The 57,671-nt window shown below is 39.1% G+C and carries 58 protein-coding genes, 2 tRNA genes and 1 pseudogene (2 of these 61 running past the window's edge); 31 read left to right on the top strand and 30 right to left on the bottom strand.

All coding sequences use genetic code 11. The features are described from left to right. Window positions 1-156, bottom strand: the 5' portion of a protein-coding gene (locus HH214_RS19910; protein ID WP_169610638.1) for a hypothetical protein. Its footprint begins 114 nt before the window's first position; the window shows 156 of its 270 coding nt (coding positions 1-156); the start codon lies at window positions 154-156; its stop codon lies beyond the left edge, outside the window. A gap of 2 nt (window positions 157-158) precedes the next feature. Further along, complete coding sequence (locus HH214_RS19905) at window positions 159-1,502, bottom strand: DEAD/DEAH box helicase (protein ID WP_169610636.1); 1,344 nt, start codon at window positions 1,500-1,502, stop codon at window positions 159-161. Between the two features lie 463 nt (window positions 1,503-1,965). On the opposite strand from HH214_RS19905, the gene HH214_RS19900 reads away from it, so the two are divergent. From HH214_RS19900 to HH214_RS19885, 4 genes are all read left to right on the top strand, one after another. After that, window positions 1,966-4,344: an ABC transporter permease gene (locus HH214_RS19900; protein ID WP_169610635.1), complete on the top strand. Its 2,379-nt coding sequence runs from the start codon at window positions 1,966-1,968 to the stop codon at window positions 4,342-4,344. A gap of 132 nt (window positions 4,345-4,476) precedes the next feature. Next, the gene (locus tag HH214_RS19895) at window positions 4,477-5,811 is read left to right on the top strand and encodes a dihydroorotase (protein ID WP_169610633.1); all 1,335 of its coding nucleotides are present in this window, start codon (window positions 4,477-4,479) and stop codon (window positions 5,809-5,811) included. Between the two features lie 51 nt (window positions 5,812-5,862). Beyond that, window positions 5,863-6,873, top strand: coding sequence for a N(4)-(beta-N-acetylglucosaminyl)-L-asparaginase (locus tag HH214_RS19890; protein ID WP_169610630.1), 1,011 nt, complete (start codon window positions 5,863-5,865; stop codon window positions 6,871-6,873). A gap of 74 nt (window positions 6,874-6,947) precedes the next feature. Then, window positions 6,948-7,712: a copper homeostasis protein CutC gene (locus HH214_RS19885; protein ID WP_169610629.1), complete on the top strand. Its 765-nt coding sequence runs from the start codon at window positions 6,948-6,950 to the stop codon at window positions 7,710-7,712. Window positions 7,713-7,729: 17 nt separating this feature from the next. Here HH214_RS19885 and HH214_RS19880 read toward each other — a convergent pair whose 3' ends face one another. Continuing rightward, the gene (locus HH214_RS19880; RefSeq protein ID WP_169610627.1) at window positions 7,730-10,564 is read right to left on the bottom strand and encodes a TolB family protein; all 2,835 of its coding nucleotides are present in this window, start codon (window positions 10,562-10,564) and stop codon (window positions 7,730-7,732) included. Window positions 10,565-10,677: 113 nt separating this feature from the next. Here HH214_RS19880 and hscA point away from each other — a divergent pair, with 113 nt between their 5' ends. Then, complete coding sequence (gene hscA / locus HH214_RS19875) at window positions 10,678-12,534, top strand: Fe-S protein assembly chaperone HscA (protein ID WP_169610625.1); 1,857 nt, start codon at window positions 10,678-10,680, stop codon at window positions 12,532-12,534. Window positions 12,535-12,572: 38 nt separating this feature from the next. Here hscA and HH214_RS19870 read toward each other — a convergent pair whose 3' ends face one another. Continuing rightward, a complete protein-coding gene (locus tag HH214_RS19870) occupies window positions 12,573-12,869 on the bottom strand; it encodes a hypothetical protein (RefSeq protein ID WP_169610623.1) in 297 nt (98 codons plus the stop codon). A 90-nt stretch (window positions 12,870-12,959) separates the two neighbouring features. On the opposite strand from HH214_RS19870, the gene HH214_RS19865 reads away from it, so the two are divergent. After that, window positions 12,960-14,144, top strand: a complete 1,185-nt coding sequence (locus HH214_RS19865) for a tetratricopeptide repeat protein (protein ID WP_169610621.1) — start codon at window positions 12,960-12,962, stop codon at window positions 14,142-14,144. Here HH214_RS19865 and HH214_RS19860 read toward each other — a convergent pair. Continuing rightward, on the bottom strand, window positions 14,107-14,691 hold the full coding sequence (locus HH214_RS19860; RefSeq protein ID WP_169610619.1) for a riboflavin synthase: 585 nt from the start codon (window positions 14,689-14,691) through the stop codon (window positions 14,107-14,109). The two genes, HH214_RS19865 and HH214_RS19860, sit on opposite strands and share 38 nt — an antisense overlap. Window positions 14,692-14,778: 87 nt before the next feature. Between HH214_RS19860 and HH214_RS19855 the strand changes: the two genes are divergently transcribed. Next, window positions 14,779-15,261 carry an NUDIX domain-containing protein gene (locus HH214_RS19855; RefSeq protein ID WP_169610617.1) on the top strand — a complete coding sequence of 161 codons (483 nt, stop codon included), beginning with the start codon at window positions 14,779-14,781 and terminating at the stop codon, window positions 15,259-15,261. On the opposite strand, the gene HH214_RS19850 is transcribed toward HH214_RS19855, so the two are convergent. The 4 genes from HH214_RS19850 to HH214_RS19835 form a co-directional block, all read right to left on the bottom strand. Beyond that, the gene (locus HH214_RS19850) at window positions 15,262-15,774 is read right to left on the bottom strand and encodes a GNAT family N-acetyltransferase (protein WP_248282155.1); all 513 of its coding nucleotides are present in this window, start codon (window positions 15,772-15,774) and stop codon (window positions 15,262-15,264) included. Between the two features lie 10 nt (window positions 15,775-15,784). Continuing rightward, window positions 15,785-16,288 carry a c-type cytochrome gene (locus HH214_RS19845; protein WP_169610615.1) on the bottom strand — a complete coding sequence of 168 codons (504 nt, stop codon included), beginning with the start codon at window positions 16,286-16,288 and terminating at the stop codon, window positions 15,785-15,787. A 94-nt stretch (window positions 16,289-16,382) separates the two neighbouring features. Continuing rightward, a complete protein-coding gene (locus tag HH214_RS19840) occupies window positions 16,383-17,231 on the bottom strand; it encodes an SDR family NAD(P)-dependent oxidoreductase (protein ID WP_169610613.1) in 849 nt (282 codons plus the stop codon). Window positions 17,232-17,475: 244 nt separating this feature from the next. Beyond that, window positions 17,476-18,561 (bottom strand): DNA topoisomerase IB, encoded by a 1,086-nt coding sequence (locus HH214_RS19835; protein WP_169610611.1) that lies wholly within the window; start codon window positions 18,559-18,561, stop codon window positions 17,476-17,478. 105 nt (window positions 18,562-18,666) lie between these two features. Here HH214_RS19835 and HH214_RS19830 point away from each other — a divergent pair, with 105 nt between their 5' ends. Next, window positions 18,667-19,683: an aldo/keto reductase gene (locus HH214_RS19830; RefSeq protein ID WP_169610609.1), complete on the top strand. Its 1,017-nt coding sequence runs from the start codon at window positions 18,667-18,669 to the stop codon at window positions 19,681-19,683. A gap of 90 nt (window positions 19,684-19,773) precedes the next feature. On the opposite strand, the gene HH214_RS19825 is transcribed toward HH214_RS19830, so the two are convergent. Beyond that, window positions 19,774-20,787 carry a threonine aldolase family protein gene (locus HH214_RS19825; RefSeq protein ID WP_315853178.1) on the bottom strand — a complete coding sequence of 338 codons (1,014 nt, stop codon included), beginning with the start codon at window positions 20,785-20,787 and terminating at the stop codon, window positions 19,774-19,776. A 44-nt stretch (window positions 20,788-20,831) separates the two neighbouring features. Between HH214_RS19825 and HH214_RS19820 the strand changes: the two genes are divergently transcribed. Both HH214_RS19820 and HH214_RS19815 read left to right on the top strand, forming a co-directional pair. Next, window positions 20,832-21,470, top strand: a complete 639-nt coding sequence (locus HH214_RS19820; protein WP_169610607.1) for a hypothetical protein — start codon at window positions 20,832-20,834, stop codon at window positions 21,468-21,470. A 37-nt stretch (window positions 21,471-21,507) separates the two neighbouring features. Further along, window positions 21,508-22,185, top strand: coding sequence for a hypothetical protein (locus HH214_RS19815; protein WP_169610605.1), 678 nt, complete (start codon window positions 21,508-21,510; stop codon window positions 22,183-22,185). On the opposite strand, the gene HH214_RS19810 is transcribed toward HH214_RS19815, so the two are convergent. Both HH214_RS19810 and HH214_RS19805 read right to left on the bottom strand, forming a co-directional pair. Continuing rightward, window positions 22,186-23,403, bottom strand: a complete 1,218-nt coding sequence (locus HH214_RS19810; protein ID WP_169610603.1) for a glycosyltransferase family 87 protein — start codon at window positions 23,401-23,403, stop codon at window positions 22,186-22,188. It lies immediately after the preceding gene. Window positions 23,404-23,459: 56 nt separating this feature from the next. Next, a complete protein-coding gene (locus HH214_RS19805) occupies window positions 23,460-24,674 on the bottom strand; it encodes a BaiN/RdsA family NAD(P)/FAD-dependent oxidoreductase (protein WP_169610601.1) in 1,215 nt (404 codons plus the stop codon). Between HH214_RS19805 and HH214_RS19800 the strand changes: the two genes are divergently transcribed. From HH214_RS19800 to HH214_RS19790, 3 genes are all read left to right on the top strand, one after another. Then, window positions 24,673-25,296 carry an NADH-quinone oxidoreductase subunit A gene (locus HH214_RS19800; protein ID WP_169610599.1) on the top strand — a complete coding sequence of 208 codons (624 nt, stop codon included), beginning with the start codon at window positions 24,673-24,675 and terminating at the stop codon, window positions 25,294-25,296. The genes HH214_RS19805 and HH214_RS19800 overlap by 2 nt on opposite strands. Further along, window positions 25,274-25,756, top strand: a complete 483-nt coding sequence (locus tag HH214_RS19795; RefSeq protein WP_169610597.1) for an NADH-quinone oxidoreductase subunit B — start codon at window positions 25,274-25,276, stop codon at window positions 25,754-25,756. The genes HH214_RS19800 and HH214_RS19795 overlap by 23 nt, the downstream gene beginning before the upstream one ends. A gap of 118 nt (window positions 25,757-25,874) precedes the next feature. Further along, a complete protein-coding gene (locus HH214_RS19790; RefSeq protein WP_169610595.1) occupies window positions 25,875-26,582 on the top strand; it encodes a DUF4932 domain-containing protein in 708 nt (235 codons plus the stop codon). A 131-nt stretch (window positions 26,583-26,713) separates the two neighbouring features. On the opposite strand, the gene HH214_RS19785 is transcribed toward HH214_RS19790, so the two are convergent. Further along, a complete protein-coding gene (locus HH214_RS19785; RefSeq protein WP_169610593.1) occupies window positions 26,714-28,174 on the bottom strand; it encodes an NADP-dependent isocitrate dehydrogenase in 1,461 nt (486 codons plus the stop codon). 121 nt (window positions 28,175-28,295) lie between these two features. Here HH214_RS19785 and HH214_RS19780 point away from each other — a divergent pair, with 121 nt between their 5' ends. Together HH214_RS19780 and purE are read left to right on the top strand one after the other, a co-directional pair. Then, window positions 28,296-29,435: a 5-(carboxyamino)imidazole ribonucleotide synthase gene (locus HH214_RS19780; protein ID WP_169610591.1), complete on the top strand. Its 1,140-nt coding sequence runs from the start codon at window positions 28,296-28,298 to the stop codon at window positions 29,433-29,435. Window positions 29,436-29,483: 48 nt separating this feature from the next. Next, the gene (gene purE, locus HH214_RS19775) at window positions 29,484-29,999 is read left to right on the top strand and encodes a 5-(carboxyamino)imidazole ribonucleotide mutase (protein ID WP_169610589.1); all 516 of its coding nucleotides are present in this window, start codon (window positions 29,484-29,486) and stop codon (window positions 29,997-29,999) included. Window positions 30,000-30,156: 157 nt separating this feature from the next. Here purE and HH214_RS19770 read toward each other — a convergent pair whose 3' ends face one another. Next, window positions 30,157-30,720: a YqgE/AlgH family protein gene (locus HH214_RS19770; RefSeq protein ID WP_169610587.1), complete on the bottom strand. Its 564-nt coding sequence runs from the start codon at window positions 30,718-30,720 to the stop codon at window positions 30,157-30,159. A gap of 97 nt (window positions 30,721-30,817) precedes the next feature. On the opposite strand from HH214_RS19770, the gene pdxH reads away from it, so the two are divergent. The 3 genes and pseudogenes from pdxH to HH214_RS19760 all read left to right on the top strand — a co-directional run bounded on the left by pdxH (window position 30,818) and on the right by HH214_RS19760 (window position 33,198). Next, window positions 30,818-31,465 (top strand): pyridoxamine 5'-phosphate oxidase, encoded by a 648-nt coding sequence (pdxH, locus tag HH214_RS19765; RefSeq protein ID WP_169611223.1) that lies wholly within the window; start codon window positions 30,818-30,820, stop codon window positions 31,463-31,465. Next, window positions 31,462-31,923 (top strand): annotated as a pseudogene (locus HH214_RS22015) (NADH-quinone oxidoreductase subunit C); the annotation flags it as partial. The gene pdxH and the pseudogene HH214_RS22015, both read left to right, overlap by 4 nt. Before the next feature lie 144 nt (window positions 31,924-32,067). After that, on the top strand, window positions 32,068-33,198 hold the full coding sequence (locus HH214_RS19760; RefSeq protein ID WP_248282285.1) for an NADH-quinone oxidoreductase subunit D: 1,131 nt from the start codon (window positions 32,068-32,070) through the stop codon (window positions 33,196-33,198). Between the two features lie 83 nt (window positions 33,199-33,281). On the opposite strand, the gene HH214_RS19755 is transcribed toward HH214_RS19760, so the two are convergent. Together HH214_RS19755 and HH214_RS19750 are read right to left on the bottom strand one after the other, a co-directional pair. After that, window positions 33,282-34,391, bottom strand: coding sequence for a S1C family serine protease (locus HH214_RS19755; protein WP_169610583.1), 1,110 nt, complete (start codon window positions 34,389-34,391; stop codon window positions 33,282-33,284). A gap of 15 nt (window positions 34,392-34,406) precedes the next feature. Beyond that, a complete protein-coding gene (locus tag HH214_RS19750; RefSeq protein ID WP_169610581.1) occupies window positions 34,407-34,976 on the bottom strand; it encodes an RNA polymerase sigma factor in 570 nt (189 codons plus the stop codon). Window positions 34,977-35,103: 127 nt separating this feature from the next. Between HH214_RS19750 and HH214_RS19745 the strand changes: the two genes are divergently transcribed. The 3 genes from HH214_RS19745 to HH214_RS19735 all read left to right on the top strand — a co-directional run bounded on the left by HH214_RS19745 (window position 35,104) and on the right by HH214_RS19735 (window position 35,944). Next, window positions 35,104-35,292 (top strand): entericidin, encoded by a 189-nt coding sequence (locus tag HH214_RS19745; RefSeq protein WP_169610579.1) that lies wholly within the window; start codon window positions 35,104-35,106, stop codon window positions 35,290-35,292. A 34-nt stretch (window positions 35,293-35,326) separates the two neighbouring features. Continuing rightward, entirely contained in the window at window positions 35,327-35,617 is a 291-nt protein-coding gene (locus HH214_RS19740; protein WP_169605384.1) for a hypothetical protein, read from the top strand. A 120-nt stretch (window positions 35,618-35,737) separates the two neighbouring features. Next, a complete protein-coding gene (locus tag HH214_RS19735) occupies window positions 35,738-35,944 on the top strand; it encodes a hypothetical protein (RefSeq protein WP_169610578.1) in 207 nt (68 codons plus the stop codon). Between the two features lie 53 nt (window positions 35,945-35,997). Here HH214_RS19735 and HH214_RS19730 read toward each other — a convergent pair whose 3' ends face one another. The 5 genes from HH214_RS19730 to HH214_RS19710 all read right to left on the bottom strand — a co-directional run bounded on the left by HH214_RS19730 (window position 35,998) and on the right by HH214_RS19710 (window position 39,033). Then, window positions 35,998-36,309, bottom strand: coding sequence for a hypothetical protein (locus HH214_RS19730; protein ID WP_169610576.1), 312 nt, complete (start codon window positions 36,307-36,309; stop codon window positions 35,998-36,000). Window positions 36,310-36,465: 156 nt separating this feature from the next. Further along, window positions 36,466-36,927 (bottom strand): PA2169 family four-helix-bundle protein, encoded by a 462-nt coding sequence (locus HH214_RS19725; protein WP_169610574.1) that lies wholly within the window; start codon window positions 36,925-36,927, stop codon window positions 36,466-36,468. A 78-nt stretch (window positions 36,928-37,005) separates the two neighbouring features. After that, a complete protein-coding gene (locus HH214_RS19720) occupies window positions 37,006-37,173 on the bottom strand; it encodes a phosphatidate cytidylyltransferase (protein ID WP_169610572.1) in 168 nt (55 codons plus the stop codon). A gap of 92 nt (window positions 37,174-37,265) precedes the next feature. Continuing rightward, window positions 37,266-38,450, bottom strand: a complete 1,185-nt coding sequence (locus HH214_RS19715; protein ID WP_169610570.1) for an alpha/beta hydrolase — start codon at window positions 38,448-38,450, stop codon at window positions 37,266-37,268. Between the two features lie 103 nt (window positions 38,451-38,553). Then, window positions 38,554-39,033 carry a hypothetical protein gene (locus tag HH214_RS19710; protein ID WP_211166267.1) on the bottom strand — a complete coding sequence of 160 codons (480 nt, stop codon included), beginning with the start codon at window positions 39,031-39,033 and terminating at the stop codon, window positions 38,554-38,556. Between the two features lie 118 nt (window positions 39,034-39,151). Here HH214_RS19710 and HH214_RS19705 point away from each other — a divergent pair, with 118 nt between their 5' ends. Both HH214_RS19705 and mqnC read left to right on the top strand, forming a co-directional pair. Then, complete coding sequence (locus HH214_RS19705; RefSeq protein WP_169610568.1) at window positions 39,152-40,627, top strand: ATP-binding cassette domain-containing protein; 1,476 nt, start codon at window positions 39,152-39,154, stop codon at window positions 40,625-40,627. 87 nt (window positions 40,628-40,714) lie between these two features. Continuing rightward, window positions 40,715-41,836: a cyclic dehypoxanthinyl futalosine synthase gene (gene mqnC, locus HH214_RS19700; protein WP_169610566.1), complete on the top strand. Its 1,122-nt coding sequence runs from the start codon at window positions 40,715-40,717 to the stop codon at window positions 41,834-41,836. Window positions 41,837-41,908: 72 nt separating this feature from the next. Here the strand turns inward: mqnC and HH214_RS19695 are convergent, their stop codons facing one another. Both HH214_RS19695 and HH214_RS19690 read right to left on the bottom strand, forming a co-directional pair. After that, window positions 41,909-42,760: a ferritin-like domain-containing protein gene (locus HH214_RS19695; protein WP_169610564.1), complete on the bottom strand. Its 852-nt coding sequence runs from the start codon at window positions 42,758-42,760 to the stop codon at window positions 41,909-41,911. A gap of 23 nt (window positions 42,761-42,783) precedes the next feature. Continuing rightward, window positions 42,784-43,482: a ferritin-like domain-containing protein gene (locus tag HH214_RS19690; protein ID WP_169610562.1), complete on the bottom strand. Its 699-nt coding sequence runs from the start codon at window positions 43,480-43,482 to the stop codon at window positions 42,784-42,786. Window positions 43,483-43,582: 100 nt separating this feature from the next. Between HH214_RS19690 and scpB the strand changes: the two genes are divergently transcribed. From scpB to HH214_RS19675, 3 genes are all read left to right on the top strand, one after another. Next, window positions 43,583-44,143 carry an SMC-Scp complex subunit ScpB gene (gene scpB, locus HH214_RS19685; protein WP_169610559.1) on the top strand — a complete coding sequence of 187 codons (561 nt, stop codon included), beginning with the start codon at window positions 43,583-43,585 and terminating at the stop codon, window positions 44,141-44,143. Between the two features lie 124 nt (window positions 44,144-44,267). Beyond that, window positions 44,268-44,456, top strand: a complete 189-nt coding sequence (locus HH214_RS19680; protein WP_169610557.1) for a hypothetical protein — start codon at window positions 44,268-44,270, stop codon at window positions 44,454-44,456. 86 nt (window positions 44,457-44,542) lie between these two features. Then, window positions 44,543-45,673 carry a GNAT family N-acetyltransferase gene (locus HH214_RS19675; protein WP_169610555.1) on the top strand — a complete coding sequence of 377 codons (1,131 nt, stop codon included), beginning with the start codon at window positions 44,543-44,545 and terminating at the stop codon, window positions 45,671-45,673. A gap of 48 nt (window positions 45,674-45,721) precedes the next feature. On the opposite strand, the gene HH214_RS19670 is transcribed toward HH214_RS19675, so the two are convergent. Together HH214_RS19670 and HH214_RS19665 are read right to left on the bottom strand one after the other, a co-directional pair. After that, on the bottom strand, window positions 45,722-46,063 hold the full coding sequence (locus HH214_RS19670; RefSeq protein ID WP_169610553.1) for a helix-turn-helix domain-containing protein: 342 nt from the start codon (window positions 46,061-46,063) through the stop codon (window positions 45,722-45,724). A 60-nt stretch (window positions 46,064-46,123) separates the two neighbouring features. After that, window positions 46,124-47,491, bottom strand: a complete 1,368-nt coding sequence (locus tag HH214_RS19665) for a UDP-N-acetylmuramate--L-alanine ligase (protein WP_169610551.1) — start codon at window positions 47,489-47,491, stop codon at window positions 46,124-46,126. 188 nt (window positions 47,492-47,679) lie between these two features. Here HH214_RS19665 and HH214_RS19660 point away from each other — a divergent pair, with 188 nt between their 5' ends. Both HH214_RS19660 and HH214_RS19655 read left to right on the top strand, forming a co-directional pair. Continuing rightward, entirely contained in the window at window positions 47,680-48,912 is a 1,233-nt protein-coding gene (locus tag HH214_RS19660; RefSeq protein WP_169610549.1) for a TCR/Tet family MFS transporter, read from the top strand. Window positions 48,913-48,964: 52 nt separating this feature from the next. Continuing rightward, window positions 48,965-50,197, top strand: a complete 1,233-nt coding sequence (locus tag HH214_RS19655) for a TCR/Tet family MFS transporter (RefSeq protein ID WP_169610547.1) — start codon at window positions 48,965-48,967, stop codon at window positions 50,195-50,197. A 36-nt stretch (window positions 50,198-50,233) separates the two neighbouring features. Here the strand turns inward: HH214_RS19655 and HH214_RS19650 are convergent, their stop codons facing one another. Continuing rightward, the gene (locus HH214_RS19650; RefSeq protein ID WP_169610545.1) at window positions 50,234-50,827 is read right to left on the bottom strand and encodes a DUF502 domain-containing protein; all 594 of its coding nucleotides are present in this window, start codon (window positions 50,825-50,827) and stop codon (window positions 50,234-50,236) included. A 12-nt stretch (window positions 50,828-50,839) separates the two neighbouring features. Continuing rightward, on the bottom strand, window positions 50,840-53,281 hold the full coding sequence (locus HH214_RS19645) for a bifunctional UDP-N-acetylmuramoyl-tripeptide:D-alanyl-D-alanine ligase/alanine racemase (protein WP_248282154.1): 2,442 nt from the start codon (window positions 53,279-53,281) through the stop codon (window positions 50,840-50,842). An 80-nt stretch (window positions 53,282-53,361) separates the two neighbouring features. On the opposite strand from HH214_RS19645, the gene HH214_RS19640 reads away from it, so the two are divergent. The 3 genes from HH214_RS19640 (at window position 53,362) to HH214_RS19630 (ending at window position 54,163) form a co-directional block, all read left to right on the top strand. After that, window positions 53,362-53,853: a regulatory protein RecX gene (locus HH214_RS19640; protein ID WP_169610541.1), complete on the top strand. Its 492-nt coding sequence runs from the start codon at window positions 53,362-53,364 to the stop codon at window positions 53,851-53,853. A gap of 100 nt (window positions 53,854-53,953) precedes the next feature. Beyond that, a tRNA-Gly gene (locus HH214_RS19635) sits at window positions 53,954-54,029 on the top strand. Between the two features lie 48 nt (window positions 54,030-54,077). Next, window positions 54,078-54,163, top strand: a tRNA-Leu gene (locus tag HH214_RS19630). Between the two features lie 42 nt (window positions 54,164-54,205). Here HH214_RS19630 and HH214_RS19625 read toward each other — a convergent pair. The 3 genes in view from HH214_RS19625 to HH214_RS19615 are tightly spaced (at most 39 nt apart) and all read right to left on the bottom strand, a layout consistent with a single transcriptional unit that may run on beyond the window. Then, window positions 54,206-55,507 (bottom strand): nucleoside hydrolase-like domain-containing protein, encoded by a 1,302-nt coding sequence (locus tag HH214_RS19625; protein ID WP_169610540.1) that lies wholly within the window; start codon window positions 55,505-55,507, stop codon window positions 54,206-54,208. A gap of 2 nt (window positions 55,508-55,509) precedes the next feature. After that, window positions 55,510-56,883, bottom strand: a complete 1,374-nt coding sequence (locus HH214_RS19620; RefSeq protein WP_248282153.1) for an MGH1-like glycoside hydrolase domain-containing protein — start codon at window positions 56,881-56,883, stop codon at window positions 55,510-55,512. A 39-nt stretch (window positions 56,884-56,922) separates the two neighbouring features. After that, window positions 56,923-57,671, bottom strand: partial view of a RagB/SusD family nutrient uptake outer membrane protein gene (locus HH214_RS19615; protein ID WP_169610536.1) — the 3' portion only. It continues 673 nt past the right edge of the window; 749 of the gene's 1,422 nt are visible here — the last part of the coding sequence; its start codon lies beyond the right edge, outside the window; its stop codon occupies window positions 56,923-56,925.

Genomic DNA, 57,671 nt, shown 5'->3' with positions numbered 1-57,671 from the left:
TACAAAAGCAAAGAAGAAAAATAATATAGCAATTGCCCCACTCCATCCTGCCAGTTCACGGCCGGTAACACCCACCGGATGATACAACCAGGTAATAAATGCCAGCACAATAAAAAATACAGTAGCAAAGTTTAAAGGCGTTACTTTGAATTTCATAATTACTTTTTACGGAAAGATTTACCGCGTGTAGTTTTAGGCTTTTTGTATTTATCGCCAGGTTTTGTGGATTTAGGCGCAGCCGCTTTACGGGTGTTCGACTCCTTTTTTTCGTGAAAGGCGCCTTTAAAATCGGGATTTTCGCGGCGCTTCTGCATGTCAATTTCACGAGCCTGCTCTTGGCGCTCCTCGTACGGAGTTTGCTCAATGAATACATCATCTGGCAAAGGCAGTACCGTTATAGGCTGACGTATTAGTTTTTGTACTTTTTCGATATAATACTCTTCGGCAGGATTGCAAAAAGTAATGGCATCGCCTGATTGTGAAGCCCTACCTGTACGGCCAATACGATGCACATAATCTTCAATTACAATAGGCACATCAAAGTTAATAACGTGGCTTACCATACTAACATCCAAACCCCGCGCCGCCACATCAGTAGCTACCAAAATTTTTACCTCATCGCTCTTAAACGCATTGATGGAGTTGATACGGGTATTTTGCCCTTTATTGGCATGTAAAACTTTAACCTGCTCCTCATCATACTTACGCACTAAAAACTTATATACATCTTCAGCAGCATAGCGTGTTTTACAAAACACAATTAACTTACTAATAGATTCTTCACTGTCTAACAGCTTTTTAAGCAAGTTAATCTTAGTTTTTATGTTAGGTACATAATACAAAACCTGATTAACTGTTTGTGCAGGCGTAGCCTGAGGCGTAACCTCGATAACCGTAGGAAACTCCAGGAAATTACCCGACAACAGCTGAACCTTATCAGACATGGTAGCCGAAAATAACAGGTTCTGTCGTTTTCGGGGCACCACTTCCAGAATACGGTTTATTTGAGGCATAAAGCCCATATCCATCATTTTGTCGGCTTCATCCAGTACCAACACCTGCAAGGGTTTGGTATTGATGTGACCGGCCAGGTAGATATCTAAAAATCGGCCTGGTGTAGCTACAATAATGTCGGTACCCTTTTGTATGGCTTCAATTTGAGCTTTTGGCCCTAAGCCTCCGTACAATAAAACTGTACGCAAATCAGTGTTCGCTGCAAATGTTTTTATATTCTGCTCAATTTGCATAGCCAGCTCACGCGTGGGCGCCAATATTAGCGCACGGGCATCCTGCCCCTGTGCATACTTGAGTTTCATTAATATAGGCAGTACATAAGCAGCAGTTTTGCCTGTTCCGGTTTGGGCTATACCCATTACATCCTGCCCGTTTAAAATAGGCGGTATGGCTTTTTGCTGTATAGGCGTAGCTTCCGTATAACCCGCATCAGCTATCGCGCTCAGAATTTGGCGGTTAAATTTAAAATCATCAAAAGGTACGCCCATGGCGGGCAAAGATACAGTTTAGTTGGAAAAATCACACCTTGTTAATTGGCAGGTACCCTCAGTTAATTATGTTGCTGTAAATAGTTGTTCAATTATAAATTATTGTAGAGTTACTTACTGGCAAAGTCACGCAGTGTTCAGGAACGCTTTTTAATATCTTTCTAAGTAAAATACGCTGACAAAGCAGTGCCACCACTGCCAATGGTTTGTCAATGTTACAGGTGTTACATGTTACACTCTGTAACATGTAACACCTGTAACACTACGTAGCCGTTAACTTACTTTATTATGCTTGTACAAAAGCGTACAATTTGGTGTATCATAACCGTACACTGCAAACCATGAAGCTTTACATACATATTTAACTGTCAGCCTGTTAATCGAATGGTATGTGTTTGTATAGGTATAATTATACGTGCTTAAAAATGCATATTGGTAAATGCTCCTTTATTAACCCAACTTTATGCTAAAAAACTATATCAAAACAGCATGGCGTAACCTGCTTCGTAGTAAAGTATATTCATTAATTGCAGTTATAGGTCTAGCTATAGGTTTATCCGTAAGCATATTGGTATTTTGGGGTGCTAATGATGAATTGCTATATGACCAATCATGGCCTGATGCTAACCATGTATTTCGAATCAACGCTAAGGTTAGGATGAGCAGTAATGTATTTGACACCTGGTCAAGTGTACCTGCTCCTATAGCAGCAGCATTAAAAGATTTTCCGGCGGTTGAACAGGTTGCTCGCTTTCAGCAAAGAGAATTACTGATAACTTCAGGCGAATCGCACCTGATGGAAAACAGCTTAGCCTTCACCGAACCTGCTTTTTTCAGCATGTTTCATATTCATTTTTTGCAAGGCAACCTAAAAACAGCCTTACAAAACATCAGCAGTGTAGCTATTAGCAAAGATGCGGCAATCAAATATTTTGGTTCTGTAGATAAAGCCATAGGTAAAACTCTGCTTATGGATGAAAAACAGCTTCCTTATACCGTATCTGCCATTTATGAAAACATGCCGGAGCGCAGTAGTATTCACTTCAATGTCCTCCTTTCTATAGACGTATTGCGGAAAGATTTTGGAGGTAATGGTAAGTGGAAAACTATTGACGATGATTGGGGTAACTTCGCGTTTAATACCTTTTTACATCTCAAATCGGGCACCAACGTGGCAGCCTTAGCTAAACAGCTTTCCGCCATTCATGTAAAAAACAACGGTTATGTTAAACCCGGCGATGTCACTTTCATTTTCCAACCTATTAATACCTTACGCTTATACAAACCGGATTTATCCCCATCAGGAATTAAAACCGTGAAGTTGTTTTTTATTATTGGCATACTCATTATTGTAATTGCTGTAATCAATTATATTAACTTATCAACTGCCAGAGCCACTAAGCGAGCCAAAGAAGTCGGCTTGCGTAGAACCATTGGTGCCAACCGCAAGCAACTGTTGATACAATTTGTAACAGAGTTTGTATTGATCTTTTTAGCCTCGCTATTATTAGCCATGCTACTCTTACCCTTGTTGGTACCTATTTACAAAAGTATCAGTGGTAAAACTTATACGATAGATTACTGGCAGGTCTCTACATTTGAAATCATTGGCTGGGTTGGTTTCGGTACCATTATATTGGGTAGCTTTTATCCGGCATGGGTGCTATCTTCTTTTAACCCTACCGAAGCTTTAAAATCAAATTTCAACAAATCAGCACAAGGCGGATTGCTGCGCAAAAGCCTGGTAATATTGCAATTTGCATTTTCTATCGTGCTTATTATATGCACAGTAATTATCACGAAGCAACTTCGCTTTATGCAAGCCAAAAACCTGGGCTATAATCGTGAAAACATTGTAATTGTACCTTTAAATCCAAAAGTCGGCGCTCATTTACAAACTATACTAACTGAACTGAAAGCAGATACGCATATACAAGACGTAACCTTTGCCAATAGCGACTTGATGCAAATGGGTGAAAACTCGACCGATGGCATAAGCTGGCCGGGTAAAACAGATCCGCAGGCACATATCAGTCCGATGCAAGTTACTGCCAACTTTGCATCAACCATGCAAATGAAGTTTGCAGCAGGTGAAGGTTTTACGGGCACATCTGCCGATAGTGCTTACTACTTAATTAATGAATCGGCTGCTAAGCTAATGAACCTGAAAAAACCGTTAGGAACCATTGTTAACTTGTGGGGGCGCTCAGGCCAGATTAGAGGTGTTATCCGCGATTTCAATAACGTTACCCTAAAAGCTAATATACAGCCGGCAATTTTTTCCATATCCCGGGATTCTCAATATGGCGGCTACTTGTATGTAAAAATTAATTCAGAAAACGCTCAGGAAGCATTGACTAAAATTGAGCAAGTCTATCGGAATATTGATGCTATACATCCATTCAATTATCAGTTTATGGATTATAATTTCCAAGCCATGTACCGTCGTGAAACGCAAACAGCAACACTATTTAAAGCCTTTGCCGGCGTAGCCATACTATTAAGCTGTCTTGGTTTGTTCGGATTAGCTGTATTTACAGCCGAACGCCGGACCAAAGAAATCGGTATCCGCAAAGTTTTAGGAGCTAGTGTTCAAAGTATCTCTTTATTGATCTCAACAGAATTTACCTGGTTAGTTGTTGTAGCCAACCTTATTGCATGGCCTTTAGCGTGGTATTTTATGCACCAATGGGTTCAGGAGTTTGCCTTCCGTACCGAAATCAACTGGTGGATTTTCTTAATTACGGGTTGTTTATCCTTGCTATTGGCTGTAGTTACCGTTAGTTCACAAGCAGTAAAAGCAGCCTTTGTAAATCCGGTAAAAAGTCTAAAAACAGAGTAGAAACCTATCACCATATCCAAACTTAAACAAGCCTGCCAGTTATGGTTAGGCTTGTTTTGTTTAAATCCCATCGTTCAAAACTATTTTCATCTAGTTTCTTCATTCTGGTTCATGGCTTCTAACTTTACCCCCATGTCATCCATCCTAATAAAAGCCGCTACTATAGTTAACGAAAACCAGCAATTTGTTGCTGATGTATTCATTCAAGATGGTCTGATTAGCCGTATTGATACCCAAATAGACGTACAAGCCGATCAGGAGATTAATGCTGAAGGATTGCACCTGTTACCTGGCTGCATTGACGATCAAGTACATTTTCGTGAACCGGGGCTTACCTATAAAGCTGATATTTATACCGAAGCCAAAGCAGCGGTAGCTGGCGGTATTACCTCGTTTATGGAAATGCCCAATACGGTTCCGAATACCTTAACGCAAGATTTGTTAGCTGATAAGTACGAATTGGCTGCGCAGAAATCTTTGGCTAATTACTCGTTTTACATGGGTGCATCCAACAACAATTTGGATGAGGTGTTAAAAACTGATATACAAAATGTATGTGGTATTAAAGTTTTCATGGGATCATCAACCGGTAATATGCTGGTGGATAATCCAACCACTCTAGAAAACCTTTTTGCACAAGCGCCTATGCTGATTGCCGTACATTGTGAAGATGAACAAACCATAAAAAACAACGCAGCACATTATAAAGAATTATTAGGTGACGCTATTACGGTTGATTATCACCCCAAAATTCGTAGTGCTGAAGCTTGTTATCTTTCTTCATCATTAGCTATTGAACTTGCACGTAAAAATGACACTCGACTGCATATATTGCATATTTCTACAGGCCGTGAAACACAACTTTTTAATAATAATATTCCATTAAAAGATAAAAGAATTACGGCTGAAGCTTGTGTACACCACTTATGGTTTTCTGATGAAGATTACGCCACTAAGGGCAACCTTATTAAGTGGAACCCCGCAGTAAAAACAGCAGCCGATCGGGATGCTATTTTACAGGCGGTAAAAGATGGGCACATTGATGTAATAGCGACCGATCATGCCCCCCATACCATAGCCGAAAAAGCTCAACCCTATTTACAAGCACCATCAGGCGGCCCGCTGGTACAACATGCATTACCGGCTTTGCTGGAGCTGTATCATCAGGGTAAAATAACACTGGAACAAATTGTTGAAAAAACAGCCCACAATGTAGCTGTATGCTTCCAGATAGCACAGCGCGGTTTTATACGTGAAGGTTATTGGGCCGATTTGGTTTTGGTTAACCTGAACAAACCCTGGCAGGTTACGCCGCAAAACATTTTGTATAAATGTGGCTGGAGCCCGTTTGAAGGCGACACTTTTCAATCTGCCATTACGCACACGTTTGTATCTGGTAACTTGGTTTATCAGCAAGGTACATTCAACGAACAAGTAAAAGGTATGCGTATGCAGTTTACCCGGTAATTCATACAAAAATTCAGGTTTTCATTAGTAGCTTATTATATTTAGCCCAACATGTACAATCGTCGTAAATTCATTAAAGTATCTGCGGCTGGAGCCTCAGTGGCTGCCCTATCTACGCAGTCTATAGCTAAAAATTTAGCAGATTCAACTCCGGTTATCAATAAGCCCATTGTTATATCTACCTGGGATTTCGGCATTGTAGCCAATCGGGAAGCCTGGAAAACACTGGTAAAAGGCGGACGTGCTATTGATGCTATTGAAGCTGGTTTACAAATACCTGAAGCTGACTTAAACAACCATACAGTAGGCAGAGCTGGTTACCCAGATCGTGATGGGCATGTTTCTCTAGATTCATGCATCATGGATGAATTTGGCAATTGTGGTTCAGTAGCAGCTATGGAGTACATTGCTCATCCGGTATCTGTTGCCCGACGCGTAATGGAGAAAACGCCACACGTAATGTTGGTTGGCGAGGGGGCAACGCAATTTGCTATTGAGCAAGGATTCAAGAAAGAAGTTTTACTAACTCCCGAGTCGGAAAAAGCCTGGAAAGAATGGTTGGTTAAGCATGAGTATAAGCCTATTATGAACATTGAAAATGCTAAAGGTTTACCCGGCAATCAATACAACCATGATACCATTGGTATGCTGGCTATGGATGCACACGGGAACTTATCAGGTGCTTGCACTACCAGTGGTATGGCTTTTAAAATGCGTGGGCGTGTGGGTGATAGCCCAATTATTGGAGCCGGCTTGTATGTAGATAATGAAGTGGGTGGTGCTACATCAACCGGTGTAGGTGAAGAAGTAATCCGCAATGTGGGCAGCTTTTTGGTAGTTGAATTGATGCGCCAAGGTCTTTCCCCAGAAAATGCCTGCAAAGAGGCTGTACATCGCATCATCAAAAAGAAACCTGATACAGCTAAAGACATACAGGTAGGCTTTTTAGCATTAAACAAGAAAGGTGAATACGGAGCTTATGCCATACAAAAAGGCTTTTCATACGGAGTGTGCGATGGCAACAAGCAGGATTTATTAGTGAAAGGAAAAAGTTTTTATTAGTGGTTCATGCACTATTTCGATTCAAGAACGTTGCTTAATCACACTAATAACCAATTTATCTTTATACTTATTTTATGATCCAATTAGAAGTTTGCGCTAATTCGGTTGCTTCTGCACTGGCGGCACAAAATGGTGGTGCACATCGGGTTGAACTTTGTGAAAACCTGCATGAAGGCGGAACTACGCCTTCGCATGGGCAAGTAAAAATTGCCCGAGAGTTGCTGCACATTAAGTTACATGCATTACTGCGCCCACGCCTTGGCGATTTCTTATATACAGATATTGAATTTCAAATTATGCTGGCGGACTTGCACTATTTGGTTAGTGCCGGCTGCGATGGCGTAGTGCTAGGCATTTTAAATGCTGATAGTACCGTTGATGTGCCCCGTTGCCGTATCTTAATAGACATAGCCAAACAACACGGCTTAAGTGTAACTTTCCACCGGGCTTTTGATTTATGTGCAGATATGGATCAAGCTCTGGAAGATGTAATACAATTAGGTTGTGACCGCATCTTAACTTCTGGTGGAAAAACAACTGCTATTGAAGGCGCAAACAAGATTGCTCATCTAATACAAAAAGCAGCCGGTCGCATCATTATCATGCCGGGTGCAGGTATTAGCGAACTAAATGCTGCTGATTTGGTACATTATACCGGAGCAACCGAAATACATTCATCTGCTAGAACGCAGCTACAAAGTGCCATGACTTACCACAACTCTGCTATTATATTTGGCAACAGCAAATACGCAGATGATTATGCTATTGATGTAACGGGTACCGAAGTTGTAAAAAGACTTCTGGCTAAAGTTAATCAGGGCTCATCTCCTACTGTATAGTTGTTCTGGTTATATTGCTATAAGATACTTAAAGGCAAAATTAAGGTTATACGGTTTCGGCCATTATTGCCAAACAAGTCGTCATTTAGTAATCGCGTATAGCGTATGCCAAAACTAATAGGATTTTCATTCAGCCATTGGGTATCAAAAAACAACTCAGCTCCCGCCGAATTGAAATCAGCCTTAAAGGTGTTACCGTTGGTGTAAAAATCACGCCCGTGAGTATGATCGTAAAATAAATTACCTCTTAACCTAAGCAGGTAAACAATATTACCAAAACCTGCATCTGGGTAAGCAATTGGAAAGGAATAGTTGATGCCTGCTTTCTGCAAACGGTAAAGGTTATCGGAGGTGTAACCTCTGGAAAAAGACAACTCGTTGGAAAAGAAACTGTAATTGCGGTCGTGCTGCTGATAAGCTAAGCTGACTACAATGCTATGATTAGCCAAAAAGCCTGGAAAGTAGAAAGTTCCAGACGTTAGTAACTGGTGAGCTTGCAAGCTGTTAACTGTATTACGGTAATTAACCGTAATAATCTGTGCTAAATGCGGGTATATGTTTTGTCGTGGCTTCGCAACCTGATTACTGAAGGTTATAGCGTTAGTTAAATAAGTATTATCCGGTATGGCTTTGCTAAATAAAGATTGAACATCAGTCACGGTATAAGATAAACTGCTCAGATAAGTGATGTTGGTATAATTACGCCCACGCGATAAGTTGAACGGAAATTCTAAACCACCTTGTACGTTACTTTCGTTCCAATTAGCTTCTATAGTATTCCGACGCTGATCCAGAAAATACCGTCTTCTATCAAATGTATAACTTGCACTAGCAAATAAGTAGGGATACAGCGCGCCATACAAAGTAGTAAAGCTGATTTGTTTGTAACCTTCGTTACGGTTGTAAGTGAGTGATAAATCGCTCTGAAATGTATTCAAGATGTTGTTACCCGTTAAAGATAAGGTATAATCAGGATCATCCAGGTAAGGTATTAAGCTATGAAAGTTAAACGGATGATGAAGTTTAGAATACTTTTTGACAGGTAAATTCTCATTTTGTACATCAGCAAGTAAATCGGCAGAAGTATCTTGATGTAAAGCATTAATGCCGAACTCAGGCAACTTTGGTAACGTATTTACAGCCTTTAACTGCAAGGCTTGTTTAGGCAGCTCATGTATTTGGTAACCGTAAGCACTAAAACTTACCCAAGCTATTTTGCTTTTGCCTACCGCTGGCTCGTAGTTGCCTACAAAGCTATGTAAAGAATCATTTTGTAACTCATACAATTGATGATCGGGTACATTTACGGCATATAACTTATCATTAAGCCCTGAGGTAGCAGTAAAGTAAACAGTATCCCGGTGTACTGTAGTAAAACCTTTGGGAGACATGCCCCAAGCCGTTAAATACTGGTTTTCTCCTGTTTTAAGGTCAATCAATGCAACCGACATTTCACCAGCAGTGTTTCTGATGGCAGATACAATTTGATGATTATTGTAAAACTTAGGGTAAGTGTAATAATAATGCCCAACGTTAGGCACACGTTGTAACACTTTACCACTTGCCACATCAATAATATGTAATTCATACGCACCAGAAGGTGGCACATGTACCGCAACAATCGTTTTATTATCGGCACTTAATGCCGGCGAGAAATATTTAGTACGTGCGGTAACTCGTCGCTGATTGCCGGTTTTAACGTCAATTAGTTTAATATCATTATACTCCCTATACCCCCACCTCACATCCGGACGACGGGCTACATACACTATTTGGCCATTATTATAGTTAAAGTAGTTGTCAGCATTAATGTCTGCCAATCGGATTACTTTTTCTCTGTTACCTCGCCGTATAATAAAAGCTGGACGGTGCTTATAAGATGTTTTCTGATAAATTAAAGTACTATCATCTACATAAGCCGGGTATTCGGTAGTAGCAATAAAGTGCTGATTGGGCTTGTATGCCTCGGCCGCTTTCTGCATATTCGGCGTAACCAGTTGCTGTTTAAAGTAGTTTAATGCTTCGCCTCTAAAACTGCTGTACTCTTGTTTAGTGTGCTGCTTAAATGATGTTTGAAAAGGATAGAACAAATGTTTAAACGTGGCAGCATCATGAGTAACACCCTTCCAAACCTGCGCACCAAACTTTTGGCGACCATAAGCTGTGAGCATATAGCCTGTCGGGTACCAATCGGGCACATAGTCCTGATATGATCCGTTACGTAGTTTCATCCAGTTGTAGTTTTTGCCGGCTGCCCAAATAGCACGGTAGCCATTGAAAAAGTATGGCAAACGGCCACGGCCCTGGTTGCTCATCAGCGTTTCGTTATACACGGCATCGCCTTCGTCAAACCAATTAGGTATAGAAAAGCTGTTCGCTATCTGTTGCCCGCCTTCACCAAATAGCACATGCAGAATACGGGTTAAACCAACATCATAGTTATTGAACTGTTGCACATGCCTGAATTCATGAATAGCTAGTTGATCGGCAATGGGCAATGTTCCTAATTGAAAATTATTTTGTGCAGGTACCAGATAAAACTCGCTTCGAAATGGAGCTAGCCCAACGTAACCATTAGTAGTAAGCAGCTGGTTTTGTAGCACTATATTAATCTGCTTTTGTTTGTAGCCAATAGTTGGCATCATGGTGCGGTTGAGTTGCTGCACAATGTTAGCTACACGCTGACCAGACGAATCCATTCCTTTTGGAAAGATTACCCGGGCAGCCGGTGTGTTTACCTGATTCCACTTGATAGAAGGCGGATTTCCGCCAAAAGCTTGTGCATAAGCAGTTTGAATACTACCTATGCCTAAACATGAACCCATAATTAGGAGAACGGACCGTTTAAACATTGCTGTGAAAATAATTAGAAATTATGATTAAAGCAATTTGCCTGTCAATTCACACTTACATGACATTGCATCTTGTAAAACTGCCTACCTTTGCTGCTTATTAAGTAAGTAATATGGCTAAAGTTTCTATCAATCTGGCTACTGGATCGCTGCAAAAAGATGAAGTAATTGTTGGCATTGATTTAGGCACAACCAATTCATTAGTGGCCTTTATTAATCCTGATAAAAACCCTCAGGTTATTAACGACATGGGTAAGGGTGTTTTAGTACCTTCAGTAGTACATTTTGATAGTGCTGGTTCTATAACAGTTGGTAATGAAGCTAAAGAATATTTAATTACTGATCCACAGAATACTGTTTTTTCTGTGAAGCGTTTATTAGGGCGTTCATATCAGGATATAGAAAAGTACCAGAACTTTTTTTCCTACAAAGTTATCGATGATAACACTGAAAGCTTGGTAAAAATTAAAGTGGGCGACCGCTTTTATACACCGATTGAACTTTCAGGATTGATATTGAAAGAACTAAAGCAAAGAGCAGAACACGCTTTAAAAACACCGGTAAACCGCGCAGTAATTACGGTTCCCGCTTACTTTAATGATTCTCAACGGCAAGCCACACGTGATGCGGGTAAACTGGCTGGTTTAGATGTACTACGCATTGTAAATGAACCAACAGCAGCCAGCTTAGCTTATGGTATTGGCCTTCACCCTGATGAAACTAAAACCATTGCCGTGTACGATTTAGGTGGCGGTACCTTTGATATTTCTATTCTGCAAATACAAAACGGAATTTTTGAGGTACTATCTACCAATGGCGACACCTTTTTAGGCGGTGATGATTTTGACCGGGCTATTGTAGAATACTGGATTGAAAAGAATCAACTCAACCCTATTGAATTAGCTGAAAACCGTGAGCTAACACAGCAATTACGTTTAAAGGCTGAAGAAGCAAAAAAAGCTTTCGCTCACCAAAGTATTTTTAATGAGCAAATTGGTGATATCTGGTGTACGTTAGACCGTCAAACTTTTGAGCAACTAATTAGCCCGAAAGTTGAACAAACCATTCATGCTTGTACCAACGCCTTAAAAGATGCTGGCTTAACGGTAGATGATATTAACGAAGTGGTAATGGTGGGTGGATCAACCCGTACTGCTTTGGTAAAGAAAAAAGTAGCTGAATTCTTTAAGCGCCCGGTACATGATGATTTAAACCCTGATGAGGTAGTAGCACTAGGCGCCGCTATACAGGCTGATATTCTGGCTGGTAACCGCAAAGATATTTTGCTGCTGGATGTTACCCCCCTTTCATTAGGTATTGAAACTATGGGAGGTTTGATGGATGTCATAATTCCACGTAACTCCAAAGTACCTACCAAAGCTGGGAGGCAATACACTACCTCGGTTGATGGACAGGTAAACATGAAGATTTCCGTCTATCAAGGGGAACGCGATTTAGTGAAAGAAAACCGCAAGTTAGCTGAGTTTGATTTGAAAGGCATACCGGCTATGCCCGCAGGTTTGCCTAAAGTAGATATTAACTTTTTGTTGAATGCTGATGGTATTTTGAAAATTCAGGCTATTGAGTTACGCTCAGGCATGAAGCAGGAAGTGGAAGTAAAACCTGCTTATGGCATTACTGATGAACAGGTAGAACAGATGCTCATGGATAGCATTACCCACGCCAAGGATGATGTAACACAGCGTATGCTTATTGAGGCCAGAACTGAAGGCGAACAAATGGTATACACCGCAGAACGCTTTATTGAAAAGAATAAAGACTATCTAGCCATTGCAGAGATTGCAAAAACTCAGCAGCACATTGATACACTAAAAGAAGTGCTGACCAGTGGTGATAAAGATTTAATACTGAAACAAGTAGATGAGCTAAATAACTATACACGACCCTTTGCCGAACGTGTTATGGATGCAGCTATCAGTCAGGCCATGAAAGGTAAAAGCATTGAATAAAATAAAATGCCCTTCATTATAGAGAAGGGCATTTTATTTTATTCAGACAGTTTATCGATAGCTTCCTGTGCTTTCAGTTCTTCGATATGATTTTGACTGCTGTAAGTAGTAGTTTGCGCAGCAAAATCTTCTAGTATTGAAGCTATGTTATCCAGGTTATCGGAAATACGCTGATGCATATCTGGAAGGTCTTTCTCTAAACGTTTATCGCCTAAATCAATGTTATCTACTTCAATCTTACCTAATTTTTGAATAATTGCCTGTTGACTATTCTTTAAATCTTCTAGTTCATGGACAATTTTTTCCATCAACTCAAACTTTCTTATCTTATCCATATGATAAATTATTTAGCTTTAATAACTAAATTTTAAAGTATGTGTTTGAAATATCATTCATAACTAATAACTTAGTTTTAAATGATACTTATGAAAAACTTATCCATTCTGCTCTTCTTAATTGGTGTACTTTTAGTTAATCCCAAAATTGTACAAGCACAAACCGTTAGTGATTCACAACTGCTGGAATATTATCAAAACCAGCGCTATGTGGAAGCTTTACAGTATTTGAAGACAAATTACCAGGAACCAGTCACCGACGCAAAAGCTTTATCTCGTTTAGCTTATACTTCACAAATGGCGGGCAAACTGGCTGAAGCAGAAAACTATTACCAGCGTGTATATGCAATGGATACCACTAACCTACCAGTACTTAACAACATGGCAGGTATTAATATGAGGCGTGGTAATCAGGATAAAGCCTACGGCTATTACTTAAAGATAGTGCAGAACGACACCAGCAATTTTTATGTATATACGCAATTAGCAAAAATATGCTCAGTTAAATTAGACTCATTAGGTAAAATGACCTACTTGATTAGAGCCAATAAAATCAATCCTGAAGATGCAGATGCGGCAGCATCTTTAAGTGATGGATACGTTAAAGCAAAACTTTATGTACAAGCAGAAAAAGTGTTAGATAAAGCAATAGCAGCTGATTCTGATAATATCATTTTACTAGAGAGCTTAGAAAATTTAACTCATGCACAAAAAAGATGGCCGCAAACCATTAAAACAGGTATGAGGCTTTTGCAATTAGGCGATAATACCTATATTACAGTAACCAAGTTAGCACAAGCCTACTATTACTTGAAAAATTACCAATGCTGTGTAGAAACTATAGCTGGTTTACCGCGCTTAATGCAAACGGAAGGCTCGTACTACTGGATGGGTATGGGTTATAAAAACCTTAAAGATTACCCTAAAGCTGTACAGTGCTTTAATAAAGCTATCGCTGATGGTATATCCAGCAGCATCAGTACGTACTATGGTGAAATTGGCAGTTCATACGAAGAATCTAAACAATTTACCAAATCATTAAATGCTTATCAAAAAGGTTTGCAATTTGAAGATAGTCGCCTTATATATTACTCGCTGGCCAATTTGTATGATAATGATTTAAAAAATAAAACTTTAGCCATTAAGTACTTCAAGAAATATTTGGCTGCTAAACCACCGGTAAAAGAACAAGCTTTAGTTGATTATACCAAAGGAAGATTAAACCAGCTTACAGAACCTAGCGTTGCATCAGTCGAGCCACGTACTTCCCGATAATGTCAAACTCCAGATTTACCGTTGTGCCTACCCTAACGTTTTGTAGATTGGTATGCTCGTAAGTATAGGGAATGATGGCTACCGAAAAACTGTTGGCTGTTGAATTAACTACAGTTAAGCTAATACCATTGATACAAATAGAGCCTTTTTCGACAGTTACGTTGCCTTTAGTATTGTCGTATTCAAATGTGTATTCCCAACTGCCGGGTAGTTCTTTATACTCGGTACATATGGCAGTTTGATCAACATGGCCTTGTACTATATGCCCATCTAAGCGAGCATTCATTTGCATACAACGTTCCAGGTTGATTAGGTTGCCAACCTTAAGTTGACCAATATTGGTTTTATTTAATGTTTCTTCAATTGCGGTAACCGTATGTGTGCCATCAACCAAAGCCACCACAGTAAGGCATACGCCATTATGTGCTACTGACTGATCGATCTTTAATTCGGATGATATAGCAGATTGAACAGTAATGTGCAGGTTGCCTTGCTCTTGTTTTAAATCGGCCACGTGGCCTAAAGTTTCGATGATGCCGGTAAACATTTGTGGTTACAGTGTTAGTTGTAGAAATTATACAGCACCAAAACTAATTATTAGTCGGTAAGGTTTTATCAGCTACATATCATTATTATGCCCAGACAAAGCGCCGGAATTTTGTTGTATCGAAAAATCAATCAGGATTTAGAAGTATTCCTGGTTCATCCCGGCGGTCCATACTTCGCCAATAAAGATGTTGGTGCGTGGACAATCCCCAAAGGCGAATTCACCGACGATGAAGAAGCACTGACGGCCGCACAGCGGGAGTTTAAAGAAGAAACAGGGCAAACTGTTGAAGGTAACTTTATACAACTTCAGTCTATCAAACAAAAAGGCGGCAAAATAGTACATGCTTGGGCAGTTGAAGGCAATATAGCTCATGAAGCCATCATCAGCAACACTTTCAAGATGGAATATCCTTACAAATCAGGTAAATGGATCAGTGTACCTGAAGTAGATAAAGGTGCTTGGTTTACTGCTGATGAAGCTAGAAGCAGAATTAATCCGGCACAAAGCGCCTTTATTGATGAGTTAGTCTTGATCATACACAACAACAACTCACCCATAAACGGCTGATTAAGATTCTTGAAGAATCAGCTGCAAAAACTTCAAATCGAGCCAGCGCCCAAATTTATAACCAACTTGTTTGAAGTGGGCGACTTCCGTGAATCCTAATGATTGATGCAGGCGAATACTGGGTATAGTATCGGCATCAATGCCGGCTATCAATACATGGTTGCCTTGTTCACGTGCATGATTGATGATATGTTCAACCAATAGCCGACCAATGCCTTTACCCTGATGTGATGGAGCCAAATACACAGAATGCTCTACAGTAAAGCGGTACCCAGGCCAATTACGAAAGGGACCGTAGGTACAAAAGCCCACAACTTGCTCACCTTCAACTGCTACCCACACCGGAAAGCCGCTAGCTTGTTTCTCAGCAAACCAAGCTTCACGCATTTCCAGCGTGTGTAATGTTTCTTGATATACGGCAGTTGTATGAGTTATAGCATGATTGTAAATGTCGAGTATATATGGCAAGTCGGCTGCCTTCGCATCACGAATAGTTATATTGTTATCAGACATTCAATCAAGCTTAGGGTTGCTTATCTCCAGCTGGTGGCTGCGGCTGACCGCCGCCAGGTTGCTGGCCTGGTTGCCCCTGCGGGCGCATTGGTCGTTCTGGCATTTTAACTTCCGGATGTGCCTGTCCATGATGGCACATATTACAGTTTACACCAGTTTCCATAATCATGCCTATGGAATCTTTACCAGCTTTAAAATGCTTTTTGTTCAGATTAGCTGTCATGCGGTACATTTCACGAGCCATCTCTTTTTCAGGCTTAGTATCACTAGCCCAATCCATTTGATGGCTTTCTTCATTACGCACATGGCAAAAATTGCAACGAACACCTAACGAGTGCTCCCACTCTTCCATTACTTCATGCATTTGATGCTCAGTAATATTTTTAGGCAGTACTTTCAAGTTTTTGTATTTGTGTTCTTCTTTTTGCTGCTGTTGTTGCATTGCAGTAGTTGAAACAAACACTATGGTTCCTAACAAACCAATCGTGATAAAGAATTTTTTTCCGGGCAACATAGTAAGTATTTGGGTTGGCTAAAAATAATCAAAAACATGAATGTTCAAACATGTTTTTTTACACTACTATGAAGAAATTATTTGCAGCTTGATTTTAAAGTAAATATGGGACTACCAATTGTTCGCTAATTTGCCACAACTTGTTACGGCCCGAAGCATTCTGAGCAGCTAAATTGGTTTTAGCTACTTGCATTTTCTTGAAGTATTCACCGCTTAACTTAGGACTTAGTTTAACTTCAGACGCCAGGTAAATAGAAGTTTGTGCACCTTCCTGCGGGCTAATCATAAACGGCCGAGCCAACCACAACATAAACTTTCCCCATCCGCTAAGTTCGTTTCCAAAGCCGCTTTTAACAACGCCAGGATGCAAAGCATAGGCGGTTATACCTTTTGAAGCAAACTTTTCAGCTAAAGATTTAGCAAAATAAATATTACTTAGTTTAGCCAGAGCATAGGCTTTGAAAGCTGAATAATCACGAGTAAATTGTATATCATTCAACATCCTAACTTTGCCCATTTTGTGTGCTTCAGAACTTACGTTAATAACGCGAGCCTGCCCTCTTTCTAACAAAGGCATTAAGCTAAGCGTAAGTAAAAAGTGCCCTAAGTGGTTCACGGCGAAAGTCAGTTCAATACCATCCTTACTTTCTTCCCGGTGCATGTTAATGCCGCCAGCATTATTAATTAGCGTATTAATAGCAAACAACTTTCCTTTCAATTCATCAGCAGCCTGTTTAACGGTTTGCATATCAGCCAAGTCACAATGCAGCACAAATATACTGCGATTGCCAGTCTGTTCAACCAGTTCTTTCTTGAGCTGTTCTCCCTTTTGTACGTTACGTACCAGTAAATACAAAGCATGATCTTTTTTAGCCAATGCTAAAGCCGTTTCCTTGCCTATACCTGAAGTAGCCCCTGTAATTACTGTTGTTCTGAATGGCATAGTTATGCGTAGTTGATGAAATTATAAGCTGCTAAGTTATTGAGTTATTTACATACTTTGCAATGAAGCATGTGCTTTGTGCATTCATGTACTTAAACCAAAACCTAATACGATATTCCACTACTCACATGCTCTTGTTTCACAAACTTTCGTATGCTTGATGATTCTTTACTTCAACAACGACATATTGGTATTATTACCTTAGTTATAGGCGCTTTGAGATAGAAACAAAAAATTATATGAATTAACTGGCAACGGCTAACTTTTCATTTTCTAGTAGCTGCAATAAAGCCTTTTCTGCTTTTTTCAATTCTGAAGCTTTAACGTCTTCATCTTCGTCCAAATTCTGAATATATTTAGAGAGCACCCCATCTTCGTAAGCTTTAATTATACTTGGATGCACGTAATACTTTTTACAAACAGTACGGGTATTACCCAAGTTTAAAGCTACTTCATCCAAAACGCTTACAATATTTTTACGGCATTGCGTTTGGTTTTCAAATTCTCCAGCTTCTTTAAAAGCATACAACGCACTTACACTACCTGCCCATGTCCGAAAGTCTTTAGCAGTAAAATCTTCGCCTGTAATATCTTTCAAGTAGGTATTTAAATCGCCAGAATCAATAGTACAACGCTGTCCTTCATCATCGTAGTATTGAAAAAGCTCTTTGCCTGGTATATCCCGACATTGCTTAACTAAACGGGCCAGCTTTTTACTTTGCAGGTCAATTTTGTGATAAACACCTTTTTTACCTTTAAAGTCAAACTTGATTTTCGAACCATCAATTTTTACGTGCTTATCCATCATGGTAGTTAAACCATAAGAACCGTATAGCTTTTTATAAGATTCGTTACCTACCCGTATACTAGTTAATTCCATAAGCCTTACTACCAAAGCAAGCACTTTATCATGATCCAAGTTACGACGATTCAAATCTTTATCGACATGCTCGCGTATAGTTGGCAAATGTGCTGCAAACGCCTGCAAGCGATGATATTTTGACTGATTACGTAATTGATTCCAGCCTGCATGATAACGGTATTGCTTACGGCCGGCTGCATCTACACCGGTAAATAATAAATGCCCATTTTCATATGGCGATATCCAGACATCCGTATAGGCTGGTGGAATCACCATCTTATTGAATCGCTGAACTGTGGCCTCATCCGTTACCAACTCACCTTGCGCATCATAATACTCATAGCCACTATCAACAGGTTTACGACTGTAACCAGGAGTACTATCAGATACATAACGCAATCCAGCAGCTTTAGCGGTACTTTTCGGATCGCGGCCAATTTTTTCGAGTTTTTGCAGAAGACGGTTCATTGCAGCATAAACAAGCATTCAGCAGTTAGGTTTGACTTACGCTTGACTGATGTAATAAACAATTGTACAACTATTAGGGTTGCACCTTAAACTAAACAGAACAAAATGAAATACAACTTTTTAGGTAACACTGGCATATTGGTATCTGAAATATGCTTTGGTACCATGACCTTTGGTGGTAGAGGCATGTGGGAAGCGGTAGGCAAAGTACAGCAGCAGGAAGTTAATGATTTAATGAAAGTAGTGGTTGATTCAGGTATTAATTTTATTGACACTGCCAATGTATACTCTTTTGGTGAATCGGAAAAGCTACTAGGGCAATCCATTAAAGATTTAGGATTGAACCGGAACGATTTAGTGATTGCCACCAAAGTACGTGGAAAAATGGGCGAAGAAGGAATTAATAATGTAGGCTTATCACGTTACCATATTTTCCAATCAGTAAATGATAGTTTGCAACGTTTACAACTGGACCACATAGATATTTTATATGTACACGGTGTTGATAAACGCACGCCGATTGCAGAAACAGTAAGAGCGTTGAATGATATTGTACTTACTGGTAAAGTACGCTATGTAGCCGTGTGTAATTGGCCAGCCTGGATGGTAATGAAGGCTCTAGGCATTGCCGAAAAACATGGCTGGAACAAGTTTGTAGGCTTACAATACTTCTATTCATTATCAGGTCGGGATATTGAACGGGAAGTTTTACCATTAGCCGCTGCTGAAAATTTAGCCGTAATGCCATGGAGCCCTTTAGCTGGTGGTTTTTTATCAGGAAAATATAGTCGCAATAACGAGAAAGCAGGAAACTCTCGTCGGGATGAATTTGATTTCCCACCTATCAACAAAGAAAAAGCTTACGATATTGTTGATGTATTAGCAGAACTAAGCAAAGCGTACAATGCCTCAGTAGCACAGCTAGCTTTAGCTTGGGTGCGACAACAGCCAGGTGTAACCAGTACCATCATCGGTGCTAAACGTGTTGAACAATTGCAAGATAACATCAAGTCGACAGAAATTCAACTGACGGCAGATGATCTTAAAAGAATAGACGAGGTAAGTGCTTTAGCAAAAGAATACCCGGGCTGGATGGTAGAATTTCAGGGCAGAGATAGATAATTTTTAGTAAGTAAATCAGAGAGTTTGTGAGTAAGGCAACATTAGGTATGCTATATAATTGCTGTACTCACAAACCCTCTAATATAGACCTTAAAGGGTTTTCATAGTACTTATCGTATATTCTACCTGTTCAGGATGTACATCTAAATGGGTAACAAAGCGGATTCGGTTTTTTCCGGTACTATTTGCTTTTATACCTTTATCGGCTAGTTTTTTCACTACAGCATCAGCAGCCTCTACCGTATCAAATAATACAATGTTAGTTTCAACTGGTACTACATGGCTCACCCAGCTTAATTTACCCAACTCTTCAGCCAAAGTATATGCATGGCTATGATCAATTTTTAAACGCTCCACATGATGATCTAAGGCGTAAATACCGGCTGCAGCTAAAAAGCCAGCCTGTCGCATTCCACCACCTAAAGCCTTCCGCAACCGGCGCGCATACTTTATAGTTTCTTTGTCTGCCAATAAAACAGACCCAACTGGTGTACCTAATCCTTTCGATAGACAAACTGAAATGCCATTAAAATACTGGCTATAATCAACAGCTTTATCACCAGTATAGGTCAATGCATTGAAAATACGTGCACCATCCAAATGCAACTTCAAGCCTGTTTGTTTACACAAGGCAGCAATAGGTGCAATCTGGTTTAGGGTGTAACATTTACCTCCACCTTTGTTTACTGTATTTTCAAGCACTACCAAGCTGGTATGTGGATAATGAACGTTTTCGGCATTTATTTCCGGTTCAATCATTTCAGCAGTAATAATACCACGCTCTCCGTTTAACAAACGGGTAGATACAGCCGAATTAAAAGCAATGCCGCCTCCTTCATAACGATAAACATGTGCCGTTTGGTCGGCAATCAACTCATCTAAAGGTTGCGTAAAACATTTAATAGCTATTTGATTGGTCATGGTACCAGATGGACAAAAAATACCGGCTTCCATGCCAAACATTGCTGCAGCTTTAGCTTCCAGTTCGTTTACGCTTGGATCTTCGCCAAAAACATCATCACCTACTTTGGCGCTCCACATAGCTTCCAACATGCCTGGTGTAGGTTTAGTAACCGTATCGCTACGTAAATCAACAGTCATCATTCTATTCAAAGTATTTATATTTGCTGCCCAAATATCTAAATCTTATGCGTTCAATTTTTGTACTTCTATGTATTTTCAGTGTTACATTTTCTGCTAAAGCACAATCATTTGGTAAATGGACGAATGGCAAGTATTATGACCAAACAAATACAGTGCATGAGGGGCAAATACTTTGGAATATACCAGCCAAAAAAGTTTTAATAAACAAAGCGGATAGTATTTATTATAGAACCAACAAGAAAGCTGAAAAACTAAAAATATATTCTGATAGTTTAAACGCTTTTGTTGTTAATCAAGATAGCTTTATTGTATCTAAATCTATCTCACCTGAGGTTAGCCCCTTTGTAAAAGTGGTTATTAATCATTCTACTAAACTTTTTGCCTCTATTACTCAACACTCGCCAGCAGCAGCTACAATTGGTGCTGCTGGATTTGGCCTCATTGGTGGAATTGCAGGAGCAGCAGCATCGCATAGTGCTAAGTTGATCTATTTTTATGGCGTTGATATAGATCATTTAACCAAAGTGGACAAAAATAATTTTATGCCAACCATGTTGGAAATGATGGCTGATAAACCAGAAGTGTTAGAAAAAATAAAAGACAGAACTTTTCGTTTCGGTAATATTGATGAACTAGTTGAATTCTATAAAACTGGAATTATAGCTGATTATTTAAAAGATTAGTTTATGTAATTACACAATATTGCAACTAAGATATTATATGAAGTACAAATTATCTTTTGCTATAGGGTTTATAGTAAGCATTTTATCTGCCCATGCACAAAAGTGGCAGCCAGGCTATTTTTATGATACGAAAGGAAACAAAGTAAATGGCTTGATTGAAGCTTATCCATCAGGCAAAGGCCCGATTAAAACGGAAGGTTTCATCAACTACAAAGCTGATGCAAAAAGCAATGAAATAAAACTCAGTGCCAGTGAACTACAATATTTTATAGCGGGTAAAGACAGCTTTGTGGTAGCACACGCCCCACAGTTTGAAACCTGGAAGCCTAAAGATCCGGATTTTGTAAAGGTTGTACTTGATGAACCATTAAAGCTATACGTTTACGGAGGCAGTAGTAGTGGTGGCGGTTTCAGAATCAGGCCTGATGTTGCAGCAGGTATAGGCGGCGGTAATTATGGGGCTTTTGGCGGCGGCGGTATTGGCTTAACTCTAGGTAATGGTGGCAGCCGTATACGAAATGTTTACTACTTTGGTGCCAATACAGCCGAGATGCAGCAAGTTACACCACAAAACTTTGTTGATGTAATGAGTGATATTATGGCGGACGAACCCCAAGCTGTTGAAGCCATACAAAGTGGCAAATACCGCTTCGATAAAATACAGGCGCTGGTTAAATACTATGAAACGTTAAAGAGCCAAACTCATAATCCATAATCAAGCTACTACTTCGCTGGAATTTTTGGAGCTAAGGCTATGCACATCGTTAGAATTAAGGCGTACATCAGACAAGTTGAAATTTTTGAATAGTAACTGATAAGAAATCATCAACCATGCTATAATGCATGGCCATGCCTTAATCATGTATTTGTTGATATATTCATGTCTGATATATCTTGGAAAGGCATCAGTTGGACCTAAGCCGGTAACCAACACCAAAAGCACTAGTAAAGCGATATTTACTTTCGTAAATGGCTTATCATACATAAATATCCAAATTAAAGCACCCACTACTGCAATAATGTAAGTAGGATGTTCAGAACCTGTACTAAACAGTACGACTAGCATTAAAGCAGAAGCCAAAACTTGCAACCTGTAATTTAAAGAAGAGTACTGTTTGAACCTAAGTAAAGCTATGCCAAAAACCGCGGCTGCAAATAACAGGAAAGGTGTATTTGGAATGGTTGGGTTATGCAGTAATGCTCTAACTGTTCCCATGACAGAGATGTCTTGCGAACTGCCAACGCCTATATTTTCCATGTTTTTTGAATGCAGTGAATTATACCAGTCAATATAAGTTTGCACAATGTAATGCTTACTGGAAATTAACATAGGTAGCGCAAAGAACACGGCTAACCATACTAAGCCTGAGATAATAAACCGGTACTTATGTTTAGAAAACACAAAAAAGGTGAGCCCTACTATCGGATATAGTTTGATGAGCGTGCCTAGCGCAATCAGCATAGTAGCCCACTCATCTTTTTCAGCTTCTACCAGTAAAAAGCTAAAAATGATGATGGCTGTAATAACTGCATTAAACTGGATGTAATGTGTTGCATTAGCAAACTCAACTACGCTGAAAAGCATGATGAACATTTTGCTTTTGGTACGCAGAGGTAGTTTATGAATAGCCCACAGTAATACTACAGTATTAAGCAAAGTAAAAAGCAGAAAACCAATGCTGTCTGGCAATATGGCAAAAGGTGCTATTAACAAGCTAAATACCGGACCGTAATGGTTACAGTCGCCGTACTCAAGCGGATAATAGTTGTATAAATTTACTTGCGATAAAGTGTGGTAATAAACACCTTTAAAAATCAGGTAATTATTATATCGATTGTGAAAGTATTTAAGCCACCAGCAAAATAGTGATACTAACAACCAAAGAATAGAAACAACTTTATAATTTTTGTAGAAAGAAATAAGTTTACTCATTGTAACAGGTTGGTTACAAAAGTATATTTTAATTCAAAGTAGACAAAATAAATTAATTAAATATTCTGTGCTATCACAAACCCACAGGCCCAAGCCCATTGGAAATTGTATCCACCTAACCAACCAGTAACATCCACACACTCTCCACCGAAAAACAATCCTGGAACTTTTTTGGCTTCTAAAGTTTTAGAAGATAATTCATCGGTACTTACTCCACCTCGCATTACTTCTGCCTTATCATACCCCTTATCACCAGCTGGCTTCACTTTAAATTGATGAATTATTTGCTGAATAGTTTCTAAATCCGTTTTTGATAATGAAGCTAAGTTTTTATCCACGGGTAAGAAAATCTGTAAAGCCTCGGCAAATTTACGGGTAAATAGTCCAGCTAATATAGTAAGCAGGCTTTTCTTCGGGTTAGCAGTACGTTCTTTTACGACTAACTCTATTATATTTTGTGCAGGCAGTAAGTCCAAATAAAACTCCTGCCCTGCCCGCCAATAGCTGGATAGTTGTAAAATAGCTGGTCCGCTTAAACCCCAATGAGTAAACAAAATGTTTTCTTCGAAACTAATCTGGTCATTCCAAACTCTGCAAAAAATACTATTGCCTGATAATCGCTCATACCAAGCCTGCTCCTTCCCTGTAATAGTAAGCGGCACCAATGCAGGCATCGGCTTTATCACTTGTAAGCCAAACTGTCGAGCTATACGTAAAGCAAAATCTGTAGCACCTAGCTTCTGCACCGGCAAGCCGCCAGTAGCCATTACAACGCTAGGTGCCGAAATTTGAGATACTTTCCCTTGACGTTCATATGTTACCTGGAAACCATCTTTCACCTGCTCAATAGTCTTGACTTCGGTTTCCAACCAGATGGGTTGATCAAGGTCGGTACATAAGTTGGTGAACACCTCCACTATATCCTTAGCTTTATTCGTTTGTGGAAACAGTTGGCCTAACGTTTTCTCCTGCCCGCTAATCCCATAAATTTCAAAAAAGCTAATGGTATCTTCTACCGTCCATTGTGCAAAGGCCGATTTACTAAAATGCGGATTTGCCGAAACAAACTGCTGATGCGAGGTATGCAGGTTCGTGTAATTACACCGTCCGCCTCCACTGATTAAAATCTTAGCTCCTGCCCTGCTGTTTTTTTCTAGTATTAAAGTACGCTTTCCTAAAAAACCAGCTTGTACAGCGCACATGAGTCCACAGGCACCGGCGCCAATTATAATAGCATCAAAGTGGGTTTGTTTTGTTAAATTAGCAGCCATGAATGAAGTTTCGCAAATATCTGAATTTGGTAAGATATTTATCTTCGTACTGGTGGGTTTAATTCTGGTAGCTACCGTCTTGATGTTAAACCGTTTGATTGCACCTAATAAGCCTAATGCTGAAAAGTTAACTTCATACGAGTGCGGCGAAGATCCTGTTGGCAGCGCCTGGATACCATTCAATACCCGTTTTTACGTAATTGCTCTTATCTTTTTATTGTTTGATGTAGAAATGGTATTCATTTTTCCGTGGACTACTGTTTACGCAAATAAGAGTTTGGCTGCTGCCGATAGCCGCTGGAGTACGTTTGCGCTTGCAGAAATGTTCATTTTTGCAAGCATACTAATACTGGGTTTAGTTTACGTTTGGCGAAAAGGCGACCTGGAATGGATAAAACCTCATACTATTCTCCCTCAGGTAGAAGTAAATATTCCGGCTTCGGTTTATGAAAAGGTAAACTTAGAACAGCAAGCGTATGCAGTAAAAGCTTTTACTGTTGAACAACCAGACTTTATACCACCTATTCCGGCAAGTACAGAACCTGCACCTGCTGCTATAAGAAAGCCCATGTTTAAACCTACATTTAAAAAGCCAGCTGATGAATCCGGAAAGCATGAATGAAAATGGCGGCGTAATGGTAACCAAGTTAAACGATCTCCTGAACTGGGCGCGTTTATCATCGCTTTGGCCATTAAGCTTTGGTATTGCTTGTTGTGCCATTGAAATGATGGGAATGTACGCATCCACCTACGATGCTGACCGTTTGGGTGTTTTGCCCAGAACCTCAACGCGGCAGGCTGATGTGATTATTATTGCCGGAACAGTCACCTTTAAAATGGCTGAGCGTATTAAAAGATTATACGAACAAATGCCTGAGCCACGCTACGTTATTTCGATGGGATCATGTGCTAACTGCGGAGGCCCCTACTGGCAACATGGTTATCATGTGGTTAAAGGAGTTGACCAGATTATACCGGTTGATGTTTATGTGCAAGGCTGCCCTCCACGCCCTGAAGCATTAATTGGAGCTATTATGGAACTGCAAAAAAAGATAGAGCAAGAGAGATTAATTACCACTTAACAAGTACTCTCCCCATAGTTAATGCATTTGTTATTTGATAGAATAACTAAGCATTGCCAAACAACGTATGAAGTACTAATACAATAATGTAGTATTTCAACCACCTTGTTTCATAACTATGAACATCATTTTTAAGTCAGCTATTATTAGTGTAATGCTGCTATGTTTTGCAGCTATCACATTAAATGGTTGTAAAAGCACTGACATTGCTTCCCGCTATACTTCCAAATATATTAATAGTAATACCAATAAAGTTATAGCCCAAGTACCCGAAGCTTATGAGTTGGGCTATATTATACTGGCATTAACTGATTATAGTCAACGTGATACCAATTTAATTGATACGCATTCACAGTACTACCATGATGTAATTCGATATTTCAACAACTATAAAAATCATCGTGCTGTTGTTCTCTTAAACCAGGAAATTAGCAGAAACTTCAAATACTTTCATAGCTTCAGAGATGGCTTATATGCTTTTCAATTATCCCATAATCGTCTTTCGCTTAAATCAGATTACCGGATTGATTTGAATAAGTTTAATTTCAAAAGGTTTGCACCACTAATGCGAGACTTTGCTTCAAAATCAAACTTTGTGAAGTTTTATAATGATCATCAATCCTTTTATACTCAGCTAACTAACTATCAGCAGCAACAATTAACCATCGAAGCAGCTCAGAAAATGGTAGAGAAAGATTATACAATGTCCTTCAATAGTTACAAAATTGTTTTATCACCTTTAATGAACGGCTATCCAGGTACTTTAGCTATAAATAGCCGGCGCTTTACAGAGTGTTTAATATTTACTCAAACAATCAATAAATAGTTAAATTTATTGATAACTACTAATCAGTATTAATTCAATATTTAGTTAATAAATAGTTATAAAGTTTACTTATAAACAAGAAAAGCTGTTCATAGACTGAACAGCTTTTCTTGTTTATATTTGAAAAAGGCTTATTGACCTTGCGCAAGCGAATATCCTATTTTGTCGCCAAACTTCATTAGGAACTCCACTGAACACACTTTAAGAGCATCAGATACATCGGCTGCAATATTGAAAACATCTTTCTGGTTCAGCTCAATACCGTCCGCTTTTTCGTAGCGTATGCGGAATTGATTTACTAATTCAGTATATACCGATCCGGTAGGCCAAACTTGGGTACCACGGTTTGAAATCATAATCAGCTTAAACTTGTCGTTCAATTTGCTTTGAGCAACTTCAGCCAATTGTGCAGGTTGTAAAGTTGATTCAACAAACACATCCACACCTAAAATTTCTTCCTCAATATCAGGCTGAGATACGGTTATTTTATTTTCTGATGGATGAAAGTCAGCGTTGGTTTTGCATTCAAAATTTGGCTGAGAAAATGCACCACCTTGTACAGGATGTTTGCCTAAGTTAGCAATAATACAATCTGCAAATTCAGAAGTATTTTTTGAAGGTACTGAACGATCGCCGAAATCGCCGGTATGTACGCCTTTTTCTAAAGTGTACAGCAAGGCATTTTCTATAGTAGCAGCATTTGCCGTCAAACCTAAATAGCGTAACATTGAAATACCAGACAGTAACAAAGCTGTTGGGTTAGCAATATTGCGTCCAGCAATATCTGGTGCTGTACCATGTACCGCTTCAAAAATCGAGATGTTATCACCAATATTGGCTGATGGTGCAAAACCTAAACCTCCTACTAAGCCCGCACACAAGTCAGATACTATGTCACCTTGCAGATTGGTTAACACGATAGACTGGAACATTTCCGGGTGGCTAACCAACTTCATACATAAGTCATCTACAATGATATCGCTGGCTTGCAGATCTGGATATTCTTTAGCTATCTCATAAAAAGTTTCCAGAAATAAGCCGTCAGTCAGTTTCATGATGTTGGCTTTATGACCACAGGCTAATTTTTTATAACCTTTACGTCGAGCCATTTCAAACGCATAACGAATTACTTGTGCCGAACCTGGACGAGTAATAATACGACGCCCTACAGCTACGTCATTAGTCATCATATGCTCAATACCACCGTAAGTATCTTCAATATTTTCGCGGATGATGGTTAAGTTAATAGATACACCAGCTTTTGAAAAAACGGTTTGCACACCATTCAATGATCTAAAATCGCGTTGGTTAGCATAAGTATTCCACACTTTACGAGCAGTTACGTTTATGCTTTTTACACCTTTACCCTTAGGGGTTTCCATCGGGCCTTTAAACAATATACCCAGGTTTTCAATAGTAGCTTTAGCAGCTTCAGTCATACCTGTTGAGTGGCCTGCATCGAAATAAGACTTGCCCATTTCTACAAACTCATATTCTAGGGGTACTTCATTGGCTTCAAAAATTCGAAGTACGGCGTCCATAATTTCCGGACCGATACCGTCGCCTTTCGCTACTGCTATTTTTGTCTTCATCTGGATAAAAATTACACATTTTAGTAATCGTGTCAAATATACATCATAAACCGGAAAGGTTGTATTACATAAATTGATTTAGGCTTTTTGAAACTTTTGAACTAACATTGTACTACCAAATATGAAAGCGTTTTACGGAGATTTACGCCTGGGCATTTTAGGCGGCGGACAGTTGGGACGAATGCTAATTCAGCAGGCTATCAACTACAATGTAACTATTAAAGTACTTGATCCTGACCGAGAAGCACCCTGCCGCAAACTGTGTGACGAGTTTGTAACCGGCTCATTAAGTGATTACGAAACTGTTTATAATTTCGGCAAAAAAGTTGATCTGCTTACCATCGAAATTGAAAAGGTAAACGTTGATGCGCTGGAACAGTTGGAAAAAGAAGGCGTGATTGTATATCCGCAACCACGCGTTATCCGGTTAATACAGGATAAAGGTTTACAAAAACAGTTTTTTAAAGAAAACGATATTCCTACCGCAGAATTTCAGGTAATATCATCTGCCGAACAATTGCAGCAAAGCCCAATGCCTTTCCCTTACATACAAAAATTACGTCGTGATGGGTATGATGGTAAAGGTGTTTATAAGGTTATAGACGAAAGTTACTTGCAAAATGCATTTACAGCTCCCAGCTTAATTGAACGCTGGATTGATTTTGAAAAAGAGATAGCCGTAATTGTATCTCGAAATGCAAAAGGCGAAGTAGCTACCTTCCCGTTGGTGGAAATGGAGTTTAATCCAGAAGCTAACTTGGTTGAATTTTTAATATCTCCTTCTACCCTTTCATTCGAGTTGCAGCAGGAAGCAGCTGATATAGCTAAAAAGATTGCCAATAACTTAAAAATTGTAGGCTTACTGGCAGTTGAAATGTTTTTGGATAAACATGGCAAAATATTAGTGAACGAATTGGCGCCACGCCCGCATAACAGTGGTCATCAAACCATAGAAGGCAACATTGTTTCGCAATTTGAGCAACACTTACGCGCTATATTTAACCAGCCACCAGGTGATACAGCGGCTTTAAATAACGCCATTATGGTTAATGTATTGGGTGAAGCAGGCCATGAAGGTCCGGCAGTATATCAGGGTATTGAAAAAGTGCTAAAATGCTCAGGTGTTTATATTCATTTATATGGTAAAGCACTTACTAAACCTTTCCGTAAAATGGGCCATGTTACCATCGTAGATGCCGACCGGGAAAAAGCTATTGAAAAAGCAAGATTTGTTCAACAAACCTTGAAAGTAGTAAGTTAAATATCATCTCATTCCACTAAGCATTATTTCTAATAAATTAAATCACGCATGAATTTATCTGCCAAAATAGGTATCATCATGGGCAGCCAGTCTGACCTGAATATCATGAACGATGCCGCTGCTGTACTTCAGGAACTGGATATTGCTTATGAAATAACCGTTGTATCAGCCCATCGTACACCCGATCGGTTGTTTGATTATGCAAAAACAGCATCTGCCCGTGGTTTAAAAGTAATTATTGCTGGTGCTGGTGGTGCCGCACACTTACCAGGCATGGTAGCTTCGCTTACGCATCTGCCAGTTATTGGCGTACCAGTAAAATCCAGCAATTCTATAGATGGTTGGGATTCGGTATTATCCATATTGCAAATGCCGAACGGTATTCCGGTAGCTACTGTAGCCTTGAATGCTGCTAAAAATGCCGGTTTGCTGGCTGCACAAATCTTATCAACAGCAGATGAAAGTATTGCGCAACGATTAATTGATTATAAAACAATCTTGGCTCAAAAAGTTGAAGACTCTGCTTTGCAGATGAAGCAGAACGGTTATCCATCAGCTTACTAAATGTGGTGAGTGGTGAGTGGTGAGTGGTGAGTGGTGAGTGGTGAGTGGTGAGTGGTGAGTGGTGAGTAAAGCAAGTTTAGTAATATAATATAGTTTTACTTGGTCTTATTAACCACTTTAATATTTTGTTCACCACTTCCCATTCACTATTCACCAACTAATTCAATGTTGGATTTTCAGGAAAGTTAGCAATGTGAGCATAACGCTGACCGAGGCTAATTACCACTTCGCGCCATAAGTTTTGCTCATCATGCGTAAATAAGCTTTCTGGGTTAAACTTGTTGGCTACAATCCAAGTATTTTCTGATATTTCAGCATCCAACTGTCCGCTTGTCCAGCCGGAGTAACCAGCAAAAAAGCGGATTTCATCAGCATTCAACTGATACCCGGCAAGCAGCTCTTTTACCTGCTCGTAGTTTCCTCCCCAATATATTCCGTCCCATATTTCAATACCACCTTCTATTTTATCAGGACAACGATGAATAAAGTGTAAGGTATTGTTAGCCACTGGGCCACCCACATAAACTGGCATTTCTGAATATGCCACATCAGGCAATAGATCACCCAGCATATATTCACTTACATGGTTCAATACATAGCCCATGGTTCCTTCGTCCGAATACTCCGTTAACAAGATAACTGATCGTTTAAAGTTAGGATCCATCATAAATGGCTCAGAAATTAAAAGCCTACCGGCAACAGGTTTGATTGAACTCAGCATGTTTAGTATAGTTTCTTATTTTAACATTAGTAACGTAAATATGTTCATTTAAGGTATAAAGCTGGTAATGCTACAATCAATTTGTAAGTTTGCAATGATGAATCAGCAAGATATACAAAATTTAAGGCAGGACTACCAGGCAGCCTCATTGTTGGAAAAAGATACAGATAACAATCCGATTAAACAGTTTGAGAACTGGTTTACCGAAGCTTTACAGGCGCAAATACATGAACCTAACGCCATGACGCTGGCTACAGCCACTCATGATGGCAGACCCTCTGCCAGGATATTGTTATTAAAAGGCTTTGATGAACGTGGATTTATCTTTTATACCAACTATCTGAGCCGGAAGGGTAAAGAAATAACCAAAAACCCTCATGCGGCTATGACTTTCTTCTGGGGGCCGCTTGAACGCCAGATACGAATTGAAGGCACCTTGGAAAAGTTAAGCAAAGAAGAGTCAGAAAAATACTTTCACTCACGGCCAAAAGGCAGCCAGATTGGAGCACTCGCTTCACCACAAAGTCAGGAAATTGCTGATAGAAGCATTGTAGAAAATAAATGGAAACAGCTAGAAACAGAATATACCGATAAAGAAATTCCCAAACCATCATACTGGGGCGGTTATATTTTGAGACCACAATTGATTGAATTTTGGCAAGGTCGGTCTAGCCGTTTGCATGATCGTATTTTATATAAAAAGTCGGATAAGAGCAACTGGAAAAAAGTAAGACTTGCCCCATGAGCAACGTGCAAATCAAACAATTGCTGATTGAGAAATTTGGACTGAGCGTAATTACGGGTGAAGACGAGCATGGTTTACAATCTGCTCTGCACATAGCGCCTGAACAGATTGCGCACGTATGTCTGGAACTGCGCGATAATCCAGCCACTTACTTTGACTACTTATCATGTCTTTCAGGAGTTGATTACGGGCCTACAACTAATCGTTTTGAAGTAGTTTATCATCTAGCTTCTATCCCTTACCGTACACAGCTAACATTAAAAATCAGTAAAATACATGGCCGAGGATTGAATGATTTGCCGAGCTTTCCAAGTCTGTCAATGGTTTATCGCACTGCCGATTGGCACGAACGTGAGGCATACGATTTAGTCGGGATCTTTTTTGAAGGACATCCTGATTTAAGGCGTATTTTACTACCTGACGATTGGGTAGGTTATCCTTTACGGAAAGATTATAAAGCTGCGGAATATTACAAAGGTATCAAGATTGGCTATACCCCTTTTACTCCTGAGAGTGAAGAACAGGACTCATTAAATTCATCCATATTAACTGCTGCTGTAGAAAAGTACCAAGCTAAAATAGCTGCTGCCGCAACGCAAGATATGGTATTGAACATGGGGCCTCAGCATCCATCTACCCATGGCGTATTACGTTTAGAATTAATTACTGATGGTGAGATTGTTAAAGAAGTAATTCCGCACGTTGGTTATTTACACCGCTGTTTTGAAAAGCATGCTGAATCGCTCACCTATCAGCAAACTATTCCGTTTACCGACCGCATGGATTACCTAGCATCCATGAACAACAGTCATGCTTGGGTAATGGGCGTTGAACGAATGTTAGGTATTGATAAAGATATTCCGAAAAGAATTGAATACATCCGGGTATTAGTTTGCGAGTTAAACCGGATTGCTTCGCACCTGATTGCCATTGGCACTTACGGCATTGACATTGGAGCCTTTACCCCTTTCTTGTGGTGCTTTCGTGATCGTGAACATATTATGGGCATGCTGGAATGGGCTTCCGGCTCACGAATGCTTTACAACTACATTTGGATTGGTGGGCTATTTTATGATTTGCCCGTAGGCTTTGAAGAGCGTTGCCGTGAATTTGTAAATTATTTTAAGCCCAAGTTGGCAGAGTTAAATGAACTGCTTACTGGAAACCAGATTTTTATCAGCCGTACTGCTAACGTGGGTATTTTGCCACTTGATGTAGCTATTAATTATGGTTGTTCAGGTCCAATGCTACGTGCATCGGGTTTGAAGTGGGACCTTCGCCGTATTGATAACTATTCAGCCTACCCGGAGCTTGAATTTGATGTACCTATAGGTACAGGCGAAATGGGTACTGTGGGTGATTGCTGGGATCGTTACAAAGTGCGTGTGGATGAAATTGAACAATCTTTAAAAATGATTGAACAATGCCTGGATCGATTACAAAAGGAACTAAAGCGTACTCCTGAATTTGACCCACGAGCAAAATTACCTCGCAAGATTACACCTAAAGCGCAAGACTACTACATGCGTGCTGAAGGTGCTAGAGGTGAATTAGGCTTTTATTTCATTACCGATGCTGATGGTAAATCAGAAATACCATTTCGCGTAAAAGCACGTGCGCCCAGCTTTAACAATCTATCTGTTATATCTGAAATTTCGAAAGGTGTAATGATTGCAGATTTGGTTGCCAACATTGGCTCCGTAGATATTGTACTAGGCGAGCTAGATCGATAATATTAGTTTATCATTTACCATAAACAAGAAAGGCCTTCATCAAATATGAAGGCCTTTCTTGTTTATATGTTTCAGGTTAACTTTTAATACACCTTAACCATGAATACATAGTTATTTAGCTTTTTGATTTGTTGTTTAGGGCTCAAACCTGCTAAGCTATTTTTGCTGCTTGTATTAAGCAATATGGTATTTGCAGTAGTATCATTCGTAACGCTCTGAACGGCTTTGAAAATGTAGCTTGACTTAATAGCAAATGAAACGCTTTCATTCTGCATCTGCTTACCATTTACAATACCAATCACGTTACCTTTAGAATCCAGCAATGGGCCACCACTATTACCAGGGTTTACTGGTAATGATAATTGGTAAGTAGTTGTATCACCGTTAAAACCGGTTGATGAACTTAAATAACCTCTATCATATACATAATCATCACGAGGATAACCAATAGTATATACTTCTTCACCTACATCGCTTTTATTTTTCCGGAAAGTGTAAGGTATTGTGCCCAAACCTGAAAAAGCGGCATCATCAATTTTTAAAATAGCAATATCATGCATAGGTTCGCTATAAATTAGCTTAGCATGATAAGAATCGCCTGTAGCATTTTGCACATATAAAGAATCTGCTCCTCTTACTACGTGGTAATTGGTAATTAAATAACCAGTTGAAGTAAGTGCAAAACCAGTACCATCAAATTTACTTGGCGTGGTTAGATGCCGACCATTAACTTTTATTTCATGCAACAACTCGTTAGTTGAGTGATTGAGTTTTTCGGTAGCATTCTTATAGCTTTGAACTTCACGTTTTAGCTCAGTAACACCTGGTGTATTTTTGCTGAAATAACCGGTAGCGTACAAAGTTACCATCATAGCAAAAATAGCAACAGATGCAGCAACAGAAATTTTGCTATGATGATTACGCCATAACTTTACAACCCATGATGGATGCACGGTTAATTCTTCAGTCAATGCATGTACATCAATTTCCTGGTGTATATCGTTCAGGCGTTTTTCCAGCTCAACACGTGCGCCATATTGCTTAATTAAACCAGTAAAATGCAGATGTTCTTCCACACGGCTTTTTATAGCAGCATTTTCCTGGCATAATTTTTCAAAATGCAGCTTTTCTTCGTTACTTAACTCGCCGTTGAGGTAACGCTCGGTCATCTCAATCAGTTGATTTTCATTCATCAGTTTGTATCCCCCTTATGGTTGCTGAAAAAATAGTTTTTTCAGGCGTTGCAGGCATTTGTACTTCTGAGTTTTAGCATTGTCAGCATTGGTGTAACCAAATTTTTCGCAAATCTCTTGCATCGATTGGTCATGAATATAAAAGTCTTCAATAATGGTTTTACAAGGTTCGCCCAACAGCTCCAAAGCCCCTTTCATACGGGTAAATTGCATATCACGTTCGGTATGCAGATCTACATCTTCTTCTGCAGGTACATGTTCCTCAAAATCCTTAATGTCTCCGGCATATCTGCTCATTTGATTCAATCTCTTGAGCCAAAGTTTGCGGCATACCGAATATAAAAAGGTTTTCAATTTGCTGCTCAGCTCAAACTTGCCGCTTTTAACCTTATTGTAAAGAACAATTATAGCTTCCTGATAAACATCTTTAGCATCATCAGCCGTTCCGTTATTATTGATGATTAGTTGCAATATCATCGGGAAATAGGCGGTGTATAAACGCTTTAGTATCGTTTCTGAATTGTTTAGAATACCAAAAACAACTTCGCTATCTGTTGGTGCTGAATTATTTATCGCTTTACTCACTATTTAATACAGTTTATGCGAAATTGTAACCCATAATTGATAAAAAAAAATTTTACCATAAATAAAATTCTAGTGGGTTACATTTTCAAATAGCCGTGTATTAATGGTAAAATTAATATTCAGCATTATGAAAAACTTAATTAAAGCTGGCTTATTAGCCATTACTGTATTGTCGTTAGCTTCTTGCTCAGGCAATGGCGCAAAATCTAACTCTTATGATTCTGTAGCTACACGTACAGACAGCAGCAGCACTTCAAGCAACGTTGATACTATGGCGAAGGCTGATACAGCTAAAGCTGATACTACTAAGAAATAACTTTTTCCAAACCTTTATATAATAAATCAATCACATGAAAAACATGTTCAAGTCAGGTTTAGCTGTGCTAGCTTTAGCTTCATCATTAGTATCTTGCAATGGCAACGGTTCAGGCAATGGCAAAGATTCTTCTCAAGCAGACTCTTCTACATCTACTCAATCTACAACAGATACTTCAGTTAAGGTAGATACTGCAAAAAAAGATACAGCCACTATTCAAGCCGATACACCACAAACTACCAATGCAGCAAGTACAGGCGATACGGTAAGTAAAACCATTACTAAAAAAACTATTGTAAAAAAAACTGTAACTAAAAAGCAGTAATAATCAGCATCTTACAATAAAAAAGTAAGTTTCTGAAAAAATATTTAAAAAATGCGGGTTACCTTTTCCATTTACCCGTATTAAAGGGAAACTATTAATCACTTATTAAAAGAAATTAAAATGAAAAATGCATTCAAATTAGGCTTTTTAGCTTTAGCTTTATCTTCAATGGTTGCTTGCAAAGGTAACGGTTCATCTACTTCAGATTCTACTAAAACTGATTCTACTACAATGTCAACTGACACTGCAGCTAAAATGGACTCTACTGCAACTGACACTGCAAAAGCTGACACTTCTAAAATGGCTGATACTACTAAAAAAATGTAATATCGCTTTAAGAAGCATAAAAAAGCCCTGATTGTTAAAATCAGGGCTTTTTTTTATTTCTTAGTTGAATCAGTTGCGGCGGCTGGTGCCTTGGCTGTGTCCGGTTTAGCTGGCGCTGTGGTTTCCATGGTAGTTTTAGTACTTGGCGTTCCTTTAGGCATTGTTGTACCACCAGATGAGCTATAATCAAGCAAAGTAGCTCCACCTAAGTTTGTAGTCGTTTTTGAAGTATCACGGTTTGATACATCGTACGTGTTCGTACCTCTTACTGAGTCAACACCACCACCAGGTGTATGATCGCCAGAACAAGCCTGTAGCAAAGCTGCGCTACCGGCCAACATAGTTATTAAGATTACTTTTTTCATTAAAAGGCTTTGTTAGTGATGAATTAACAGTTGATTAAACCGATTGTTGTTTGAGAGCGCAATATACCAAATACTAACTTTTTGAAGCAGCTTTATCATAAAAAAGCACCTTGGAACTAACCAAAGTGCTTTTTTATGCTGTCAAAAAAATCTTGATTATGATTCTTTTTCCTGATCGCGCAGCATTTTAACTTTATCATGAGCAGCTTTTAAATTTTGCTCTTGTTCAGTTAATATATCGCGTATGTAAGCTGGCAAATGCTCATCGTCTAAAGCTGTTTTATAAGCTTTTTGCGTAGCATCTTCACCAAACTCACATTCTTCTAGTACGCTGCGTGTACTATGACCGCTAAAGAATGCTTTTACATTCAACCAGGTACGATGAATATCTCCACTGTTAGATGTAGTGTTCTCAATATCTTTAGCGTATGACTGCACTTCGGTTCCTAAAGCCATTTTAAATTTATGGCTATCACCAATAAAGCTGGTGAACAAGTGCTTTAAATCTTCATGACCTTCGCCTACTTCTTTAGTAGCACGTTCATAACCCAAAATTCTGTCGTTATGAATTTTAACTAAGTCATTTAAAGTTTCAACTGTTTTTTGTGCGTATTCCATAGTGTATGTGTAAGTTTGATTGGTGTAACTGCAAAGTTTTTATTTTGTTTTCAGATGCATAATCAGCTTAAAAAGCTATTATGAACGTCCTCTGAACATAGAGATAATCCAGATAATAATAAAAATTACAACTAATACAGCAATAATACCAACGGCTGCACCAGCCTTAAAAATACCGGCAATTGCCGAACAGCTGCTTAGAGTAAAAACTAAGGCAGCCATAATTACTAAACTTAAATTTTTCATAGATAGGTGAATGTTTAAATGTATTGTTATATAAGCAATAAGGCTGCCATTTTTTATAAACAGCAGCCTTATTAACTAAATGATTGAATTTATTATTTGTTAAAAGCGTCTTTTAACTGACTTACAGCATAACCTTCTGCATCTTTAGCAGTAGGTACTAATGCACCCATTCCGAAAAACTCGTGAGTTACACCGTCATAAACTTTACGATCAACTTTTACACCAGCAGCTTTTAGTTTATCGGCCAGCATACCACCGTCGCTTTGCAGAGGATCAAGCTCAGCATTGATAATGGTTACTGGAGGCAGACCTTTTAAATTAGCTGCAACCAAGTTTAAGCGTGGATCTTTAGCTTCAGCCATTGAGTTGGTGTAGTTTTTAGTGAACCACATCATCATGGCTTTGTCTAATGGTTTGCCTTCTACATACTTGTTGTATGATGGGCTAAACATATCTGCACTAGCAATTGGATAAACACTCAACACATGCAATGGCAATTGTACACCTTTATCACGTGCAGCAATAGTAGTTGCTACAGCTAAGTTACCGCCGGCACTTTCACCTGCAATAGCAATCTTTTTCGGATCACCTTTAATTGAGGCTGCATTTTTTACTACCCACTGGTAAGCATCAAATGCATCATTATGTGCTGTCGGGAATTTATGTTCTGGCGCTAAGCGGTAAGCTACAGATACTACTACTGCTCCTACCTGATCAGCTAATGTTTTTGCTGATGCATCATAAACATCGATGTTAGCAATTACGAAACCGCCACCATGGTAGTAAACAATTACCGGGAACGGACCATTACCTGATTGTGGCGTATATACACGAATATGTACATTACCTCCAGTTACCGGAATTTCTTTACCCATTGTATCCACTTTCATTTGTGGCATAGCAATGTTATTTTCTTTCATCACATCCATCACAGCATCAGTAGCTGTATGGTTTTTACGGGCTTGAGCTGCCGGTAATGAAGGGATTGGTTTGTCATGATAACTTGCCAATTTTTCCAACACGGCTTGCATTTGTGGCTTAATGTCTTGCCCCCAAGCTGGTTTTGGTCCTTTTGGTTTCACATCATCTACTGAACCACCGGCTTTAGCTGTGTCAGTTGATGTAGTTGTAGCCGTAGTGGTTGAGCTATCGGTAGTTGTGGTGCTCGAACCAGATGAATTACTTTTACAAGCAGTAAAAGATGATACGGCTGCTAATGCTAATACAGCAACTGATTTGGTGTAGTTAGCTTTAAAATGATCAAATAAGTTTTTCATAAGTATAAAAAGGTATTTTTGAATTAACCTTTTTAACCATTATATATAAAAATTGTTAGTTAATACCTAACGTATATTCTTATTAGGTGTAATATTTATCAGATCAGTTTTTTATTGCTTTTGCAACTTTTTCATAAGGCTTTTCTGTTTTGCGGTTCAGTAGTTTAATAACAGACGAAGAAACAAGCCCACCCATGAAATAGTACAAAACAGCCAGTAGTTGCGTCTCGCTAGTGCGATTACTATGCTTTTCATTTAACCCTAGTGGCTTAGGTAATATAACTGCGCCTAAACCAGCTGCCAAACCCAAAGCAGAACCTTTGAGCCATGTTTTTTTAGGACCAACCCCTATTAGGCTGTAGTAAATAGAATTACTGAATAAATCACCAGCCATGGTTAAATAGTACAAATTATCACCTTTAGGTATTTCAGCATTCATTTTCTCCAATATCTTGGTTAATGATTCCATGCCCAGCAAATCCATGCGAGGTGCATCTTCATCAGTTTTTTTCAATATTTGGTGAAGTGCAGTAACTGCACAAGCTCCTGCCAAGCCACCGGCTAATGCGTTTATCAGTTTCATAAATTTGTAATTCAGTTTATATTAAAGCACATAAGCAGGTAATTTGTTCATATTTGTTTTAGTAAATACAGATTGATTAAAATACACCTGCATTTACGTACGCTATAAATTACTCATCATGACTCTGCTATCTATCCACAACGCAACAGTTAAACAGGCTAACAAAATTATACTACACCAGATAAACTTTACTGTGCACAAAGGCGAACAATGGCTTATTACCGGTGAAAGTGGCTCGGGTAAAACAGCATTATTACAGGTACTAGCTGGTCGGCTTAGTTTATCGTCAGGTAATTTAAATTGGCAATTTAACCCGTCAAATGCAACAACCACAAGCCATAGACCTATTGCATTGGTTGATACCAAACATCATTTTCGTACAAAATCAAACACTAGCGAATTTTACTACCAACAACGGTTTAATTCGTCAGATACGGAAAATGTTGCTACGGTTGAAGAGTATCTTACTAGCCTCCCTGTATTTAATTCAGGCACAATTATTTGGACATACGATGAAATCATAAGAAGGCTACAACTAGAATACTTATTAAATAAGCCGCTCATCCAGCTATCTAATGGCGAAACACGACGGTTACTTATTGCTGCAGCTTTATTAAAAAAGCCAGAAATATTACTCATGGATAATCCGTTAAACGGATTAGATGTACAAACACGTGGCGCTTTTAGTACGCTAATTGATGAAATTGTGGCTTCTGGCATAACAGTAATTATGTCGGCCAGTACGCAGGAAATACCGGCCAGTATTACTCACATTGCCTATTTAAAACAAGGAACTATTGATAAAATTAGCACGCCAGAACAATTTACCAGAGTAACTGAACCTGCTGATAACACTCCAGCTATTAATAAAGAAACGCTGCAAAAACTATTAAGTAATAACACACAAGACTTTAATGATATTGTTAACCTTAAAAATGTTACGGTTACTTACAATCAGCTCAAAATTTTAGATAGTGTAAACTGGCAAATAAAACCTGCTGAGCATTGGGCATTGCTAGGCCCGAATGGCGCAGGAAAATCTACTTTGTTGAGCTTGATTAATGGCGACAATCCGCAGGCTTATGCTAACGATATTACTTTGTTTGATCGTAAACGTGGTAGTGGTGAAAGCATATGGGATATCAAACGAAAAACAGGCTTTGTATCTCCTGAACTATACCAGTACTTCCCGACAGATAGCTCATGCCTGCAAGTAATTGAATCCGGCTTTTATGATACTTTAGGTTTGTTTAGGCCTAGCCAACCAGCTAAAGTTCAATTAGCTACGCAATGGATGCAAGTGTTGCATATAAATCAATACAGCAGACATTTATTCAAAAACATACCCGCTAGTACACAACGCTTATGCTTACTAGCCAGAGCTCTGATAAAAAGTCCACCATTGTTGATATTAGATGAACCCTGCCAGGGTATGGATGAGCAACAACGTATGAACTTTAAAAGTATACTCGATGTTATATGCAGCTTAACTTCGGCTGCTTTGATATATGTTACACACTACCAACAAGATATTCCTGATAGTGTAAACAAAGTTTTGAGGCTTAACAAAGGTAAGGTGGTAACTGATGAATAAACTACCATGTTCATCAAGTCAGTATCATATTACAGCTGTACATACTTTGCCAGTTGAATGTTTAACGTTTAGCCCTTACCTTTGCGTATGAATACTGCTGATTTACTGCAACGTGCACTCCACTTCAACTTTTTAAGTATTGAAGAAGGTGTTTATTTGTATCATAATGCCAGTACGCCCGAACTCATGTATGTAGCTAATGAGCTACGCAAAATTCAAGTGCCTCATGGAAAGGTAACCTGGCAAATTGATCGGAACGTAAACACTACTAACGTTTGCATTGCTAATTGTAAGTTCTGTAACTTCTTCCGTCGCCCGGGTCACCCAGACAGCTATATTACAGATATTGATACTTACAAACGTAAAATTGAGGAAACCTTTAAATATGGCGGTGACCAATTATTGTTGCAAGGTGGGCACCATCCTGATTTGGGGTTAGCTTTTTATGTAGATCTGTTTAAACAACTCAAAGAGCTTTACCCTACTCTGAAGTTACACTCATTAGGTCCACCAGAAATTGCTCACGTAAGTAAATTAGAAGGCATGAGCCATATAGAAGTGCTGAAAGCTTTACAAGCTGCGGGGCTAGATTCATTGCCTGGTGCTGGTGCTGAAATATTGAATGATCGTGTTCGACGCTTAATATCCAAAGGGAAATGTGGTGGTAAAGAATGGCTGGATGTTATGCGGGCGGCTCATCAAATCAATTTGCCTACTTCAGCTACCATGATGTTTGGGCATGTAGAAACTGTTGAAGAACGCTTTGAACACTTGGTTTGGATACGTGAAGTACAGGCTGAAAAACCAGAAGAACACTATGGTTTTACCGCCTTTATTCCGTGGCCTTTTCAAGATGATGGCACCTTATTGCGCAAGGTAAGAGGCATTACCAACAATGTAAGCGGCGATGAATATATACGAATGATTGCATTAAGTCGTATTATGCTACCAAACGTTAAGAATATTCAGGCATCATGGCTTACAGTGGGCAAACAGGTTGCTCAGATATGCTTACACGCTGGCGCTAATGATTTTGGTTCAATTATGATTGAAGAAAATGTAGTATCAGCCGCTGGTGCACCACACCGTTTCACAGCACGAGGCATACAGAATTCTATTAAAGAAACTGGCTTTGAACCACAACTACGTAATCAAAAATATGAATGGCGTGAATTGCCAGCTATGGAAGAGCAAGTAATTAATTACTAATGATCAACTAAATAAAAAAAGCGGTTCTACTTGTGCAGAACCGCTTTTTTTATTTAGCTAAAGCTTTTTAAATTATGGCTTTTTAAATAAAGCAATAACTGGAAGAACTTGAGCCATAGTTAATGGTTCATCAAAAGCTTCGGTTGCAGCATTAACTGCAACAGTACCACTAATAGCTGGTAACTTAGTTATATCAGCACCACCTTGAGATACATTATCTTCACCTGAATATATAGATGCTACTGCGGCAGTACCGGCTGCATTCAATCCTGTTATACCGCTAGTTACGCCTGTAATCCATGGTTTAACTGATACACCACGTAACTGACGTAATCTACGCAGGTAAGAAGCGTGACGTGCTTCTACAGAGTGGATGTTCAAAGCAGCAGTCAATACGGTATTTGTACCCATCAATGCAGTAGCTTGTCCTTTGTAAGCTCTTACTCCATTATCTTCAAATGTTTGTGCTAGAGCAAGGAAAGTATCGTAACTAGTTTCAACACTAGCAAATGGCCCGTTGCCAGAACCACTACCACCACTGAAATCCCATGAAGGTGCAGCAATAGCACTACTTCCTAATACTGATTTTAGAAAGTTTACGTGGTTAGTTTCATCAGTTTTTAATAATGCTAAACCTGCAGCATTAGCTGATGGAATGTAAGAATAGCTAAGATATTTGTTGTAGAATGATGATTCTAAATATTCAGCTGTAAGAGCAAAGTTCAATACACTGACAACTGATGAGGACAATGACTGACCATATGCCTTTTTAAACAAGGCACTTATAGCGAAAGGCAAAGAAGCTACAGCTACTTTCGAGCCGAAGCTAGTTATATTTTTAATAGCTGAACGACGAGGGCTGATTCTATCAGCAAATTCAGGATCAGCAGTTTGTATATCGTTTAATAAGTTTAAAAAGTCCATTTTGAGTTTTTTGTTTAGTTTGATTACTTACCTACATTACCACCATACAACGGTTTACCACTTACAAACGCATTGGCAACATTTAATACAGTAAGAGGATCTTGAGATATTTCAAGGCTAGTACCTGCACTAAGAGTTACAATGCTATCATCAACTGGATATACACCCAGCAAAGCACGAATTAAAGCAGCATGTCTAGCTTCTACTGAAACGATTTTTCCAGCTAAAACTAAGTAATCAGCTGTTTTAATCATAGCTCCTGCACCGTTGTAAGCTGATACACCTAAGTCTTCAAAACCTTTTGCTGCTGCTAGAACACTAGTTCTGTCTGCAAAGTTAATTTTCGAGAAGTTAGGAGTTAAACTACCGATAGCGTTAGAACCCAGGGCCGCCTTGAAAAATTCACGATGTGCAACTTCATGGTCACGTATATCTGTAAGATATGAAGTTTCCATAGCAGTAATGCCTGAAAATGGGCTTGCAATCACCTGAGTGTAAAACGCAGCTTCTAATTGCTCTAGCGCATAAGCATAGTTTAATATACCAAGATCACCAGATCCTAAATCAATTACCTGTGGATCACTAACCACACCACCATGTTTATTACAAGATGCCGCTGTTGCTACTACACCTACGGCTGCCGCTCCTGCACCGGCGAATTTTAAAAATGACCTTCTGGCCATTGAGCCCCCAACAATGTTGTCTTGTGTTGTTGTTTTCATAAGTAATACAAATTATTAATTACAGATTTACAATATTACAATTTACGAACAATATGGTTTGGCAGTTTTAGTAAATTATTAAATAATGTACTTTTGTACAATGCCTGAAATTGAGCAACACATAGAAGCTTTAATATTTGCATCAGAGCAAAGCATACGGCTGCCAGAAATTTTATATTGCCTCCAAGCTGCTTTGCACGATGATATTTTAGAAACTGATGTCAGGGAAGCTATCAATAACATTGCCAAAAAGTATAATAATCCTGAATTGGCTATTGAGTTAGTCTACCTGAACAATGGTTATCAATTTTTAACTAAAAAACAGTACCACGAAGTAATTAGCCAATTACAGCTACAACAATCTAAAAAGAAATTGAGCCAGGCCGCGTTGGAAACCTTAGCAATAGTAGCCTACAAACAGCCAATCACCAAGTTAGAGATTGAACAAATACGTGGCGTAAATTGCGACTATACTCTACAAAAGCTGCTCGAAAAAGAATTAATTATTATCTCAGGCAAAGCTGATACTATTGGCCGACCTCTACTATACAGCACCAGTGGGCAATTTGCTGACTACATGGGAATAAGCAATATTGATCAACTTCCTAAACCTTCCGACATGAACCCGGTAGCTAGTACCATCGGTTCTGAACAGGAATAATTTTTGGTTCAGTGTTTTTCTGAATTTGAAATTTGATTATTTTTGAAACACTAACAGAGGCTGATTACCTGATTCAAATTAGTTTTACCGATATATTTTTTAACACAACCAGCAATTACTCACCATGCAAACGCCTAAAAAAAATACCAGCAAAGCTACTTCTTCAAAAAGCGGAGATGCCAAGAAGCCTGCGTTAAAACCTGCTGAGACAAAGCCTAAAAAAAGTTTTGATGATGACGACGATTTTGGCGCACCGTTAGATGACCTGGATTATGATAGCTTAAGTCGCTACGATGATGACGATGATTATTAATGTGCACAATTTAGCTTGGCTAGTTTGATATAAAGTTTTAAAGCATCCGCATCGGATGCTTTTTATTTACCTTAACATTTCACTTGATGATTATTACCGAGGTTACTGATAGAGTAACGAAAATTAAATTTTTAGATACAGCCCGTTACATCTATCAACAGTACCTGCACGATACTAATTGGATTTGCCCTTTAGATAATGACATTGAAAATGTTTTCGATCCTAAAAAAAACAATTTCTTTCAGTTTGGCACTGCAACACGATGGTTACTTACCAGCGATAGTGGTCAGCCGTTAGGGCGTATAGGGGCATTCATTAATGAGAAGAAAGCGTATCAGAACGATCAACCTACAGGCGGCGTAGGCTTTTTTGAGTGTGTTCAAGATCAGCAAGCTGCTAATAAATTGTTTGATACAGCTCGACAATGGCTACAGCAGCATGGCATGAAAGCCATGGATGGACCTATCAATTTTGGTGAAAATGATATGTTTTGGGGGTTACTGGTAGAAGGCTTTATGCCACAATCTTACGGCATGAATTACCACCCTTCATACTATAAGAATTTGTTCGAACAATATGGCTTTGAAACCATGTACGAACAAATAACCAACCATATTGATGCACATAAACCTTTCCCTGAACGTTTTACTAAAATTGCCAACTGGGTGATACAAAAACCGGGTTACGAGTTTAAGCACTTGGAACCTGCACAAATTGAAGATTTTGCAGCTGACTTTATGGAGATATACAATGATGCCTGGCAGGATTTTGATAAATTTGTACCTATCCAGAAACAAACCATTCTAAAAAGCTTCCAGCAAATGAAAGCTATTATGGATAAAAACCTGATTTGGTTTGCTTACGTCAACCAAGAGCCAGCAGCTTTTATAGTGGTACTACCTGATGCAAACCAAATGATTAAAACATTAAACGGCAAATTAAACCTGATAGGAAAACTCAAGTTTTTATACCATAAATGGAAAGGTGTTAACCGGATGCGGGCAGTAGTAATGGGTACTAAAAACAAGTATCAAAAACACGGGCTTGAATCAGCCATGTTTATTAAGATAAAAGAATACGTGCTTCCATTAAAGCAATATGATGAGATGGAACTATCGTGGGTGGGAGATTTCAACGATAGAATGCTTGCTTTACATCAAGCCACTGGCGCAACGTTTGGTAAAAAGCATGCTACCATGCGTTATATATTTAAATAATCCGGTACTTAACAGCACCGGACTATTTAAATATATAAAATTAATGCTTTATGCCGTAGCTTTACTTTGTCTTAATTCTTCAAAAAGCTCAATAACTTTTTTCTGTAAATCAATCACTTCGGTTTCTCTATCCATAAGTTTTTTATTTACATTTTCCAGTTCGCTTTGATATTTTTGCTCGTACTCGGCGTCGTTAAAAGTAAGCAAAGATACTACAGACATGTCAAATAGGTTTGCAATCTGCTCCAGCCTTGAAAGATTAATATCTGTAATGCCGGTTTCAATTTTTGAAAAAGCCGGGATAGAAATATCTAGCCTTTTGGCTACATCTTCCTGACTCCATCCTTTTTGGTGTCTTAGTAATCTAATCTTTTTACCGAGTGTCTTCATGTTTTAAATTAAGGATAAGGGTTTCTTATGAGTTAATAAAGTTACAATAATTATTTAATACTAAAATCCAGTTTTGTTTAATATTTTCTGTGTCAAGTTATTCAGATCGATTCCACCAAAGTTACCCGAACTCATTAATAATACATTAGCATTATCTACACTTTCCTGTTCCAGCAAGCTGGTTAATGCAAGCGAATTGTTTAAGAATATTAAATCAGCCCGTGCAAATGCCTGTTTAACATCATCTTCACTGTAAGGCGTTAGTTGCTTTTGTTCAAACGTTTTTGCATCAATAAACACAACTGCTTTACTGGCCTCATCCATACTACCTGCATATTCATTCAAGAACTTTTTATCCAAACTACTAAATGTGTGCAACTCTATACAAGCAATAAGCTTTCTTTCAGGAAACTGCGATTTAACAGCTTCTATGGTTGCTTTTAGCTTTGAAGGCGAATGTGCAAAATCTTTATAAATATTAGTTACTGATGATTTACCTAATAATTCCAACCGACGAGCAGCTCCTTTAAAGCTGCTCATACTGTTGTAGAAATCATGAGTACTAATGTTCAGCTGACTGCAAACTGCATGTGCTGCTTCAATATTTAATAAGTTGTGTTCACCAAAAACTTGCAACGGATATTGCTTATTATCACTTATGATGCTAGTAATACCGTTATTTATCTCGTATTCTGGTAATTTATACGGTTCTTTTCTTATAGGAGTTTCATTTCTGGCAATTAATTGTTGTAATACGACATCGTTTTGCGCATAAAAAACAATTCCATCTGGTTGTATAGTTTGTATAAACAACTCGAACTGGGCAGTATAACTTTCAAAAGTTGGAAAAACATTGATATGATCCCAAGCAATACCACTAATAACACCTATATGCCCTTGGTATAAATGAAACTTTGGTCGCCGGTCTATAGCTGAAGAAAGATATTCATCCCCTTCAATAACAATAACAGGTGCATCGCTCAGCTTCACCATTGTGTCAAAACCTGCTAACTGTGCCCCAACTAAATAGTCGAAATCCTGACCGGCTTGTTGCAGTGCATGCAAAATCATGGAGGTTATAGTTGTTTTACCATGACTTCCGCCTACAACTACCCGTAACTTGTTTTTAGATTGCTCATAAATATACTCTGGGTAAGAATATATTTTAATGCCTAGTTCCTGGGCTTTCAACAATTCAGGATTATCGGCACGGGCATGCATACCTAAAATTACCGCATCTAAATCATTGGTGATTTTTTCGGGGTACCAGCCAGTTTTTTCAGGCAATAAACCATACCTGCTTAATCTGGATATAGATGGCTCAAATAATACATCATCCGAACCGGTTACCTGAAATCCTTTGTTATATAAAGCCATTGCCAGATTGTGCATTGCGCTGCCACCAATAGCTATAAAGTGTACCCTCATGTAAAAATATTAGCTCAAAAGCAATTTATTGCAAATAAACAGAAAAACCCTTGATACATCAAATAAATTCATGAACGATACGCAATATCTTGCCACGTATAGATAATAGCGCTATTACTATATTAAGCTATTAGAAACATAATGTAACTGGTCAATTCAAATCTGGTAAGTTTACCTATATTGCAAGTATGAACTTGCCCGCTCAACCTAAACGTAAGGCCGCCTTAGGGTTTATATTTGTTACCTTGCTTATTGATATTACCGGCTTTGGTATTATCATCCCGGTTTTTCCGAAGTTGATTGAACATTTATTACATGGCAATTTGAGTGATGCCGCACGTTATGGCGGATGGCTCACATTTGCTTATTCTATTATGCAGTTTTTGTTTGCACCGGTACTAGGCAACTTAAGTGACCGGTTTGGTAGAAGGCCAGTATTGTTAGGTTCTTTACTGGGTTTTAGTATTGACTACTTATTCTTGGCATTTGCTCCTACTATTACCTGGTTATTTTTAGGCCGAATTATAGCAGGCATAACTGGTGCCAGTTTTACTACAGCCTCAGCCTATATTGCCGACGTAAGCACCCCAGAAAACCGTGCACAGAACTTTGGTATTATTGGAGCTGCTTTTGGCATAGGCTTTATTATAGGTCCGGTGCTGGGTGGTGTACTAGGGCAGTATAGTGCTAAACTGCCCTTTTTAGCTGCAGCGGGCTTGGCTTTATTGAATGCGATTTACGGCTTTTTTATTCTACCGGAATCTCTTTCGCCAAGTAACCGGCGACCTTTTGAATTGCGGCGTGCTAATCCGGTTGGTTCATTATTACAGTTGAAGAAGTATCCTGCCATTAGCGGACTTATCAGCTCATTGATTCTTATTTATATTGCTGCACATGCCGTGCAAAGTACCTGGACTTATTTCACTATGGAACGATTCCAATGGAGCGAATCTCTGGTAGGATATTCATTAGGTGTTATTGGCTTGTTATCCGGGCTGGTTCAAGGTTTACTTATCCGATATACCATTCCCAAACTGGGTCAGCAGAAAAGCATAATAACGGGCTTGTTGCTATATAGTCTTGGCTTATTGCTGTTTGCTTTTGCCGACCAAAGCTGGATGATGTTTGCTATACTAGTTCCGTATTGCCTAGGTGGCATTGCTGGACCAGCTTTACAAGGCTTAATTAGCGGGCAAGTTCTCCCTAACGAGCAAGGCGAATTACAAGGTGGGCTCACGAGTTTGATTAGTGCTACTTCCATCATCGGCCCTCCATTAATGACTACTTTGTTTGCATGGTTTACCGGATCAAAAGCACCTATCAATTTTCCTGGTGCTCCATTTTTGATGGGGGCTTTGTTAATGTTGACCAGCACATTATTAGCTGTAAGAAATTTTAAAAGAGCAAAACAAGCGGTGTAATTTTAGTTAGCCACAAACAAACATTTAACTTTATTATTGTTAATACCCAAAGATGAGTGAAGCAGTACACCCTAAACGCCCTGCAGCTTTGGGCTTTATATTTGTTACCATTTTTATTGATACACTAGGCTTAGGAATTATCATCCCGGTTTTACCAAAATTGTTGGAACAGCTGGGGCACATTAACGTCAGTACAGCTACCCAATACAGCGGGTATCTTACCTTCACTTATGCCACCATGCAATTTATCTTTTCATCTGTATTGGGCAATCTAAGCGACAGATTTGGCCGTAGGCCAGTACTGCTTTTTTCCTTATTAGGGTTTGGTATTGACTACTTGTTTATGGCCTTTGCTCCTACTGTGGCTTGGCTGTTTATAGGGCGCACCATTGCCGGCATTACCGGAGCTAGTAATACCACAGCCACCGCCTACATTGCCGATGTAAGCACAGGTGATAAACGGGCAGCTAATTTTGGTTTGGTTGGTGCAGCAACTGGCTTAGGCTTCATTATGGGTATAGGCCTGGGAGGATATATTGGAGCTTTAGGCATCCGGATACCATTTATGGCCGCTGCTGGATTAGCTTTATTAAACGCCGTTTATGGTTTTTTTGTACTTCCAGAATCTTTACCTGTTGAAAATCGGCGTAGCTTTAATTGGAAACGAGCTAACCCTTTAGGATCATTAAAACGGCTCAGCCTATTTCCAGCTATTGGTGGTTTAGTAAGTGCATTTACGTTGGTTTACATTGCTCAAAAAGCTGTAGAATCAGTTTTGCCATTCTTTTTGGTTGAGAAGTTTAAATGGTCACTAAGCAGCATTAGTAGCTTGGGTATATTTATTGGCGTGCTGCTCATTGGAATACAAGGTTTCCTGATCAGATGGCTAATACCCAAATTTGGACAGGAAAAAAATATTGTGGCAGGCTTATTATTTTATGCTACTGGCTTAGCCCTAATAGCGTTTGCTAGCCACGGTTGGCTAATGTACATCTATATGATTTTTTATTGCTTGGGGGGAATCTCCGGTCCGGCATTACAAGGCATGATTACCAGTCAGGTTCCAGCGAATGAACAAGGCGAGCTACAAGGTGCATTAACCAGTTTAACCAGTATTACTACTATTATTGGCCCTTTACTAATGACTTCAATATTTGCACATTTTACCAATCCTAAAACTCACCTGCAGTTTCCAGGTGCACCCTACTTACTAGGTGCACTTTTAATGTTAATTAGTACGTTTATAGCGATTAGCAATTTCAAAAAAGGTCATCGTGCAAGTTAATAGTGCTTGTATAAAAATACTCTCAGCTATATATAATCATTGCAACTCACTTACACCACCAGACACTACAAACTTCATAACTTCGGCAGCATTGCGGTTAATAGGCTTTATTTTATCTGCCGGTACAATCAATAGTTGGCCTGCAAACGAGTAAGAATAAGGAAAATATACGGCAACTTCGTTTTGGAGATTAAGCGCACTTAAATCTTTTTGCGTCAGGAAACCAATCTTTTTTAAACCCGAACTATCTATTTCTACCATTACCGGTTCATTAAACTTCTTCTCCTCTCCCACAAAAGCCTCGGTTAAGTCTTTGATAGACGAATACAAGAATTTAAACAATGGTAAGCGGTTTAACCAGCGGCTAAACCAGCCTTTTATGGGGTCGGTGATAACATTAGTGACCAGCACACCTGCTATTAATATTAAAACCACTACACTCAATATACCCATTCCTGGAATATAGATGGCACGTCCTTTAGCATCGGTCCAGATGAAGCCACTTAAATTCAGCGCATTATCCAAACTGGCTACCACCCAAAATATCAGAAAACAGGCAGCACCTAATGGAATAACCACCAGCATGCCTTTTATAAAATATCTTAATACAGCACGGAAGAACCTATTCATGCAGGTACAATTTTATTCATAAAAGTACACTCTTTTTACCCGTTGAGATATGTTGGTTAAAATTTCATAGGGTATAGTGCCAATTTGCTTAGCTAAATCTTCAATAGTTTGTTGTTCGTTAAATACGATAACTTCATCGCCTTCCTTTACATCAACTGCGCTTACATCAATCATGCACATATCCATAGCTATATTACCAACGGTTGGCACCAGGGTATTTTTTACCAGCATATGTCCTACTCCATTACCAAAAGCGCGTAAGTAACCATCAGCATAACCAATACGAATGGTAGCTATTCGGCCATCTTTTAATAAACTGCCATTACGATTGTAGCCTACAGTTTCACCAGCTAAAATATTTTTCACCTGAGAAATGCTGGTTTTCAATGTAGCAATAGGTTGCAAGCCATTTAAATGTTCAGGCACGGCGGCATCAATACCGTACAATCCGATGCCTAGCCTTACCATATCAAACTGCGCATCAGGCCATCGAATGATAGCCGAGGTGTTTGAAATATGCTTAATTACCTCATAGCCTAAAGCTTCTTCTATCTGTGCAAACGCTTGTTTAAAGGCTTTAATCTGCTGGCGTGTAAAAGCATCATGCGCTTCGGCATCACTGGCTACTAGATGTGAGAATACCGAAGTTACCTTTATGTACGGGTTATCCATCAACAAATCACAAAGCACATCCAGTTCAAAAGCTTCAAAGCCTAGGCGGTGCATGCCTGTATCTATTTTCAAGTGCACTGGGTACTGATTTACTTTATAGGTTTGTGCAAACTTGATAAACCTATCCAGTAAACCCAAACTATATATCTCAGGCTCAAGTTTAAATTCGAGCATTTTATCAAATGCCGAAGGCTCAGGGTTAAGTACCATAATAGGCAGCTTAATACCGGCCTGACGTAAAGCTACGCCTTCATCGATGTAAGCTACAGCCAAGTAATCGACCTTGTTATATTGCAATATGTTGGCTACTTCAAAAGTACCGCTTCCGTATGAAAAGGCTTTAACCATGGTCATGATTTTAACGCCCGGCTTCAACTTGGATTTATAAAAATTTAAGTTATTTAACAATGCATTTAAATTGATTTCCAGCATTGTTTCATGAGCCTTTTCGGATAGTGCTCGACTTATTTTTTCAAATTCAAAGCTGCGAGAGCCTTTGATTAAAATAGCTTCATTGTTAAAATTTAACTCGTTTCTATTCCGAAGCAGTTCATGCGTGCTCTCATAGAAATACTTACGTGGTATAGCATCAAAACTATCTTGATGTTGGTATAGCGCCTTACCTACACCTATAAATTTATCAACGCGCTTAGTTTTAACCAGTGTTGCTACTTGTTGATACAAATCGGTTTGCGGTAAGCCAGATTGAAAAATATCAGATAGTATTAATGTTTTAACAGGATGTTGATTTTGCTGCTGTAAAAAGTTTAAGGCAATTTCAAGCGACCGGATATCAGAGTTGTAGGAATCATCAATGATAGAACAGTCATTAACACCTGTTTTCATTTCCAGGCGCATACTAATGGGCGTTAAATGCTCCAACCTAACATCAGTTTCAACTGCATTGTAACCTAACGCCAGCATAGTTGCCCAGCATACAATAGCATTTTCAACAGAGGCTTCGTCCAAAAATGGAATTAAGCACTCAATTTCTTGGCCTTTATACATGGCCCGCAAGTAAAAACGCTTGGATATTACTGTTTCACTAAACACAAATAAATCAGCCTCTTTAAAATTTAAGCTCCAGGTAAACGCGGTAGCGGCAGGTAAATCATCCTTGTAAGATATTAATTGATCGTAATTGTAAACTAATAGTTCACAATTGGTAAACAGCTTTAACTTTTCTTGTACCTTTTGTTCAAAGCTTTCAAAACCTTCGGCATGTGCAGAACCTAAGTGAGTGAGCACACCAATAGTGGGTTGAATTATTGCCTGCAAAGCTTCCATTTCATGAGTTGTGGATATACCCGCTTCAAAAATCCCCAAGTCATTTTCAGCTTGTATTTGCCACACGGATAACGGTACACCAATTTGCGAATTGTAGCTTTTGGGATTGCGAACAATATTTTTATCAGCAGCCATTAACTGATATAACCATTCTTTAACAATGGTTTTGCCATTACTGCCTGTTATGCCAATTACAGGTAAATTAAAGCGACTACGATGATAAGCAGCCAGCGTCTGCAAAGCTTGCATTACATCTGGCACCATTAAAAAGTTAGCAGCTTGGTAACTAATTGTTGGCTGCTCTTGCACCACAAAATTCCGTACGCCTTCATTGTAAGCTTCACTAATAAACTCATGTCCATCACGTCGTCCCTTTAATGCAAAAAATAGACTTTCAATAGGATTACTGATTTGGCGGCTATCCGTCAGTAAAAAACTGATATTGTTTTCACGGACTATGGTACCCAATGCACCAATAATTTGTTGAATTTCCAAGATAGAATAAGGAGTACTGAGCATGTTACGAATGTGGCTATATTTATGTAAAGAGAAGAATTTTTAGTAAATTTGGTTTGATGGATGAACCGAAAAAGAAGAGAATTACAGATGTAAAAACAGCCTTAACCAAAGCCGAACATTATTGTGCCTATCAAGAACGCTCACAACAGGAAGTACGAGAAAAATTGTATGACATGGGCATGTACCCTACTGGCGTTGAGCAAGTAATTACCCAGTTGATAATTGATAACTTTTTAAATGAAGAACGTTTTGCCAAAGCTTATGCGCAAGGCAAATTCAGGATGAAAAGTTGGGGACGTAACAAAATAAAACAGGGTTTGAAATTAAAACGTGTACCTGATAAACTAATTAATAAAGCACTTCAAACCATTGATGGGGATGACTACTTACACACACTAGAAGATTTACTACAGAAAAAGCAAGAGCAAATACAAGAAAACGATGCTTTTAAACGCCGTTATAAATTAGTACAATATGCTTTAAGTCGAGGTTTTGAAAGCGATTTAATAAATGACATTTTGAGAGCCAAGGAGTTACAAAAAAGTTAGAAAAACTTTAAAATAATTATTTGCAGGAATAATATTGTTCTCTATATTTGCATCACCAAAACGGAAGGGGCATACTTAAAAAGCTCTCAAAGTTTAAAATGCGAAAGTAGCTCAGTTGGTAGAGCACGACCTTGCCAAGGTCGGGGTCGCGAGTTCGAATCTCGTCTTTCGCTCCAAATCTCTTCTTTTTTGAAGGGATTTATTTTTGAAAAGGTGAATCACCTGCTCGGGTGGTGGAACTGGTAGACACGCAGGACTTAAAATCCTGTGATCCTTAAAGATCGTGCGGGTTCGATTCCCGCCCCGAGTACAAAGCCCTCCTAATTTCCAGGAGGGCTTTGTTGTTTAATCATTAATGTAACCACTCCCATCTTTTAGCCCAATCGTTTAGAAACTTTTGCCGCCACTTTGCAATAGTACGTCCTCCCTGCTGATCGCCATAGAAAAGATTGGGCTCTTGCTGGTCACTGTACCAATTACTGCCTACTAAGTAGTCGGCTTTATTTACCTTTCCAGGCCATATGTTGGTAACCGTAAATTCCCCCGTCAACTCGACAAAGCCAGGTATGTCACTTTTGATCTTGTATGTACAAACACCCGCCTTTTTGGGTGCATACCGTATAGCATAATTGCCGTTTCCTAAATAATACCCAGGCCATTGTTGATTTAATATTTCCATACTAAAGCAAGCTTTATCAGAAGAATGCTGTATTACCGGACCTTTGAAATGCCACTCTACGGTACCATACACAGCTACTGAATCAGCCAGAGTTGTATTACGATTAAATATATAATGTGAACTACGCTGAATTTTTGTAAAACTGCCACCCCAGCTTTCTTTAAATGGATTTTCAAGATGACCAGCCATTGCATAGAGTAAGGATGGCGTATCCCCCATTTTTATGGCACCGCCGTAGTATTGTTTGAACTGCATACCCATATGCCCATGTCCTTTGATGTGCTGATTATAGTAGTTATCCTGCTTGGGATCTTCAGGGGTTTCTGCATCTAAAAATAGGCCTCGGTAAGTTGCATTATTTTCTATCATCCACAAGTCCGGAAAGTGCTGCACAATGTAGGCATAAGCGTTTATGCTCCATTTCTTATTAGGTCCACCAATCCAATAAACTTTAATTTTGTTTCTGATTTCTGGAACATCATGCAGCGCTTGGGCTACGTCTTCCAACCCACCCCACACTAATATCCATAAAGGCTGCGCACTTTTCTTTTTAGCACATTTAACAATCCAATCTGATCCTTCTGTTGCTGTGCGCCAACCGCTGTAAGGTGCAGCTCCGGATACGCCCTGTTTACAAAAAACCCGTAATGCATTGGGTAACGGAAAATCCGCATGCTGTTTCAATTGCGGGTAATCTTTTGCGTACAGGTCAATCATATCCAAAATATCCTGCTTTTTACCGTCACCGTATGAAGGAGAGGAAATCAAACCTTCCGTGTTGAACTTGTCTGCATACATTAAAAAATGTATCATGGATTGAAAATCATCGTCATCAGTGCCGCCAATGTCTGTACTAATGATAATGCGCGGCTTAATTGCCTGTGCATGGACTTGACCATACTGTATAGTAAATAGACCTACCAGTAAAATGAGCTTTGTTGTAAGTCTGCTTAAAAGATTGTTTGTGTTTACCATGTTTAAAACTCTTCTACAACTGTTTGCCCGTCTGTCCAATCTATCATATTTAAAACTAAATAGTTCCAGTTCTGAAAGCCTTTGTTTAAGATCGGCTGACCACTGTCGGGTTCATAATATTCATGCAAAGCACCAGTTTGCTGCAAATCACGACCAAACAGCGTTATGGTTTTGTTAACCAGTTCACGCGCCTGTTTTGCAAAACCATATTTTACCAAACCCCGATAAACTAAATAGTTAGATATTCCCCAGACTGGACCTAACCAGTTTGATGGATTATTACTGGCTCGTACACTGTACATTTTCTCCAATTTTGATAAAGTACGAATGCCAAATTTTGCATTAAAGGTGGCGGGTATCTCGAAATTCTCATCAACCATCCTTTTAGCTTGAGCTGGTGTGGCAATGCCTGCCCACATGGCCAGAAAGCCCGACCATACACCTATGCGCTGTATTAAACCATCGTAAGTGCGAGGATAGCCGCTGTGCAATATCATACTTTGACCAAATATTATTGAAGGCGTTTCCGTAACTGGCCGAAGGTTGATATCTACTGAATAGAAGAAGCCATCTTTTTCATCCCAACAGTTTTTTTGAATCGCAGCCTTTAAATCCTCGGCATCTGTATTGTACTCTTTGGCAACTTCTGGCAGTTTGAGACATTCAGCTATATACACCATTGCTTTAAGCTCTTTATACATCAGGCAATTCAAAAAAATGGATGCCGAACTACCCGTTGGCCTGAAAAAAGTGGAGGGATCGTTATCTACCCCGATGGCCAAATCATCTTGCCAGTAATATAATCCGGTGGGTTTATGCCGATGATGAGTTTCATAGTTATTGATAAACGCCTGCATCAAACTAAATTGCTCACGAAGCCATTCTGCATTACCACCATTAAGCTTGATTAAAAACGCAGCATGCTGTGCAATTACCGGCTTGTGCATGTTAGTTTTATACAGGTTTATCGGCTTCATTTTATCGGCACTGCTTTTTTGAGAAATCAGGATGGGCATGTAGCCATCAAAGCCAGTATAGGATAGAAAGTTAAGGATACAACCTTGTTCATATGCAACAGCGTCTTTCTGTTCTTTATCGTTTCCACGGTCAGTTAAAATTTGGCGTAATGCTACATTGCTTAACCAAGAATCCCAATCCCACAAATCATTAGCATACGCGTTACTACCCGGTGTGATGTAAGGATAATGTAAAGCTCCATGTGCTGACCTGAACATTCCTTTATAATCTGAATAGATATGCTGCCTGATGAGCTTGCTGTAAGCCAATATACTGTCAGGCACCTGCCCCAAAGCAGCACCGGAACTTAATACCAGTGCTGCTATAATCAGTTTAGCAGATGCAAAATAATTTTTCATAGATAGCATCAGTACAGAATATATTGGTTATTAACCAAACTAATAACCTGGGTTTTGGGTAATGGCACTGTTTTGTGTAATCACATATTGTGGTATAGGGTACACCAATCTATTTTGCGTAGCGGTTTTGCCTTTTGCAGGCAATACCGTTAAAGCTCTACCCGTTCTTTTTAAATCAAAAAAGCGGTGAAACTCCAAAGCTAGTTCTACCCGGCGCTCATGTTCTAAAGCTAAAGCTACTGTTGGGTATTTAGCAGTTGGGTAATTAGCAGTGCCAAATGCAGATAAGCCGGCACGCGCACGTACCTGGTTCATGTAAGTAGCATCGCCGGTGGCTTCTGTTAAAAGTAACAGCACATCAGCATATCGTAACACCATAAAGTTGTTGTTGCTTAACTCTTGAGTACCGCTTACCGGTGCTGTCCGGTCTTCCCATTTCTTTGGGAATTTAATAGCTACAAAATTCCCTTTAGCATCATTATAGCCGGTATTGATTGAAACATCCCGGCGGGGATCGCCTGCTTCGTATTCGTTATACAAATCATCCGTTACCTGGTTAATGCCGCCGCCATATTTGGTAATTACCCCATTGGTTACAGGAGCATAGGCCGTCCAGTAAGAACTGTAAGGGTTACTTGCCGAACCACCTAAATTCTGTATTTCGAATACAGATTCTTTAGTGTTTTTAACGTTTGCGCCAAACAATGAAGCATACTGCGGCAAAAGGCTGTACTGCCCGCTATTATAAACCTCCATCAACAGTGTAGTTGCAGCCGATTTATTGCCCA

Origin of the sequence: Mucilaginibacter robiniae (assembly GCF_012849215.1) — a bacterium.
Lineage (GTDB): Bacteria > Bacteroidota > Bacteroidia > Sphingobacteriales > Sphingobacteriaceae > Mucilaginibacter > Mucilaginibacter robiniae.
Note: the sequence above shows the minus strand (reverse complement) of the source record. Positions and strands in the feature narration are given on the sequence as shown.

Coding starts and splice junctions, on each gene's coding strand:
- HH214_RS19905 (WP_169610636.1), bottom strand. CDS start 1,502: ATGGGCGTACCTTTTGATGATTTTAAATTTAACCGCCAAATTCTGAGC.
- HH214_RS19900 (WP_169610635.1), top strand. CDS start 1,966: ATGCTAAAAAACTATATCAAAACAGCATGGCGTAACCTGCTTCGTAGT.
- HH214_RS19895 (WP_169610633.1), top strand. CDS start 4,477: ATGTCATCCATCCTAATAAAAGCCGCTACTATAGTTAACGAAAACCAG.
- HH214_RS19890 (WP_169610630.1), top strand. CDS start 5,863: ATGTACAATCGTCGTAAATTCATTAAAGTATCTGCGGCTGGAGCCTCA.
- HH214_RS19885 (WP_169610629.1), top strand. CDS start 6,948: ATGATCCAATTAGAAGTTTGCGCTAATTCGGTTGCTTCTGCACTGGCG.
- HH214_RS19880 (WP_169610627.1), bottom strand. CDS start 10,564: ATGTTTAAACGGTCCGTTCTCCTAATTATGGGTTCATGTTTAGGCATA.
- hscA (WP_169610625.1), top strand. CDS start 10,678: ATGGCTAAAGTTTCTATCAATCTGGCTACTGGATCGCTGCAAAAAGAT.
- HH214_RS19870 (WP_169610623.1), bottom strand. CDS start 12,869: ATGGATAAGATAAGAAAGTTTGAGTTGATGGAAAAAATTGTCCATGAA.
- HH214_RS19865 (WP_169610621.1), top strand. CDS start 12,960: ATGAAAAACTTATCCATTCTGCTCTTCTTAATTGGTGTACTTTTAGTT.
- HH214_RS19860 (WP_169610619.1), bottom strand. CDS start 14,691: ATGTTTACCGGCATCATCGAAACTTTAGGCCACGTGGCCGATTTAAAA.
- HH214_RS19855 (WP_169610617.1), top strand. CDS start 14,779: ATGCCCAGACAAAGCGCCGGAATTTTGTTGTATCGAAAAATCAATCAG.
- HH214_RS19850 (WP_248282155.1), bottom strand. CDS start 15,774: ATGTCTGATAACAATATAACTATTCGTGATGCGAAGGCAGCCGACTTG.
- HH214_RS19845 (WP_169610615.1), bottom strand. CDS start 16,288: ATGTTGCCCGGAAAAAAATTCTTTATCACGATTGGTTTGTTAGGAACC.
- HH214_RS19840 (WP_169610613.1), bottom strand. CDS start 17,231: ATGCCATTCAGAACAACAGTAATTACAGGGGCTACTTCAGGTATAGGC.
- HH214_RS19835 (WP_169610611.1), bottom strand. CDS start 18,561: ATGAACCGTCTTCTGCAAAAACTCGAAAAAATTGGCCGCGATCCGAAA.
- HH214_RS19830 (WP_169610609.1), top strand. CDS start 18,667: ATGAAATACAACTTTTTAGGTAACACTGGCATATTGGTATCTGAAATA.
- HH214_RS19825 (WP_315853178.1), bottom strand. CDS start 20,787: ATGATGACTGTTGATTTACGTAGCGATACGGTTACTAAACCTACACCA.
- HH214_RS19820 (WP_169610607.1), top strand. CDS start 20,832: ATGCGTTCAATTTTTGTACTTCTATGTATTTTCAGTGTTACATTTTCT.
- HH214_RS19815 (WP_169610605.1), top strand. CDS start 21,508: ATGAAGTACAAATTATCTTTTGCTATAGGGTTTATAGTAAGCATTTTA.
- HH214_RS19810 (WP_169610603.1), bottom strand. CDS start 23,403: ATGAGTAAACTTATTTCTTTCTACAAAAATTATAAAGTTGTTTCTATT.
- HH214_RS19800 (WP_169610599.1), top strand. CDS start 24,673: ATGAATGAAGTTTCGCAAATATCTGAATTTGGTAAGATATTTATCTTC.
- HH214_RS19805 (WP_169610601.1), bottom strand. CDS start 24,674: ATGGCTGCTAATTTAACAAAACAAACCCACTTTGATGCTATTATAATT.
- HH214_RS19795 (WP_169610597.1), top strand. CDS start 25,274: ATGAATCCGGAAAGCATGAATGAAAATGGCGGCGTAATGGTAACCAAG.
- HH214_RS19790 (WP_169610595.1), top strand. CDS start 25,875: ATGAACATCATTTTTAAGTCAGCTATTATTAGTGTAATGCTGCTATGT.
- HH214_RS19785 (WP_169610593.1), bottom strand. CDS start 28,174: ATGAAGACAAAAATAGCAGTAGCGAAAGGCGACGGTATCGGTCCGGAA.
- HH214_RS19780 (WP_169610591.1), top strand. CDS start 28,296: ATGAAAGCGTTTTACGGAGATTTACGCCTGGGCATTTTAGGCGGCGGA.
- purE (WP_169610589.1), top strand. CDS start 29,484: ATGAATTTATCTGCCAAAATAGGTATCATCATGGGCAGCCAGTCTGAC.
- HH214_RS19770 (WP_169610587.1), bottom strand. CDS start 30,720: ATGCTGAGTTCAATCAAACCTGTTGCCGGTAGGCTTTTAATTTCTGAG.
- pdxH (WP_169611223.1), top strand. CDS start 30,818: ATGAATCAGCAAGATATACAAAATTTAAGGCAGGACTACCAGGCAGCC.
- HH214_RS19760 (WP_248282285.1), top strand. CDS start 32,068: ATGGTATTGAACATGGGGCCTCAGCATCCATCTACCCATGGCGTATTA.
- HH214_RS19755 (WP_169610583.1), bottom strand. CDS start 34,391: ATGAATGAAAATCAACTGATTGAGATGACCGAGCGTTACCTCAACGGC.
- HH214_RS19745 (WP_169610579.1), top strand. CDS start 35,104: ATGAAAAACTTAATTAAAGCTGGCTTATTAGCCATTACTGTATTGTCG.
- HH214_RS19740 (WP_169605384.1), top strand. CDS start 35,327: ATGAAAAACATGTTCAAGTCAGGTTTAGCTGTGCTAGCTTTAGCTTCA.
- HH214_RS19735 (WP_169610578.1), top strand. CDS start 35,738: ATGAAAAATGCATTCAAATTAGGCTTTTTAGCTTTAGCTTTATCTTCA.
- HH214_RS19730 (WP_169610576.1), bottom strand. CDS start 36,309: ATGAAAAAAGTAATCTTAATAACTATGTTGGCCGGTAGCGCAGCTTTG.
- HH214_RS19725 (WP_169610574.1), bottom strand. CDS start 36,927: ATGGAATACGCACAAAAAACAGTTGAAACTTTAAATGACTTAGTTAAA.
- HH214_RS19720 (WP_169610572.1), bottom strand. CDS start 37,173: ATGAAAAATTTAAGTTTAGTAATTATGGCTGCCTTAGTTTTTACTCTA.
- HH214_RS19715 (WP_169610570.1), bottom strand. CDS start 38,450: ATGAAAAACTTATTTGATCATTTTAAAGCTAACTACACCAAATCAGTT.
- HH214_RS19710 (WP_211166267.1), bottom strand. CDS start 39,033: ATGAAACTGATAAACGCATTAGCCGGTGGCTTGGCAGGAGCTTGTGCA.
- HH214_RS19705 (WP_169610568.1), top strand. CDS start 39,152: ATGACTCTGCTATCTATCCACAACGCAACAGTTAAACAGGCTAACAAA.
- mqnC (WP_169610566.1), top strand. CDS start 40,715: ATGAATACTGCTGATTTACTGCAACGTGCACTCCACTTCAACTTTTTA.
- HH214_RS19695 (WP_169610564.1), bottom strand. CDS start 42,760: ATGGACTTTTTAAACTTATTAAACGATATACAAACTGCTGATCCTGAA.
- HH214_RS19690 (WP_169610562.1), bottom strand. CDS start 43,482: ATGAAAACAACAACACAAGACAACATTGTTGGGGGCTCAATGGCCAGA.
- scpB (WP_169610559.1), top strand. CDS start 43,583: ATGCCTGAAATTGAGCAACACATAGAAGCTTTAATATTTGCATCAGAG.
- HH214_RS19680 (WP_169610557.1), top strand. CDS start 44,268: ATGCAAACGCCTAAAAAAAATACCAGCAAAGCTACTTCTTCAAAAAGC.
- HH214_RS19675 (WP_169610555.1), top strand. CDS start 44,543: ATGATTATTACCGAGGTTACTGATAGAGTAACGAAAATTAAATTTTTA.
- HH214_RS19670 (WP_169610553.1), bottom strand. CDS start 46,063: ATGAAGACACTCGGTAAAAAGATTAGATTACTAAGACACCAAAAAGGA.
- HH214_RS19665 (WP_169610551.1), bottom strand. CDS start 47,491: ATGAGGGTACACTTTATAGCTATTGGTGGCAGCGCAATGCACAATCTG.
- HH214_RS19660 (WP_169610549.1), top strand. CDS start 47,680: ATGAACTTGCCCGCTCAACCTAAACGTAAGGCCGCCTTAGGGTTTATA.
- HH214_RS19655 (WP_169610547.1), top strand. CDS start 48,965: ATGAGTGAAGCAGTACACCCTAAACGCCCTGCAGCTTTGGGCTTTATA.
- HH214_RS19650 (WP_169610545.1), bottom strand. CDS start 50,827: ATGAATAGGTTCTTCCGTGCTGTATTAAGATATTTTATAAAAGGCATG.
- HH214_RS19640 (WP_169610541.1), top strand. CDS start 53,362: ATGGATGAACCGAAAAAGAAGAGAATTACAGATGTAAAAACAGCCTTA.
- HH214_RS19625 (WP_169610540.1), bottom strand. CDS start 55,507: ATGGTAAACACAAACAATCTTTTAAGCAGACTTACAACAAAGCTCATT.
- HH214_RS19620 (WP_248282153.1), bottom strand. CDS start 56,883: ATGAAAAATTATTTTGCATCTGCTAAACTGATTATAGCAGCACTGGTA.